A 57,352-nucleotide genomic window follows, 5' to 3' on the forward strand; every position below is an offset into this window, starting at 1 on the left:
CTAGGAGCCTGCTGAATTAATCCCGCGTGGCGGGGCCGGTTGTGCTGGGGTTTTGGGGACAATTGGTGGGTGCAAGGTCGCTCGGATGATCAGCGTGAGTTGTTGGATGCGGAGTCGGTTGCCGGGCATTTGTTGAAGTCCGACAGCATGTTTGCTTTCTTGGCGGCGCATCGTTCGCAGTTGTTTCCCGAGGAGATGTTCGTCGATCTGTTTCCGTCACGACGGGGCCGACCGAGTGTTCCAGCCGAGGTGATGGCCTCGGTGATCACCTTGCAGGCGCTACACGGCCTGTCGGATAACGAGACCGTCGAGGCGGTCACCTTCGATCTGCGGTGGAAGGCGGCCTGCGGGATGCCGATCACCGCGACGGCGTTTCACTCCACCACGTTGACCTACTGGCGGCGCCGGTTGGCGGCCTCAGAGCGCCCGAACCGGATCTTCGAGGCGGTCAAAGCCGTCGTCACCGAGACCGGAGTTTTGGCCAAGAAGACACGGCGGGCGCTGGATTCCACCGTCCTGGACGACGCGGTCGCCACCCAGGACACCGTCACGCAGCTGATTGCCGCGATCCGCCGGGTCCGCCGCGACGTACCCGACGCCGCGCAGGTCATCGAGGCCCAGTGCACTGCGCATGACTACGACGACCCGGGCAAACCCGCGATCGCCTGGAACGACAAGTCAGCCCGTGACCAGCTCGTTGATGCCCTGGTCAGCGACGCGCACCGACTGCTCGGTCACCTCCCCGAGCAGGATCTCGGGCCCCGCGCCGCCGAAGCGGTGGCATTGTTGGCGCTGATCACTGGCCAGGACGTCGAACCCGTCGAGGGCTCTGATGGCACCGACGGGCAGTGGCGCATCGCCCAGCAGGTCGCCCCGGACCGGATCATCTCCACTGTCGATCCTGACACCCGCCACGCTCACAAGACGGTGCACCGCCGCCAGGACGGCTTCAAAGCCCATATCGCGGTCGAACCCGACACCGGCATCATCACCGACTGCGCCCTGACCAAGGCCAACGGCCCCGACAACCACGAAGCCGTGGTCGGGTTGGCCCTGCTCGACGACGAACCCGCTCCAGTGCGGGTGCTCGGGGATTCGGCCTACGGCACCGGCGACGCCCGCGCCGCACTGGCCGAACGCAAGCACATCGCCGTGATCAAACCGACGCCGCTGCGCGCGCCGGTGCCCGGTGGATTCACCAGCGACGATTTCAGCATCGACTTCGATGCCCGCACCGTGACCTGCCCGGCCGGCCACACCGCCGGTATCGCACCCAGGGGTGGGGTGAAGTTCGAGAGGCACTGTCGTTCATGCCCTTTGACAACGCAATGCACCACTGCCAAGCGTGGACGCCAGCTCACCATCGGTGAACACGAACAGCGTCTACGCGCAGCCCGAGCAGTCGCCCGCACACCCGAGTGGCAGGACGAGTACCGCCAACACCGCCCCATGGTGGAACGCTCGATCGCCTGGCTCACCCGAGGAAACCGCAAACTCCGCTACCGCGGAATCGCGAAGAACGGCTACTGGCTCCACCATCGCAGTGCCGCGCTGAACCTGCGACGCCTCATCACGATGGGCCTGACCCACACCGGCACCACCTGGGCCATCGCCTAGCACAGACCACCAGGTCTTGCCGTCACACAGCACAGATGCCACGCTCGACACGGCGGGGTGACCCTCGAATTGTCGGCCCTCAGGTCTGAGGGAACACACGCGCCACAGAGCGCTCTGAGGCACCCCGCCCCAAACGCCCTAATTCAGCAGGCTCCTAGCGGGTGAACTCGAGCGGATCGCGGCGCAGCTGGGGGTGAAGTCGGTCTTGGTGATGCGTTCGGAGGCCGATTCGATGGTCGTCGCCGCCACCGCCGGTGAAGCGACCCAGCACTACACCGTCGACGCCGCGGGCAAGAAGGCGCTGACCGACGAGTCGCGGGCAACGAGGACGAGGTCGAGTTCGGCCTGCACAACTACCTCGGCCTGCCGGTGCACGACGCCGCGGGCACGGTGGTGGGGACGGTGTGCGTGCTTGACGACAGCCCGCGTGAGTACACCGACGACCAGCGCGCCCAGCTGGTGGCGTTCGCCGGAGAGGTGGAGCGGATAATCGAGGGTGGCGGCAACGCGCTGAGCTGATCCGATCCTGCTGACAGCGGGGCCGGGCGGCATGCGACCATAGGTGCCGCACAAGGGGCGGTAGCTCAGTTGGTTAGAGCCGGGGACTCATAATCCCTTGGTCGCGGGTTCGAGCCCCGCCCGCCCTACCATTACAGGCTTACTCGAAACCTTGACCGAAAAGAGATCGGACAAGGTGAGCAGGTCTGTCGAGGATGTTAGGACAGTCTCCGCTGTGCGGGGGCTGTCTTGCTTTTTCGGATGTGGGGCGCTCTGGCCGTACACCGCGGCTGCCACTTTTAGTTCGGTGAACAGCGGCTTCGTCTCGTCGCTGGCGACGGTCAATGGGGTCTGCTGCACGATCAGGTGACATCTTGACCTGCCCTACCTGTTGGGTTCCAGTTGTGGTGGCTAACTGACGGCGGTGAGGGTGTCGTTGGTGAAGGATAGTTCGTGCTCGATCGGGGTGCGGTAGTTCAGCGCTGAGTGAATCGCCCCGGTGAGTCCGGAGACTTTCTGATCTGAGAACTCAGCCGGCGGCTGGTCTCTGTCGTTGAGCGTAGTAGGCGGCCTCAAGCTCAGCTGGCGGGATGTCGCCGCAGTACTCGTAGAGCCGGTGGTGGTTGAACCAGTCGACCCATCTCGCGGTCGCCAACTCGACGTCCTCGATGGTGCGCCAGGGTTTACGTGGTTTGATCAGCTCGGTCTTGTACAGACCGTTGATCGTTTCGGCTAGAGCATTGTCATACGAGCTGCCGACCGCCCCGACCGACGGCTGGATATCGGCTTCGGCCAACCGCTCGGCGAACCGGATCGACGTGTACTGACTAGGTTCAACCGGTCGAAGCAACACCCTGGAATTTTGGAGGGTGTTCGATGGTTCGTCGGCAGCAAGCAGCAGATCGCGCGATTCCTCGTGCGATGAGGTGGCCATGGTCGCCGCCACCCGCCAGCCCAGGATCCGCCGAGCGTAGGCGTCGGTGACGAACGCGACGTAGGCGAATCCCGACCAAGTCGACACATACGTCAGATCCGCCACCCACAATCGGTCCGGAGCACGCGGCCCGAACTGGCGGCTCACCAGATCTGCCGGCCGGGTGGCCTCGGGGTCGGCGATCGTGGTGCGTCTGACCTTCCCGCGCACCGCCCCACGCAGACCGAGCTCAGCCATCAGCCGCTCGACGGTGCATCGGGCCACCTCAATGCCCTCACGGTGCAGCGCCAGCGACACTTTGCGGGCGCCGTAGACCCCGTAGTTGGACCGAGCCCGACGAGCTCGGCGCAGATCGACTGGACACCCCACCGCAGACCATCAGAACCGTCTCGATGACCCCGATGCTCGGCGATGAACCGGCAGATCAGTGGTGTGGCCGGTCCAGTTCGGCCGCGAAGAAAGCCGACGCCGTCTTCAAAATGGCATTGGCTCTGCGCAATTCAGCGTTTTCCCGACGCAACTTCTTCAACTCGGCCGATTCCTCGGTCGTGGTCCCGGGGCGGGCGCCGGAATCGACCTGAGCCTGGCGCACCCACTTGCGGACCGTCTCGGCCGTGCCGACCCCCAACAACCGGGCGACCTCGGTCATCGCCGCCCACTCCGACTCATGCTGATCGCTGATCTCGACGACCATCCGCACCGCCCGCTCACGCAGCTCCGGGGGGTACCTTCTCGACGAACCACCTGACTTCACCCCATCCTTCCCAACAAATGGAGTCTCCGGACATGCCGGGGCGATTCATTGAGGCGAACTCGGCCCCAATTCGCTCTAAACATGTTCAGACGGGTCTGCGCCCGGCTGGCCGAGGGGCTGAAATTTGCCGAGTCCCCGTTGCGGGGCATACGGGGGCTAGATCGCTGCACGTTCGGACTCGCCGGGTCAACCTTGAACCACGGCATCTGATGGGGATTGGCTCTCACTGAAGCGCAGTAGTAGACAGCTGAGGACGGCGGCGCTGAGGAGGCTCGCGGCAGCCGAATAGCAGACCACGTGAATAGCACCGTTGTATGCGGTTCGAGCTGTATCGACCATGGCAGGCGATAGCTGGGTATGAAATGCGTCGGAAAGCGATGGGGGCATGCCGCTTTGGCTGACACTGGCTGCGCCGGCCGGCGTTGTGAACAGTATCTGGTAGGCGCTGGCAAGCAGAGTGCCGAGAAGCGCGATTCCGAGGCCGGCCCCTAGCTCGAATGAGGTCTCTTGGATGGCTGCGGCTTCCCCTGAGCGTTCGGGTTGCGCCGCTGACATGATGGCGTCAGCGCCAAGTGTCATGATTATTCCTGCTCCGCCGCCGATCAGGACAAGCATGGGGCAGATCGTCCACCAGTAGTTGGAAAGGTCCCCGGCAGCACTTATCAGGATCAGTCCAGTCGCGAAGATGCTGAGTCCCGCTGCGATAGACCAGCGCAGCCCTATAGTCTCAGCGGTGCGTGCAGCTAGCGCTGCCCCGACGGCGTTAGCTAAGGCCATGGGAGATAACGCGGCACCTGCGACCAAACTTGTGTAGCCGCCCACATATTGAAACCATTGGGCGAAGAAGTAGAGCATCGCAGTGTAGTTGCCAAAGCACACGAGAACACATGCGGTCGCAACGGAGAAGCGTCTGTCTGCGAACAGATGGAGGTCAAGCAGGGGCTCTCGAAGTCTGAGTTGGCGGTGCACAAATAGGCCTGCAACAGCGAGGCCAGCGATGCCGATCAAGATCGCAGGCAAGACGAATGCGAGTTCGGTCCCAGTAACTTTGATCGAATACACAATAGAACCAAGGGCGACGACAGACATCGCTGCGCTGAGCGCATCCCATCGAGGAGGCGCAGGGTTCTTCGATTCCGGGATGACGATGAACCCAGCCACGGCGACTGCCACCACGATGGGTACGTTGACCAGGAACACTGATCCCCACCAATAGTGCTCCACGAGGAAGCCACCGATCAGAGGTCCGAGCGATGCCCCGATACTATGGGCCGCCGTCCATAGACCGATCGCGAACATGCGTTCCTTGTCGTCGGTGAAAACCACTCTGATGATCGAGACCGTGGATGCCATGATCATCGCCGTGCCGACGCCTAACGCCACGCGCGCGGGAACGAGTTGGGTCGCGCTGGTTGAGAATGCGCAGGCGAGCGACGCGGCTCCGAACACGATGAAGCCGCTCAAAACAACCTTCTTGCGCCCAAACTTGTCACCAAGCGTGCCGAATGTGACAAGCAGTGCAGCGACGGTCAAAGAGTAGGCGTCGAGAATCCACAGCAAGGAGACGTTACTTGGCCTCAGGGCCACGGTGAGGCGAGGAGTTGCGATGTGCAGGACGGTGAGATCAATTCCGGCGAGGAACAAGCTGAAACACAGTACTACCAGTACGACCCACCGCCTGCGTCCTTCCCTGCCAGGTGCAGTCGGTCGGGCTTGGCCGCCGCCGTCCGGGGCGAAAGAGGCCACGATTGGACTCAGAACTCGGTAAGGTTGTCGCGCAACGTGTTTCCCACCGTGTATTCGGTGCGTGTCAGCCCGCGTCGTTGCAAAGCGGGCACTAGACCTTCGGTGATGTCGGCAACGAAATGGCGGCTGAGCCTCAGCAGTGGGGTGGTGATGATGAACCCGTCACCACCCGCGAACTCCATTGCCTCGCCCATTTGTTCAGCGACGGAGTCCGGCGTCCCAACAAGATCGAGCGACGACACGAGTCCCCCTGCACTGTCGAGAACGAGCTCTCGCAGTGTTTTACCGCTGCCCCATTGCTGAAGCTGATCAAGGGAGCCCTGCTCACCGTTGGTCGTTAACCTATAAGGAAGCGGTAGGTCGAGATCGAATGCGGCGAAATCTATCTCGGTAATCGCAGACACTTGGGCAAGAATTTCAGTGATGAACTGAGGGGACGTGACTTCTCGCTCCCGCTTGATCTGTGCCTCATGGACAGTCTCAGCGACCGTGGGCGTGATGCAGAACAGTACCTTTATCGAGTCCGGGTCCCTTCCAGCGGCCGCAGCCTTGGCACGAACATCATCGCGAAACTCCTTCATTCCCTCCTTGCCGTGAGCGATCGCGATGACGGAGTCGGCATGTGTGGCGGCGAACGCTCGGCCGCGCGGCGAAGCACCGGCTTGGATGAATGCCGGGCGGTGCTGTGGTGAGGGCACCGTGTTCAAAGGTCCGCGCACCGCAAAATGCTTGCCGCGATGACGGATCGGCCGTATCTTCGACGGATCGGCGTACACACCGTTGGTCCGGTCGAGTACGACTGCATCTGGATCCCAGGACGCAAAGAGTTCCGTGACCACCTCGACGAACTCGTCCGCTCGGGCGTACCGTTCCTCGCGGGCGGGAAGTTCGTCAAGGCCGAAATTCTGTGCTGCCAGGTCTTCTGCGCTCTGGGCACTCGAGTAACCGAAATTCGCCATGCCCAGAACTATGCATTGAGCTGTCGATAAGCAAAAGTGAATGTTTCTACGCAATATCCAGTAGAGTTGCTTATGTGTTGAACGTGGACCGTCTCCGCGCGTTGCTCGCGGTCGCCAAACACGGCACTATCGCCCGGGCTGCCGATTTCTTGCACACGACACCTTCTGCGGTGTCGCAACAGCTCACAAAACTTGAGCGAGAGACTGGCCAACAGCTGCTCCAGCCCAATGGGCGATCGGTGCGACTCACGCCCACGGGGCGCATGCTCGTGTTGCACGCTGACCGAATTTTGGCTCATGTCGCCGACGCCGAGGCTGACCTGCTCCGCGTCAATAGCGATGTCCTTGGTCCGCTGCGGATAGGTGCGATGAGCAGTTCCATTCGGCATCTCCTGCCGAAGTTGATTGCAGACCTCAGTAGCCGGCACCCTCAGTTAGTACCAAGCATTGTCGATGGCGAAGCGACTGATATGGTGCCGCAACTGGCGTGCGGAGACCTCGACATCGTTCTCATTGAGAGCTGGGACAACCGTCCAGTACCGCTGCCGTCGCGACTTGCTGTCGATGTCGTCGCGCGCGAACGTGTAGACCTAGCCGTCGCGCCCACTCATCGCCTGGCTGCGCAAACAGTTGCTTCACTGCGCGACCTTGGCGACGAGATCTGGGCCGCCTGTCCGCAGGGCTCAGAGTCTCTCAAATCGATGCTGCAGGCGCTTCGTGGCCAGGCAATTGAACCTGAAATACGTTATAACGTAGGCGATTACACGAGCCAGCTTGCCTTAGTGGCCGCCGGACTTGCCATCGCATTCGTTCCTGCCATTGCCCAGGATCCACACCAAGATGCTGTCGCGTACGTATCAACTTCGCCCGAACTCTTCCGCAGCATCACAGCCGCTTGGCGCCCTACCGCTGAAAATCCTGCCGTGCGCGCGTGCCTCACAGCCCTTCGAAATGTGACTGCTGAACCGGCGGGCCAGGCCTAGGTCTCCCAGCGCTCGCGGTTGAGTAGCTCGGTTTGCATTCTGCCCCAGAATGATTCGATCATTGCGTTGTCGTAGGTTGACTGCCGCGCCCAGGTTTCCGCCCGTTCCAGTGATGCTGTACGTTTCTGCTCGGTCGCCAGGGCTTGTAGGTGGCCTTTGTCGCTGCGCTCGTGCAGTACTGCGACGGCGCTCGGGATATCGATTTCGGCGTCGCCTAGTTTGGGGTGGTGGGCGAGGTCCAAGATTGTCTGTTCGGGTGTGGTCACCAGCGTCGGGCCGAGTTCGGTGTCGTAGCGTTCGGCATCCAATTGTTGGGTGTTGCGTTTGACGAATCGGACGACCGCAGTGCGGTCAGGCAACACGATGGGCCGGTGCTGCCGGGGCGTGGCGACTGCCGCGGTGGCCAGCGTGCGTGGAATCGTTCCGTGCAGCCGCGCGGCACTGACGCCCATGACGACGATGCTGTCCGGCCCGTAGATCGGTGAGGCGATGCCCGCCGCGGCGGTCTCTAAGCCCGGCATCCAGCCGCTCCCCACCATGTCCTGCGGCACCTGCGCGCGTGGGTGGGCATAGTAGTGCGCCGCGTCGGTAGGCCGAATTGTCTTCATCGGTGCCTGCTCCAGCCTTGTAGGCAGCGGGGTACTGCGGTCCTGCACCATTTCTGCTCCCGAGTATGCATTTCGTCCCCCCAAGAGTGCGAAATGCATACTGACACCGCAAACACTTCTCAATCACCTATTGCGCCGTCGCTGCGATCCGACAAGCCCTCGTCGTCGGTGGCGCGAGGGAACTGATACCTAGCCCAATCTGCGCCCAATCTGCGCCCAATCTGCTTTGGGAGGACACGACCGATCCGTCGCTCGCAAGCAGGGTCGCCTACACGGCAGCTCGACCGGGGGAGGAGACCAAGCCAGCGGCTACAGAAGCTGACCAGCCGCCCGCCGAGGCTGGTCGGCCGAAGCGCTGCCTCGCAAGCCTCACAGCAGGACGGGCTCGTCCAGCCTGACTTCCTTGGTCTCCCGCATGATCAGCAGCGCAACGAAGGTCAGGACCGCGGCCGAACTGACGTACACCCCGACCCACGCCACGCCATAACTGGTGGCCAGCCAAGTGGCGATGAACGGCGCGACCGCCGCACCCAGGATGCTGGCGAGGTTGTAGGCGATGCCGGATCCGGTGTAGCGCACGTTCGTCGGGAACAACTCGGGCAGAACCGCACTCATCGGCGCGAAGGTCAGACCCATCAGCGTCATCCCGACGATGAGGAACAGCAGCGTCGAGGACGTTGTGGCCTCGACGGGATCCAGCATCAGCTGGAAGGTCCCGCCGTAGCCGATGATCAACGCGGTGATCACCAGCAGTGTCCGGCGCCGGCCGTAGCGGTCGGCCAACTCACCGGCAATGGGGATGGCGGCTGCGAAGAACAACACCGCGATCAACTGCAGGCGCAGGAAGTCGACGTAGCCGATCCCGAGGCCGCTTCCGGCCGGCGGACGCTTGGCGATGCCGTAGCTCAACACCCACGTGGTGACCGTGTAGAACAGCGTGTAGGTCGCCAGCATCACGAAGGTGCCGATGATCAGCTGCCGCCAACTGGTGCGAAACACCTCAGCCAACGGCACGCGGACCTTCTCGCCGCGCTCGAGCGCCCTGGCGAACACCGGGGTTTCGGTGAGCTGGAGGCGGACATAGAGCCCGATCGCCACCATGACCGCGCTGAGCAGGAACGGAATCCGCCACACCCAGGTCAAAAACGGCCCGTCCAGGTCCGGTGCGGTGTTGCCGTGTCCCAGCCAGACCAGCAGCACCAGGAACATGCCGTTGGCCAGCAGGAACCCGGCCGGAGCGCCGAACTGCGGCCAGATCCCGGCGCGGGCCCGCTTGCCGGGGACGGCGGTCTCGGCGGCCAGCAATGCCGCGCCGCTCCACTCCCCGCCGAGGGCGAGCCCCTGGCTGAATCGCATCAGAGCCAGCAGGGCAGGGGCGATCAGGCCCACCTGGTGGTAGGTGGGCAGGAGGCCGATGACGAACGTGGCGATACCCATGGTCAGCAGGGAAGCGACCAGGGTGGCCTTGCGTCCGATCCGATCGCCGAAGTGGCCGAACAGGATTGAGCCCACCGGCCGTGCTACGAACGCCAGCCCGAATGTCGCCAGCGAAGCCAGCAGGGCGGTGGTGGGATTCCCCTTGGGAAAGAACAGATGGGGGAACACCGTCACCGCGGCGGTGGCGTAGAGGTAGAAGTCGTAGAACTCGATGGTGGTCCCCACCATCGAGGCGACGACGATGCGGCTGCGTGGCACACCGTTGACCGTTGTGTCGTTCCTATCCGTCATCGGGTCATGATCGCACCCGGTGGTGTGTCCAGCTGAACACGGGTTGATCGTCGATCCTGCGGCGGCGGGGTAGTACCTTCGACAGCATGTCCGAGTACACCGTGGGCGACTATCTGCTGGACCGGCTCGCCGAGCTCGGCGCCACCGAAGTGTTCGGTGTTCCAGGTGATTTCAATCTAGAGTTCCTCGACCATGTGGTGGCCCACGACAGCATCCGCTGGGTCGGTGGAGCGAACGAACTCAACGCCGGCTACGCCGCTGACGGGTACGGCCGGTTGCGCGGCATCTCCGCTTTGGTGACGACGTTCGGGGTCGGTGAGCTCTCGGCAGCCAACGCGATCGCCGGCAGCTACGCCGAACATGTGCCCGTCGTGCACATCGTCGGGGCCCCGTCGAAGGACGCCCAGGGCGCCCGCCGCAGCGTGCACCACTCGCTGGGTGACGGCGACTTCGAGCACTTTTTGCGGGTCGCCCGCGAAATAACCTGTGCACAAGCCAATCTGGTGCCCGCCACGGCAACTCGTGAGATCGACCGCGTGCTCAGTGAGGTGCGTGAGCAGAAGCGGCCGGGCTATCTCCTGCTGGCCACCGACGTGGCCCGGTTTGCCGTCGACCCGCCCAGCGCGCCGCTCCCGGTGTACGCCAACGGCACCAGTCCGCGGGCGCTGGACATGTTCGTCGAGGCAGCCCGCCAGCTGATCGCCGACCATCGGGTCACGGTGCTCGCCGATCTGCTGGTGCACCGGCTCAACGTCGTCGACAAGCTGGAGGAACTCCTGGCCGCCGACACCGTGCCCTACGCCACGCTGATGTGGGGCAAGAGCCTGCTCGATGAGAGCGCACCCAACTACCTCGGTATCTACGCGGGCGCGGCCAGCGCCGAAGAAGTGCGCCAGGCGGTCGAGGAGGCACCGGTACTGGTGACCGCCGGCGTGCAGTTCACCGACATGGTCAGCGGCTTTTTCACCCAGAAGATCGACCCCGCCCGAACCATCGACGTCGGCCCGGTCCAGTCCACCGTGGCCGGTAAGGTTTTCGCTCCGCTGGACATCGGCGCCGCGCTGGCGGCGCTGGCGGAGATTCTGCGTGACCGGGACATCATCTCGCCGCCGCTGCCGGCATCCGCGGCGGCACCACCGTCGCCGGTTCCGGCCCCTGATGTAGCGCTGACGCAGGAATTGTTGTGGGACACGCTTTCCGGGGCGTTGACGCCGGGTAATGTGGTGCTGGCGGACCAGGGCACCTGCTTTTACGGAATGGCCGCACACCGGCTGCCTGGCGGCGTGACGTTCATCGGGCAGCCGCTGTGGGCGTCGATCGGCTACACGTTGCCGGCCGCGCTCGGAGCCGCGTTGGCGCATCCGGACCGGCGGGTTGTCCTGCTGATCGGTGACGGTGCGGCGCAGTTGACGGTGCAGGAACTCGGCGTCATGGGGCGCGAACGGATCGCCCCGGTGATCATCGTGGTGAACAACGACGGTTACACCGTGGAACGGGCCATTCACGGCCCGCACGCGTACTACAACGACATCCCCGGATGGCACTGGACGGAGCTTCCCCACGCCCTGGGTGTGCCCGACGCGCTGACCGCAAAGGTCCGGACCTACGGCGAATTGGCGGCAGTGCTCGAGGCCGCCGGCCGCGATCAGGACCGGATGGTCCTCATCGAAGTGATCCTGCCGGCCGACGACGTGCCGCCGTTGCTGCAGCAGATCGCGGCTTCGGCCGCCGCGGCCAACAACGCGCACTAGGGGATCGCGCGCCGTATCCGACGCTCGGGTGACGTGCTAGAAAGGTTCTACGTACCTACGCCGTAGGTGCGTAGATATTCGGGTGCGGAGGTAAGTGGTGGACAGTTCGCGACGGCGCAACATCGGCAAAGACGTGGTGTTCCTCGCGGGACTGGTCATTGTCGCGGTGGCGCTGATCGTCTACTTGGTGCTGCACTCTGGCGACAAACCCGGTCCGGCGGCGTCGGAGCCTCCGTCTTCACCGGTCGCGTCGGGAACGCAAGGCGTACCCCCGCCGTCGGCGACCACCGCCGCGGATCTTCTGGCCGTCGAACGCCGCCAGCCCAACGATCCGTTTGCGCTGGGCAACCCGGCGGCACCCGTCGTGATGGTGATGTTCGCCGACTACCGTTGCCCGTTCTGTGCGAAGTTCAGCCGCGACACCGAACCGGTGCTGGTGAAGCGTTTTGTCGACCAAGGGACGCTGCGCATCGAGTGGCGTGACTTTCCGATCTTCGGTGCCCAGTCCATGACGGCGGCTCGCGCCGGCCGGGCGGCCGCCGAGCAGGGCAGGTTCTGGGAGTTCAACCGGGTGGTGTTCGCCGCCGCGCCCGAAAAGGGGCATGCCGACCTGACCGACGACACGCTGATCCACTTCGCCGAGCAAGCCGGCGTTCCCGACATCGCCGCATTCACCGCCGGTATGCGAGGTACCGCCTACGACAGCGCAATCAACGCAGATCTGGATCAAGGCAACAGCATCGGTGTACCGAGCACCCCGGCATTCCTGATCAACGACGTCCCGATGGTCGGAGCCCAACCGGTCGACGAGTTCGTCGCCGCTATCGACAACGCGGTGCCGAAGCGGTGAGTGGAATCGGGCTCGCAGGGGCGTTCCTCGGCGGCCTGGTCGCACTGCTCAGCCCGTGCTCAGCGCTGTTGCTGCCATCGTTCTTCGCCTACGCCTTCGATCAGACGCACGTGTTGGTTCAGCGAACTGCCGCCTTCTGGCTCGGCCTGTGCCTGGTGCTGGTGCCTCTCGGCGCCGGTGTCGCCGCCGTCGGCGGCATGGTCACCCGCCACCGCGAACAGGCCACGCTGATCGGTGGGGTCGTGCTCATCGGTATCGGGGTGGCCACCGCGCTGGGAAAGGGCTTCGGCCTTCCCGGGATTCAGCGGGCCCTGGGAAGAATCAGGATCTCGTCGGCCGTGTCGGTCCTCGCCCTGGGGGCGGTGTACGGACTGGCCGGATTCTGCGCCGGCCCGCTGCTGGGCGGTGTCCTGACCATGTCGGCCATGGGTGGCCATCCGCTCTACGGCGGGGTCCTGATGGGTAGCTACGCACTGGGGATGGCAGCGCCGATGTTCGTGCTGGCAGCACTGTGGGATCACCTGCGCTTCGGCGACCGAAAATGGTTGCACGGCAGGCCCGTTCAATGGGGTCCGATCAACACCCACACCACCGCCGTCGTCTCGGGGGCATTGTTTGTCGCGATCGGCGTGCTATTCGTGAGCACCGACGGGACGGCCAACATCGGCGGGGTGCTCAGTGTCGACGACGAGTACGGCCTACAGATGTGGCTGCGCCGGATCGCCGCGGCAGCCGGTGACGCCCGAGTGCTGCTTGGGGTCGTCGTGATCCTGATAGCGATCGTCGTCGCACGAATGTGGCGTCAGCGGCGGGCGCGGTCCATCGCGGCCAGCGAAGCCCCCAGCGCGGCGCGCTACTATCGCTCTACGTAGGTATGGACGGGTGGTGCGGATAGTGACGTTGAGGGGTTTCGGTGACCTCGAAGCCGTCGTGATGGACATGCTGTGGTCGCGCGACGAGCCGACCAGCGTGCGCAGTGTGCATGACGAACTCAAGCAAACCCGCCAAATCGCTTACACCACAGCGATGTCGACGATGGACAATTTGTTCCGCAAGGGTTGGCTGGTGCGTGACAAGGTCGGTCTGGCCTACTACTACCGGCCGGCGGTGAGCCGCGAGGAATACTCCGCAAATTTGATGCGCACGGTGTTCGAGTCCGGCGGTGACAGCGAGCTGGTGCTCAACTTTTTCCTCGAGCAGATCAGTCCCGACGAATCGGAGAAGCTGCGCGCGTTGCTGCAGCGATCCACCGACGAGGGGGCGTCGTGAATACCGTGACGGTGCTGCTCACCTATGCCGTGACCCTGACCTGGGTGGCACCGGTGGCGCTGGGCAGCCGGCTCGTCGCCGGGGCGAATCCGCGGGTCGGTGTCGCGGCGTGGTTGGTGACGGTCGGTGCTGCGGTGCTCACCTGGATGTCGGCTCTGGTGATTCTGGCCGCCGGTGCACTGCGAAGCCTGACGACGCACACCGCGCCGACATTCTGCGTCGAGAAGCTAGGGCTGTCGGGCCATCTGCAACCACCCGCTCCACTGGCAACCACGTTGGTGATCGGCCTGCTCGGGGCGACCACCGCCGTCGCCGCGCACACCGTCCGGCGGGTGATCATCACATTGGTCCGAACCCGGCGCTCCAACAGCCGCCACGTCGAAGCGGCGTGCATCGTCGGCCGCCCGATGGGTGGGCCCGGTGTGGTGATGGTCGCCTCGCAGCGGCCGGCCGTGTACTGCGTAGCGGGCGGCGGCCGCAGTGTCGTCGTTGTGACCTCGGCTGCCGTCGCACAGCTGGACGCCGACGGGCTGGCGGCGGTTCTGGACCACGAAAGGGCGCATCTTCGCGGCCGCCACCACCACATCACCGCCACCCTGAAGGGGCTGGCCGCGGCCCTGCCTCGGCTGCCCCTGATGACGGCTGCCGCGCGGTCAGTGCCGACGCTGTTGGAGATGTGCGCCGACGACGCCGCCGTGCGCAGGCACGGCCGAGCGCCGCTGCTGCGGAGCATGATCGCGCTCGGTGCCGGTGGCCGAGCGCCGGTGGGCGCGTTGGCGGCGGCCACCACCGCCGTGTTGGAGCGGGCGACCCGACTGGCGCGAGCGGCCGATCACCCGCCGCGGCGCCCGCGAGCGGCGGTCCTCCTTGCGGTGAGTTTGATGGCGGCGGTAGCCCCCGTCGTGGCGTTTGCGCTCTGCTTCTAGCGGCCGTGCTCGCTGGCGGCCAGCTCGCAGGCACCGTTCGCGCACGGCCGCTGCCGCCACCGCCACACCACCACACCAGCCAGCAATGCCACCGAGAGCGCTGCGAGCAACGGCTGCAGCGGCGCCCACAGACCCAACGCGCCGGAGGTGCCGACGGCTGCCAGCACAAGCTTGTTGCACACCGGGCAGCCGACCGCGAACGTCGCCAACATCAGCCCACCGCCGGCCGCGCCGGTTGCGCGGCGAGGCCCAGAGATGCCGAACCACAGCGCGGTCAACACGCCGACCGCCGCCAGCGTCGGATACTCCCACCAGCGCACCGGAACCTCGCGGCCAAACCACGGGGTGTCGATCACGTCGGTGGGCACACCGACCACCAGGACCGTCGACACTCCGGCGCCAACGGCCTTCACCGCAGTGGGCAGGCGTCGGGTCGGGTTGAGAGCAGTCAGCGGCATACCTACGTATCTACTACGTATTCCGGCTCGCGTCGACCGTCGTGCCACCCTTGGTCCACGGTCTCGGTGACTAAAGGCCGCAGCGCCCCAGTGTGATGTGCGCAACAGTTGATCCAGCGCATCGTGGTCGAGACCGGCCACTGTGGGGGACAAGGGGGTCGCCATGCCTAGGGCGCGCCTGCCGATGGTGGCCATCGTGGCCTCACTTGGCGGCGTGCTGCTTCTGGCGCTCACGCCCATCACCTCGGTGGCCGTCGCCATGGCGGCGACGGCGCTGTTCATGGGCGGCACGGGCCACTCGCTGAGCATCCCGCAGGACACCACCGAGTACATCGCCAACTACGTCGACAGTGCGGACGCCAAGTACGTCGCCCCCTCGGGGTTGTGTAGTGGCGGCAGCCCGGGTTGCGCGCGGGTGGCGGTCTATACCCCTGAGCAATTCCGATTCGACACCGGATTGTGGGACCTGCCGTTCGACGACTCGGTGGCGATCGGGCTGGCGAATCTGGACGCTTGCTTGCGGGCCGCGCCGTGCACTGTGACGGAACCACCGTTCACGACCACCGGTCCTGCCGCGCTGACCGATACGTCCTATGTCGTGTTCGGCTATTCCCAAAGCGCCACCATCGCCGCTCAGGAGAAATACGACCTCATCGCCCACCCGCCCGTCGGCACCACCGTTAGCTTCGTCCTGACGTCAAACCCCAACCGCCCCAACGGCGGAATTCTGGAGCGCTTCGTCGGCGCCTACATCCCGATCCTCGGTGTGAGCTTCGACGGCGCCATGACCACCAACTCGCCACAGCCCAATCCGGTGATCACCGTCGACGTCGCCCACCAGTACGACCCGGTGTCGGACTTCCCGACCAACCCGCTGAACATCTTGGCCGATCTCAACGTGGCGCTCGGGTTCCTCTACTTCCACCCCGAGACGGCCTTCTTCGCAGTCGACGATGTTGAGCTCCAAGGGCAATATCAGGACACCACCTTCTACCTTGCGCCCGCCAAGACCCTGCCATTGCTCATGCCGCTGGAACAGATTCCGCTCATCGGGCCGGCATTGGCTGCGACGTTGGACCCACCGCTGCGGGTGTTGGTGGAGGCGGGCTACGACCGCACCACCAACCCCGGCGAGCCGACGCCGGCCAAGTACCTGTACGCCCCGAACCCGATCAAGACGGCGATCGACTTCCTGGTCGCCATCCCGACCGGATGGGACAACGGGATTGCCACCATCACCGGCAATCCGGCGAATCGCCCGTTCCGCACGGCGCCGCAGGGTGTGTATGGGGTTGGCGGTCCGCCGGTCTACACCGGTGCGGTGGACCCCTACGGTCCACCGACGCCGTACTCACCGGCGCCGACCCAACGGGTGTCGCCTGTGACTGCGCGGAGCAGGCCATCGATCGCGGTCCGTCACCGGCCGTCACCGAAACCGGCGGTCAGCCGTGCGCAGACGTCGTCCGGCCTGGCCGGCACCGGCCGAACCCATCGCCCGAGTGTGCGTTCCGACGCGCGATCAACGGCGCGTCGCGGATGAAACCGCACATTCGCCGGTAACGCGGTGCGGTAATCCGCTTTGCGACAAGGATTCTCGGCTGGTTAGTTGAAGTTGATCGGGGTGAAACCGCCCGCGTCGGTGTAGGTCGGCGGCAGCCAGCCGGGCTCACCCGGCACAACAGTGCCCGGAGTAACCGGATACTTCACCTTCTCGTAGACCCGCTCGTCCTGCCAATAGCCGCCGCTGGTGGTGCAGCTGTAGGTCCCACAGCTCGTGCTGATCGGCACCTGATGCGCAGGCACCCACACCATGCGGAATCGCACCCAGCTGCCGTCCGGCTGAATCGGCCCGTCGCAGATGCTGCGAGTCTGAGTGCCGAGAAATCCCCACGGAACGCTCTCGCAGCCGAGTTGTACGTCCGCGTTTGCCGGCGGGGCCCACGACAACCCTCCGATGGCCGAGGCGGTGACGGCCACAGCTAATATTTTCCTCACCGACAGTTCCTCCTTGGCACGCAATATAACTGTATTGCCAAGGAGTGGCAACGAATTGGTCAACGGCATGGGCGGTCGTTGTGCCGCCTGTTTCTGATGTTGCTGTTGTGGCTAAAGAGGCGGATTCCGCACAACGATCGGCGCGTCGCGGATGAAACCACACACTCGCCGAGGACGCGGGGGAGCCGGGAACGCCAGACCGGGAACGGCCGGCCGGACCCGTCAGGTCGCTTGCAGTTCCTTCTTGCGGGCCTCGCGGGCCAACAACCGGTCGCGCTGCTCCTCGAACTTGAGCACTTCACCTTCGAGCTTGGTCACGTGGGCCGCGAGCTGCTCGCGGCGTGCCTCGCCGACAGGGGAGAAATCGGTGCGCTCGAAGATCTGCCACTTGCGCAGCGTGGGCGCGACGACTTCCTCGAGGTGCTGGCGGGGGTCGTAGATCCCGTGCTTGGCCATCAACACACCGTTGCGGCGGAAGTCGGGCATGCCGCGCCCAGGCATCCGGAAATTCTCAACCACGTCGGCGACGGCTTCCAGGGCCAGATCCGGCACGAGGTCCAGCGCGGCGGCGCACATGTTCCGGTAGAAGATCATGTGCAGGTTCTCGTCGGCGGCAACGCGCGCCAGCATCCGGTCGGCGACCGGCTCGTTGCACACCTTGCCGGTGTTGCGGTGGCTGACGCGGGTGGCCAGCTCCTGGAACGACACGTAGGCCACCGACAGCAGGAAGTCGGTCTTGTGCCGGGCCTCTTCCTCGGCGGTGGCGGCAAAACCACCGGTCATGTGGGCCATACGGGCTCGTTCCAGCGCAACCGGATCGACGGCGCGGGTGACGACGAGGTAGTCGCGCAACACGATGCTGTGCCGGGCTTCCTCCGCCGTCCAGCGGCCGACCCAGGTTCCCCATGCGCTATTGAGAGAGAAATGCTGCGCCGCTTCACGGTGGTAGGACGGCAGATTGTCCTCGGTGAGCAGGTTCGTGATCATCGCCGCCTTGGCGACCTCGCTGAGTTGCGACTGCTCCGGTGCCCAGTCGTCGCCGCCCATGGCCGCGAAGTTGCGGCCCTCGTCCCAGGGCACGTAGTCGTGGGGATGCCACTCGGTGCTGACCGACAGATGCCGGTTCAACTCGGCCTCGGCGATCTGCTCGAGTTCGTCGAGTAGATCGGCGTCCGTGAACTGCCGCGACATCACACCCCGCCTCAATCAGCTGGGGCACGTCGCCCGCGCGAAATAGTTAATCGTCCAGCCGGGTTCGGCGGAGTCGGGTCAACCCTAACAGGTCAGACCCGAAGCGCCGAGAGGACGCGGCAAATTTCCGTTCGGTTCGTTCCGTCGATCACACTGGCGCGGGCACCCGTTCCCGCGCCGCGGAGTGGCGCATCTGCTGGCGCAGACTGGTGAAGTCGGAGATCGTCTTGGCCACCACGGTCGCCACCGGGCGGGCATTTCGGCTCGTCGCTTCGGTCTTGGACACCATGATCACGCTGTCGATGTAGGGCTGGATGGTGGTGGCGTTCTGCACCGTGGCCACGATCACCAGCTGGAAGCCGAACTTGCGGAACGCCTGCAGTGCCTGCTGGGCGAACTGCGGATCCGACTTGGAGAAGGCCTCATCGAGCATCAACTGCGCGAAAACTGGCTTGTTGTCGGAACTCTCGGGACTGGCCAGGTTGAAGCTCAATGCCCCGGCGAGGCAGAACGCCATCAGCTTCTCCTGCTCACCGCCGGAGTTGTCGCCTGCGTTGGAATGTGTGCGGATCAATTCGCCTGTGTCGATGTCCCATTCGGCGCAGTCAAAGGTGAACCGGTTGCGCACGTCGAGCGCATCCCGCGTCCACGCCTTGTCCTCGGGAGCTGTGGACGCCAACCGATTCCGTAATCGCAGGATGTCGGCGTACTGATCCAGGATGGCCTGCTTGTCGCCCAGGCCCACCTCGGCGATGCGCCGGGAGATCGCCCGAACGATCTCGGTCAGTTCGGCGACGGCGGTCAGGCTGCGCGGTGTCGCCCGTAGCGTCAAGCGGGTCCCGTTGTTGAACTCCACCGCACCCAGACCGGTGTTGACCCGCTCGATCTGCTCGCTGATCCGCCGGGCCTCCTGCTCGGCCACCCGGTGCAACGTCAGGATCGCGTCCGGCGCCTGCTCGGTGACCAGCCGCATCATCCGCTCGTAGGCCTCGGGCAGTTCGCGTTCGTCGATGTGGCGGCACAGCGCCACGTAGTCGTGCACCCGTTCGTCGAACACGTCGCTGTCGTTGGGCACCGCGTCGGGGAAAGCGGTGTCGAACGTGCTCAGGATGCGGGCCAGCTCGTCGTAGGAGCGCCTGCGGCTTTCCCGCAGCTGCTCACGTTCGCGCCGGATGGCGCCGAACAGGGCGTCGCGGTGCGGCTCGGGGTTAAGCACCTCCAGCGGCACCGGCACGTCGGCGGCGTAGCGGTTCAGCAGCTCGGTCAACGGTTCCGAGACGAACGCCGGGGTCAACCGATCCTGAAGCTCGAGCAGCTGCGTGCGCCGGCGGTCCAGATCGTCGCGGCGGGTCTGGATGGCCCCGCGCCGCGTCATCAGCGTCTGGATCTCCTCCCAGCATTCGTCGGCCCGCGCGGACAGCGCCTCGATGTCGGGGTTGTCGGCCAGCAGCAGTTCGTACTGCTCCCGCAGCCGGTCGGCATGCCCGTCGGCGGTCTCGATGTCGATCTGGTTCCACTGCGGGAACTGCTCGCAGATCGTCTTGAACGCCGCGGCCCGGTCACGCCACTGCTGGCGCTCGGCGGCGATCTCGTCGGCGGTGCGCCGCGCCAACTGGTAGGCCTCTTCGGCTTTGGCCAGATCGACGGTCAGCGCGTCGATCTTGGCGGCGACGTCACCCTGGTACAGGTAGTCGGTTTGTTTGAGCGGGCGCCGGTCGTCCTTGACGGCGAGCCGCTCGGAGTCCTTGTACAGGCCGGTGTCGGTGACCGCGCGGCGGAACCGGGGGAACACGTCGGGGGTGTCGACGCACACGTGGTCACCGGCCGCGGCGACGACGCCCGCCGCCTCGGCGGCGCACGGATGGGCCGGATCGACGACGAAAAGCTTGCCGCCCAACGTGTTCGGCTCGGCCTCGACCGGCTCGGTGCCCACCGAGCCGGCGCGGACGTGGTGCAGCTGCAACCGGCCGCCCATGTTGGTTTCGTTGACGAAGCGCAGCACGGCCGCGTAGCGGTGGTCGGGCACCAGCAGCCGCAGGCCCACACCGCGCAGCACCTTCTCCACCGCCACTCGCCAGCGACCCTGGTCAGGTCGAAGATCCATCAACTCGGCCACATACGGCAATTCGCCGGGCTCCACGCCCACGGCGGCGCAGATCTGGTCGCGCATGGTGATGGCGAACTCCGGCAGTGCCGAGCCGACGTGCTCGACGCGCTTGAGTTCCTTGGCGGCGTCGTCTCGAGCGATGCGCGCCACCTTCTGCGCGTACTCCGCGTCGGTGGACGCCTCGCGGCCGCGATCGAGCTTGGCCAGCAGCTCGGTGGCGCGGGTGCTCAATTCCTCACGCAGGTTCCAGAATTCGTCCGCGCTGTAGGGAACGTCGATGTCTTGTGCGCCCAGCGCGGCCTCGTAGGCCGCCCGCCGCCGCGAAACCTGCTCAGCCTGCGCCTCCGCCGCGGCCACCTGCGACTGCAGCGGGCCCAGGCTCGCGCTGGAGCCGCTGATCTGCGCGTTGAGCGAATCGCCTTCGGCCTTAGCCAGATTCAGCGCGCGGGTGACGTCTTCGTACTCGTTGCCGAGCTGGTCGATGGTGGCGTCGAGCGACTCGATCTGTGGACGGCACTGCGCCAGCCGCACGTGGTCGGTGTAGGCCCGCACCATCGGCTGGTCCACCAGGTCGATGATGCCCAGATCCGAGGACTCCGAGGCGTAACGCTGCTGGATCTTCTCGATGTCGCCGAGGATCTTGCGCTTGCGCTGAGCGACGGCCAGCAGTTCGCGGGCCTCCACCAGCGGGTCGATCTGCTTGAGAGCCTCGGGTAGCCGGGTCAGGCTACCCGGCTCGTCTAGCATGAACTCCCGAACGAATTGCTCAAGTCCACCAACACTTTTCAGCGACTTGGCCTTCCCGAGCAGCTGTTGGGCGGCATCGGAGGCGCGGATCCCGATGGTGGCGTACAGCTGCGCCAGATACTGGGATTCGACCTTGGTGGAGAAGCGCCACTCGTCGTCTTTGAACACACTCGCGTCGAATCGCCCCGCCGCCCAGCGGTTGCAGACGTCCTCGATGTCGCGGTCGCCGTCGGCCAGCACGAAGCGACTCGAGGAATCCGAGCGGGACTCGCCGGTGAGCCACTTGAGCACCAGGCCGGTGATGGTGCGCCCGGTGTTGCTGGTGTAGGTGACGGCCACGGCCGACCATGCGGTGCCCTCACCGCGCAGGTACATCACCTTGGAGGCGCCGGCGTCGGTGCGTTGCCCCCAGGCGCCGCGCACGTACTTGTCGACGGTTCGTCGTCCCGCGTTGGAGCCGGCCGCCGAGTTGTCGCCGGAGGCGTTGAAGTTGCGCCGGTTGAATGGCAGGAAGCCCAGCGAAATCGCGTCCAGCAGAGATGATTTGCCGCTGCCGGAGGCGCCGGCGATCAGGGCGCCCCCTTCGCTGAACGGGATGTCGTGATAGCCGTCGAACACACCCCAGTTGATGACCTGTAGTCGGGACAGGTGGAACTGTTCAGCCATCGAGCGAGGCCTCCTGTTGATCGCGGTCGGCGCCGGTGCCGCCGCTGAGTAGCAGCTCGAACTGCTGTTGCAACTCGGTGATCACCGACGCGGTCAGCACGGCGTTGATGACCGGGCTGACGGTATAGCTGTCCTCGTCGTCGCGGGTCTTGCGCAGGATCTCCAGCCCGGCCAACCGCGCGATGGCGCCGTCGATACGGGCGGTGAACGCGACGGTGTCACGGTCGACGTCGTTGAGGACACCGGTGAACAGCCCGTGTACCTCGTCGCGGCTGATCACCACGTTCTGCCCGGCGGAGGCGCGCATCATCTGCGCCAGGTGCAGGGCCAGGATGGAATCATAGGTGCCCAGCGGCTCGCGCCGCAGAAGCTTTGCCCCGCGCGCAGATTCGTAACGAGCCTGCTCGACGAACGCGACATCCGCGGATTCGGCGACCCGCAGCAGCAAGTCCAGCTCGGACAGCCGCACCGACAACTGCCCGCGGTATTCCAACACCCAGCTGTAGAGGTCGGGGTCGGCTTCGGCACTGATGTAGCGGCGGGTCAACAGCTGCTGCAGCGCCCAGCACGCCCGGTCGGGCAGCTCGCTGACGTCACCGTCGAACCGGGGCCGGCGCTGGTGTGGGGCGCGAGCGGTCTGGTCCACCTCGGGCAGCGCGGACAGCGCTGCGATGTCCACCTCAGGGTTGGTCGTCACGCGCCGGCTCCGGCCAGGCTGGAGATCGGTTGGGTGAACATCAGGTGCGGAACCTCCATCTGACGGTCGCGTCCGTCCAGAGACTGGAACCGGACGGTCACCGACTCGGGTGGCTGTGTCGAGTCGTGCTGCTTGAGCGCCCAGGACCACAGCACGATGACGTGGCCGAGGTAGGCGCCCTGGCCGTCGGCCGATACCAGCTCCACCGCATCGGGTAGCGACAGCGGCCTACCGGAGTCGAGGGCGGCGTTGATCATCTCAGACATCGCGGGCGCGTCGACCTGGGTGGTCAACGCCGCGAAGCTGGACAGGTCCAGTTCACCGCCGGCCGGCTGGGCCGGCCTCGGGTTGGACAGGTCGCCGATGCGGAAGCTCAGCGCACCCACCGAGGTGATCGCGTGGCGGGCCAGTGGAAGCTCGATGTCGAGGCGCGAGTCGGTCAGTGAGGACTTCAGCAGTGCGCGGGCGGCACCGATGGCGTCGTTCAACTGACGGGCCACGCCCCGGCTCTGCTCCAGCGTGCCGAATGCGGTGAACCGTTTGACCCGCTGGGCGCAGCGCTGCTGGATGCGTTCCACCTCGTCGATCTGGTGACCGACCAATTCGAAGAATCCCGCCATCACCTTGCGCAGGGCCGGATCCAGCGCCGGCAGCGCCCCGGCGACGGCGGCGACATTGGCCTCGAACTCGGCCCGCTGGTCGGGGTCGTTGATCATCCGCAGGAACGCGCGGTGGGAGTCTCTGCCCTGCGAATCCCAGGCGGCCTGGTAGTCGGTGTACATCTGGCGCTGCCGGTCGCGGTAGGCGAGGTTGCTGTCGATCGGCTCGTCGAGGGCGGCGGTCGCCCGCTCGATCATCGTGCCGTACTGACCGATGTCGGTGATCAGCCGTTCCATCTGCAGGGCGATCGCATGGGCCTCGTCGTAGACGTCGGTCAGATCCGCATCGCCAAGATCGCGTTCGACGACGTCGCCCTCGCAGGTCGCCAGGGCGTCGAGCTCGGCCTGCAGCGCGGCGATCTCGGCCTGGATCCCGGCGCGGATGCGTGCCGGGTCGTTACCGACGCGCAGCGCGATCTGCTTGAGGCGCGAGGCGATGCCGTTGATGGAGCCGCCGGTGGCGATTGTGTCCTGCCGGCGCATGCCGCGCAGGAAGTCCAGGGCGCGACGGGCGTCCTGGGTCAGGTAGCACAGGTTTCGCTCCACGCCGCTGCGCTGATCGGCCACCCGGTGCAGCCAGCCCTGGCTCGCCCAGGTCTTGATCAGACCCAGGCCGGACTGTTCGCTGCCGGGCCGCCCGAGCTCGTCGAGGTCACGTTCCAGATGCACGACCAACTCGGTCTCGCCCACCACTCCGCCGCTGAGGTGACGCTCCATCAGGGTGGCGTACACACCGAGGTTGAGGGTCGCCAGCAGGCGCAGCGCGGGGGAGCCCTGGATGTCGCGATTGACTTCGAGAAGGTCAGCGGCCGACAGAGTGGTGTCGTCGTCCACTGGTTCTCCTCCTCGGTGTAGGTGGTCGGACGGTCCAACATAGGGCACGGCGCGGACATCGCACCGCGCCGCGGCCGGGTGTCGGGGAGGCGTCCGAGTTCGACCGTCACAACTTTCTCTCGAGTGCACGCCAGCCTCTCTGGTACCAGCGGCGGCCGAGGCGAAGCAGGCCGTCACGGCTTGGGGAAACCCGGCGTTCGACGCGGTTGGCGAAATCGTAAGAGGTGAGCCTCGTCACCAATCGATGCCAGGTCGGCACGCTGGTAGCGCGCTCGCGCGCCGGGCAAGCTACCGGAGCAGTTTGCCCTGCGGCCGGGTGGCCAGTGGCTTCGGTCGCACCATCTGCGGCCACCAGAACCACCGGCCCATCAGCGCGGCAATCGCCGGCGTCATGAACGCCCGCACCACCAGCGTGTCGAACAACAGGCCCAGCCCGATCGTCGTACCGATCTGGGCGACGACCACCATCGCGCTGACCGACATCGAGATCATGGTGAACGCGAACACCAAGCCGGCTGCCGTCACCACCGACCCGCTGCCTCCCATCGCTCGGATGATGCCGGTGTTGATGCCGGCCGGTATCTCCTCTTTCATCCGGGACACCAGCAGCAGGTTGTAGTCGGCACCCACGGCCAACAGGATGATGACCGCCATCGCCATCACCATGAACTGCAGCTCGATCCCGAGGATGTGCTGCCACAACAGAACCGAGAGCCCGAAGGACGCACCGAGGGACAACACCACCGTGCCGACGATCACCGCGGCTGCCACGATGGCGCGGGTGATGATCAGCATGATGATGAAGATCAACGCCAGCGCTGCCACCCCGGCGATCAGCAAGTCGTACTTGTTGCCTTCCTGCATGTCTTTGAAGGTCGACGCGGTGCCCCCCAGATACACTCTGGAGCCCTCCAGCGGGGTGCCCTTGATGGCTTCGAAGACGGCATTCTTGATCGCGTCGATGCGGTTGATGCCGTCGGCGGACAGCGGGTCGTCTTCGTGGGAGATGATGAACCGCACTGCGTGGCCGTTGGGGGAGATGAAGTTCTTGATGCCCCGCTTGAATTCGTCGTTGTCGAAGATTTCCGGCGGCAGGTAGAACGTGTCGTCGTTGAGGGCGTCGTTGAACGCCGCACCCATGGCCGACTGGTTCTCGCTCAAGGCGGCCTGCTGATCCTGCATGCCGGCCTGGGTGGCCTGTTGGGTCAGCATCATCACGCGCATCGTCTTCATCGACTCGATCGACGAATTCATCAGCGGAATCAGCTGGGGCAGAAGGTCATCGAGGGCATGCAGGTCGGGCAACAGCCGCTGGATGTCGTCGGTCATCGTGTCGATGCCGTCGAGGGTGTCGAACACCGAGCGGATCGACCAGCACATCGGAATGTCGTAGCAGTGCGGTTCCCAGTACAGGTAGCTGCGGATCGGGCGCAGGAAGTCGTCGAAGTCGGCGATGTGGTTGCGCAGCGTCTGGACATCGGCCAGTGTCAGGTCCATCTTGCCGACCATGGCGTGCATGGTGGCGGACATCTGCTCCATCAACTTGATCATCTGGGTCATCGTGTTGATGGTGTCCTGCATCTGCTGTCCCTGAACCAGCATGTCGGCCATCCGGTCTTGCAGGTAGGACCGGTTCATCGTCTGGCTGGTATTGCCCATGCTCATCTGTGAGGGAATCGTGCTGTATTTCAACGGCTTTCCCGCGGGCCGGGTGATGGACTGCACGCGGCCGATCCCCGGCACCTTGGCGATCGCCTTGCTGATCTTCTCGATGACCAGGAAGTCGGCCGAGTTGCGCACGTCCTGGTCGGTTTCGAGCAGCAGCATCTCGGGGTTCATCCGGGCGATGGGGAAGTGCCGCTCCGCCGCGGCGAACCCCTCGTTGGCCGGCAGGTCGGCCGGCAGGTACTTGCGGTCGTTGTAGTTGGGTTGATAGCCCGGCAGGGTGATCAGGCCGATCAAAGCGATTAGGACTGTGACGAACAGGATGGCTGCCGGCCAGCGCACGACGGCCGCACCCAGTCGACGCCAGAACCGGATTCGCATGGCGCGCTTGGGCTCGAGCAACCCGAACCGGCTCGCCACGGTGACGATCGCGGCGCCGAGGGTCAGCGCCGACACCACCGCGACGACCATGCCGACGGCAAGCGGCACACCGAGGGACTTGAAGTACGGCAGCCGGGTGAATGACAGGCAGAACGTCGCCCCGGCGATCGTCATACCGGAGCCCAGCACCACGTGCGCGGTGCCGTGATACATCGTGTAGTAGGCGTCTTCGCGGCTTTCCCCGACCGAGCGGGCCTCCTGATAGCGCCCGATCAGGAAGATCGCGTAGTCGGTGGTCGCGGCGATCGCCAGTGTCACCAAAAGCTGGGTTGCGAACGGCGACAGCCCGATCAGGTTGTGATAGCCAAGAAACGCCACCGCGCCGCGGGTGACCGTCAGCCCGAGGAGCAGCATCATCAGCACGAGCCCGACGGTGACGATCGACCGGTAGAAGAACAGCAGCATCACGATGATGACGGCGATGGTGGTGAGCTCGATGATCCGGATGCTCTTGTCGCCGGCGTGCTGCTGATCGGCCTGCAGCGCGGGTCCACCGGTCACGTAGATCTTGACACCGGGCGGCGGTGACAGACCTTTGACGATCTTCTGGACCGCCTCGACAGAGTCGTTGCCGAGTGTCTCGCCCATGTTGCCCGCCAGTGCCACCTGGACGTAGACGGCCTTGGAGTCGGCGCTCAGCGCGCCGGACTCGGTCAGCGGGTCACCCCAGAAGTCCTGGATGTGCTGCACGTGGGTGGTGTCGGCCCGCAGCTTGGCGATCATGTCGTTGTAGAAACGGCGCGCGTCGGGGCCCAGCGGCTGGTCGCCCTCGAGCACGATCATCGCCGAGCTGTCGGAGTCGGACTCCTCGAAGACCTTGCCCGAGCGCATCATCGCGATGACCGACGGCGCCTCCTTCGGCGACATCGAGACCGCCCGCAGCTGGCCCACTTCCTCCAGCTGGGGCACCGCCACATTGAGGACGACGATCAGGCCGATCCAGCCCAAGATGATTGGCACCGCCAACCGGCGGATCCACTTGGCCAGTGCTGGGCGGTGTGGCTTCGCGTGGACCACACGTTCTTCGGTGGGGGTGCTCATCAGGCCCCCTTCGGCTCAACGCCCCATCTGGGCACCTCGGCGCGAATCCTCCCTGCGCGGATTATTTAGATAGTCATACCAGATGCCGCGGTGTGGGTGTGAGGTCGGTAACTATCGAGGCCGGGTTGTCGTTCAGATCGCAGAATGCAGCGGGGGAGCTGTGCCGTGCAGCAGCGCCCGTCCGAGGTGGTGGTACTTCCATCGGATCGGGTCGTGCAAGGTGTGAGTACGCGCATTGCGCCAGAAGTGGTCGAGGTTGAGCTCGGCTGCCACGCTGCGGGTTCCGCTGACCTCGAACAGTGCGCTGGATACCTCGTTGGCGGCCTTGTCGGCCAGGATCTTCGCGCCGGAGACCGCGAGCGAGGCCTGCGCGGCGCGGTCCGCGGCGTCGGTCGGCGCGGCGCCGAACGCGGCGTCGACGGCGAGACCCGCCGAGACCAGGGTGGCCTCGGCGGCGTGAACCGCGACGGACAGTTCGCCGAACCGCTGGATCAGCAGCGGATCGTCGATCGCGCGCGGGACGTCGGCCTCGAACCACGGCCGGCTCTTTTCCCGCACGAACGAGACGGCGGCCTGCAGCGCGCCGCGCGCAATACCTGCGTCGATCGCGGTGTGCAGCAACTGTGCGAAGGCGCCGTATCCGGTCGGGTGCCCGACGGCCGGCGCGCGGGGAACCAGCGCGGCGGGTTCGACGAATACCGATTCGAAGACGACGGTGCCGCTGCCGGTGGTCCGCTGACCCATCGCAGCCCAATCGTCGACGATGCGCACCCCGGCGGTGTCGGCGGGCAGGAAGGCGACGTATTGGCCGTCGGGAAGCCCACTTTCGCCGGCCGGATCATCGAGGCGGGTCAAGACGGCCAGGATGTCGGCGAACAGCGAGCCGGTGCAGTAGTACTTCGCGCCGTCGATGCGGAATCGGTCGCCGGCCGGGCGCACGGTGGTGGCGATATCGGCCACCGTCGCGCTGGCGCGTTCGGTCTGGGCGTTGGCGATGCGCGCCCCACATAGCAGCCGCTCCGAGAAGTGCCGCAACTGATCGTCGGAGCCGGCCAGCCGCAGCAGATTGACGTAGACGAAATGGCTGTGTGGGATCTGGGCGATGTTGGGATCGGCGGTAGCCAAGATGCGGATCACATCAGCGACGACGCTGGGCGGCAGGTCCGCACCGCCGTGGGCGGCCGGCACCGTCACCGCCAGCAGGCCGCTGGCGGCCAGCCGGTCGAGTTGTTCGAACGGCAACTGGCGCAACTGGTCTCGGGCAGCGGCATCGACGGAGAAATCAGCGGCCAGGTCGGTGGCGACGGCGACGGCGTCGGCGGGTGACAGGACGGGACAGGCAGAGGTCGCGGTCATGGCGGGCTCAGGCCGCCGCAGACTTGACGGCGCGGCTGACTTCCTGGCGCAGCCGGACGTATTCGGCGCTGCGGCGCAGTTCGTCGGGGTCGACGCCGGTTCTGGGCAGCTCGACGGACAGGTCAAGCGCGACCCGCCCAGGGCGGGCTGTCAGCACGACGATGCGCGAGCCCAGGAAGGCCGCCTCGTCGGCGCTGTGCGTGACGAACACTGTGGTGCGCCCCGATTCCGCGCTCACTCGGCGGACGTCCTCCTGCAGTCGCTCCCGGGTCAACGCGTCGAGCGCGGCGAACGGCTCGTCGAGCAGAAGCAGTGAAGTCTCCGGACGTTCGGAGGCCAGCGCCCGGGCGATCGCGACCCGCTGCTGCTGGCCGCCGCTGATCTCCCAGATCTTGCGGTGGGCGATGTCCTCCAGGCCGACGCGGTTCAGCAGCTCGTCGCGGCGCGCCACTCTGCGCTCGCGCGGGGTGCCCGCGTACTTCAGCGCCAGCTCGACGTTGCCGCCGACGCTGCGCCACGGGAACAGCCGGGGCTGCTGGAAGACCACCCCGGCCGTCTGGCCCGGAACCGGGGTACGCCCGGACACGGTCAGCCTCCCCTCGGTCGGTGCTTCGAAGCCGGCGATCAACCGCAGCAGCGTGCTCTTGCCACACCCCGATGCGCCGACGAGAACCAGGAACGAGCCCGGTTCGACGTCGAGGTCCACCGGTCCCAGCGCCGTCGTCGTCCCGTAGCGGTGCTCGACCCCTTGGATGTGCACGCCACCGTCGGTGTGGGCACCCGACAGCGGGGATGTCGTTGCCGCGGTCTCACTGGGTGATGACATCGGGCAGTCCCTGGGTGTAGATGGCGTCCTGGAAGGTCTTGAGCGGGGCGGCCGACGGGATCTGCTTCTGCTCGGCCAGGAACTGCGAGGCACTTTCCAGGTTGGCCGCGACATTGCCCGGGTTGCCCTGGCTGCCCAGCCACTGCGGCGAGGCCACCTCCTGCGGCGTCAGGTACACGCCCTGCTTGAGTTGGCCCTCCACGTCGGCGGGGCTCAGACCGATCTCGGCGGCGATGGCCTTTGCGGCGGCGGCCGGATCTTCGTGGATGACCGTCAGTGCCCGGGCCTCCTGCTTGCGCCAGATGTCGACGACGTCGGGGTGGTCCTTGGCGAACGCATTCGACACCGCCGCCAGGTCCAGGGTGGGTTTGCCGTCCTTGGCCAGCTGACGGCTGGTGATCAGGTCCTTGCCGGTCTTGCGCAGCTGGTCCAGGGTCGGCAGCCAGGTGTAGGCGGCCGCGATATCACCACGCTCCCAGGCCGCCAGGATGGCCTGCGGCTGCAGGTCGATCAACGCAACATCGTTGGGCGACAACCCGTTCTGGGCCAGTGCGGCGAGCAGGCTGTAATGCGCGGTGGATGCGAACGGAGTGGCAACCCGTTTGCCTTTGAGGTCGGCGATGGAGTTGATACCGCTGCCGGTGCGGGCCACGAGGGCCTCGTTGTCGCCGGCGACGTCGAGCACGAACGCGACGCTGTAGGGGATGTTCAGCGGTGCCGACAGCCCGCGCGCCACCGGGCTGGACCCCAGGGCACCGAAGTCGAGTTCTTTCGCGATGAACGCGGTGTTGACATCGGCGCCGGAGTCGAACTTGACCCACTTGACGTTGTAGTCCGGCAGCGCGTCCTCCAACCACCGGTTGTTCTTCACGATCAGGTCGCCGCTGGGGAAGGTCTGGTAGCCGATGCGCAGCGTCGGCTTGCCCGCCTCCGACTTCGAGCGGTCCACCGAGCAACCGGACATACCGATAACGGTGACCGCGACCGCAGCCAGGGTGGCGAACTTGGTGAACTTCATACTTTTCCTCTCCAGGGGACGGCTCGACGCTCGACTGCGCGCAGCAGGCCGTCGATGACAAGACCTGAGATGCCGATGGCGAAGATGCCGACGAGCACCACGGGGGTGTTGTTGTAGTTGCTGGCGTCCTTGACCAGGCCGCCGATGCCGGGAATGCCGTTGAACAGCTCGGCGGCGACCACCGAGGAATACGCCATCCCGACGGCCAGCCGGATTCCGGTGAACGTCTCGGGAAGCGCCGAGGGGATCACGATGTCGCGCACCACGTCTCGCCGGGAGGCGCCCAGTGCGCGGGCTGCCTCGACCAGGCTGACGGGGACGGCCACGACCGCCGCGGTGGTGGCCACCGCAGCGGGTGGAAGGGCGGCCAGGGCGAGCAGCGTGACCTTGGGGGCCTCGTCGATGCCGAGCCAGATGACCAGGAGGAAGAAGTAGGCCAGGGGTGGCAGGGCCCGCAGGAAGGTCAGCCACGGTTCGAGCACGCTGCGTACCCAGGAGATGGAGCCCATCAGCAGACCCAGCGCGACACCGATGGCCACACCGACGACCACGCCGACGAACACTCGCCGCAGCGTCATGTAGAGGTGCTCCCACAACAGGTAGCCGGCGTAGCCGCGGACACCGTCATGGGTGGTCGAGATGTCGAGAAAGGCGCGCCACACCGTGCTGGGGAAGGGCACGAACGTCTGGTTCCAGATGCCGCTCGCCGCGGCGCCTTGCCACAGGGCGAAGAACACCAGTAGCGACAGCAGGGGCAGGCCCACCCGCGAGAGCCATCCGGGCCACCTGGCATTCAGAGGGGAATTCGCTGGTGGAGCCCCGGAAGTCCCGGATGGCACGACGTCGACGAACACGGACACCCGAACACTTTTGCCCGCTGGGAGGCAGCTGGGAATGTCTGTACTCACCGCGAGTCAAACTCATCGCGGTTGCGCTCATGCCGACGAAAGATCTTCTTCCGCTGTGCTCCCCGGGCAACAGTGATGGCCACTCAGCCGATCTCTCATGCCAAGGAAGCACCGATGTCAGAAGCTCTCGTCCCGCCCGGCGCGCTGGACACCGTGGCGGCGCCGCCGCAGCGACGGTTGCGCGGCACCCAGGGTGTCGCCTCGGTCATGGTCATGGTCATGGTCATGGTCATGGTCGTGGCCGCCGCCGCCCCGCTCGGCGTCATCGGTAGCGTCGTGCCGCTGGGCATTGCGCTGGGCAACGGTCCCGGCTTCCCGGCCACCTTCGTGGTGTCGACGGTGGTGCTGTTGCTGTTCTCCGTCGGGTTCACCGCGATGACCCCGTACGTGGACGAGGCCGGCGCGTTCTTCTCCTACGTGCGAACATCATTGGGCTTTCCGGTGGCCCAGCGCTGCCGTGGTGGCTGTTCGCGGCAGCGGCGTTCGCGGTCACCACCTACCTCGGCTACCGCAGCATCGAGTTGTCCAGCCGGGTACTGGCGATCCTGCTGACCGCCGAGATCGCGATTGTGGCGATCCTGGACCTGGTGATCGTGGCCCGCGGTGGAGAGCACGGACTATCGAGTGGAATCGTCGATCCGGACGCCATCACGTCCGGATAGCTGGGCGTCGGGCTGCTGTTCGCCTGCATCCTGTCGTTCCACAATGTGGTCTCGCGCTATATCTTTGCGCTGTCCCAGCGTGACGTGCTGCCGGCCTCCTTGAGCGTTCCCCACGAAAAGCACGGCTCGCCACACCAGGCGTCACTGTGGATTTCACTCGTCGTGTTCATCGGCGTGGCGCTGGCGGTGGTCTTCCGGCTGGATCCGGCCGCACAGTTCTACACCTGGTTCGCCGGTGCTACCACCGTCGGCATCGTGATCCTGCTGATCGCCACCAGTGTCGCCGTTCTGGTGTTCTTCGCCAGGGATCGTAAGCAGTACTCGCTGTGGCGGATTCGGATCGCGCCAGCTCTTGGGCTGCTCGGGTTGGCGGCGTCGCTGGTGTTGATCCTGGCCAACCTCGAACTGCTCGTCGGTGGTTCCAGTGTGCTGGCTTGGGTGATCGTCGGGCTGCTGGGAGGAGCGTTCGTGATCGGCACAGTCGTCGGCACCCGCGCCGAGGCCGCATCGAGAGCCCGATCGTGACCCAGGTGCACGACGCTGTCGCGGCGCCTGCACGACGGTTCGCTCACCGAGATCGAGGTGGCCTGGAGCGATCCGTTCGGCCACGCCGCCGGCAAACGCATCCCCGCGCGGCAGTTCCTCGAGCGGGCCCACCACGGCTTCGCGTTCTGCGAGGCAGCGCTGGGCTGGAACACCGGCGGGACGGTCATCGACGGTCTTCGCCTGACCAACTGGGATAGCGGCTATCCCGATGTCCGTGCGGTCCCTGACTTCTCGACGTTCGAGCCGCTACCGTGGCGTGCCGCTGTGGGACACGTGATCTCCGACATCGCCCGCCCGGACGGCAGCCCGTCGCTGCTCGACCCGCGCGGCGCGTTGCGCCGGGTGATCACCCGGCTGGCCTCGCTCGGCTTCACCGCGAAGGTGGGGGTGGAGTTCGAGTTCTACTTGCTGAACTCCGACGGCTCACCGATCCAGACCGAGATCCACGCCTACCGGCGCTATACCCCGGACTCGTTCGCCCCGGACACCGTGAACTGGAGCCGCGACAATCGCAGCGCCGCCGTGCGCTCCTTGGTGGAGGACCCACCGAGCGCGACTCGCATCGAATTGCGTTCGGGTGCTTCAGATGCCAACCCGTACTGGTTGAACGCCTCGGCGCTGGCCGCGGTCGAGCGGTTGTTCGACACCGGTGGCGCCTCGGCGACGGCCCGCGCGCTGAACCTGGACCGCCACTGGCGCAATGTCCGCACCGTCGCCACCCACAACCCGCTGGCCTACAAGGCGCACGCCGCGGGCAACTACGCCGTCAAGGGGGTGTGGCCGGCTGCCAACGGATACTTCTGATCACAGGCCGCCGAGGTCGTCGGGCACGTCAACGGCGTACTGGCGCAGCGTCTCCAGGGGCACGTACTGGAGGGTCCGTTCGTGGGTGCACGCCAGGACCACCGGTGCGGCGTGGCCGTCGCTGTGGGCGCGCAGCCAGTTCAGCGCGGTGACGCACCACCGGTCACCGGGCACCAGACCCGGAAAGCGGTACTGCGGCATCGGCGTCGACAGGTCGTTGCCGATCGAGCGCTGGTGTTCGAGGAACTCGGCGGTCACCACAGCGCAAATCGTGTGCCTGCCAGCGTCCTCGGGTCCGCTCGAACAGCACCCGTCGCGGTAGAACCCGGTGAGCGGGTCGGTTCCGCAGGGCTGCAGCGGACCACCCAGCACATTGAGATCAGCCATGGGAGTCAGTATCCAGGGTCGGCGGACTGCTGCGTGCACGCCAGCCGCGGTACCCGCGGTGAGCGGCGAAAGCTCCGGCGATCGCGGTGATGCACCACACCGCGATCGCCGTATAGCCCAGGGGTGAAGACAAATCCGAGATGGTCGCGCCGAGCGCGGTGTAGACGAACGCCCGCGGCGCCGAACCGATGAAAGCTCCGGCGGCCATCTGCCACAACGGCATTCCGAACGCGCCGAATGCGTACGACGCCAGCGCGTCGGAGATACCCGGGACGAACCGCTGACCGACCACCGCCCAGAGCCCTCGGCGCTGGATCTGCGCGTCGATTCGGCTCGACCAGTCGGGACCGAGTAAGGCCCTGGCGCTGTCGCGCCCCGCGCGTCTGCCGAGCAGGGCGGCGATGATCGCCGTCAGCACCGTGGAGCCGAGTGTGACGACGGTGCCGAGCAGCGGCCCGAACAACAGACCACTGCCGGCGGCCAGCAGCGGACCCGGGACGAATACGGCGGCCAGTGCCGCCGACACGACGGTGTAGGCGAGGGGAGCGGCGGGACCGGTGGCAGACACCGCGGCGCGCACCCCGGTCAGGTCGATCACCTTGGACACCGCGACCAGGTAGAACAGGCTCAGCAGGACCGCGACGAACAGCACGAGCCGCAGAACGTGCGGCCATCGCCGGACGACCGGCGGCTCGGTGTTGTCGACCATCGAAAACAGTCTGTCAGCAATCACTGAACGCGCCGAACGTCACACCACTGCGCTGCCGGGCGTGGAAAGCGGTGCCGGCGGCCCTAGACGAGCGTGGTCTTCAGCGGGGTCAGATCGGTCTTCATCAGCACGACGTTGTAGTTGCCCCACAGCGACATGTTCCAGTACAGGGTGCTGACGTCCGGATCGCCGTTGTTGTCGACGAGCTTGCCGGTGCCCGACCACGGGTGGATCATCGGCGCGTACAGCCCCGGGTACGTCGCCGACGTGGCCACCGTGATCGGTGCCGACCACTCGCCGTTGGGCTCGTCGGCATACCGCAGCTTCACGTTGTTGTTGCCGTCGGCGTACATCATCACGTACTTGCCGAGGTAGTCGTTGTACTGCACCGACATCTCGCTGACGTTGCCGCCTGTCTTGGCGCCGAACAGTCCGCCGAGCATGCCGCCCAATACGTTCGGGTTGTTCGCCCAGTCGATGATGGGGCCGAACAGGCCGGCCGAACGGGTGGAGTCACCGACGATCGGCGTGGCGGCGACCGGCTTGCCGGTCACCCAGTCCTTGCCGTTCCAGTACTGGTACTTCGCCAGGTCGGTGACGTCGTCGACGGCAACCCGGGACAGGTAGGCCGAGCCGGCGCGGCCCGACGGCGTGCCGAACGCGTAAAGGTACTGGGTCTCTCCCTCGGCGACCTGGTCGGCGGGCTGCAGGACGTAGGCGGCCTGCTGGAAGTTCTGATTGCCGGGGACATAGGGCTTTGACGAGCCGAACCAGCTCGCCGAACGGATCGTCGACGAGATCGTCACCCATTTGTCGGTCGCCTCGTTGTACATCGAGATCGCCGAGTAGTTGGTGGTCCACCGACCTGGGGTGTCCCAGGACTTCACCGACATGTAGTTGACGTACTGCTGGTTGGCCACCGAGATGGCCGAGGTCGGGATGACCGTCACCTCGGAGCCCAGTAACGGGAACAGTGCACCTGAATTCCGCGGGATGAACTGGTAGGCGTAGCCCGTGGGCAGCAGGCTCAGGCCGTTGGTCAGGTTGGTGTCGGTGCTCAGCAGCAGCACATTGGACCGCCAGTCACCGGTCATGCCGGGCCCACTGAAGGTGTCGCCGAACGCCAGCTGGATCTTGCCGGTCAGGCCGTTCTCCCACATGATCCCGAGGTCGGTGCCCCAGATCCCGAACCCCGCGGTGTTGTTGGTCTGCGGCCAGCCCCCGCTGTTGACCTGGCCGGTGACCCAGCCCACCGGTGCCGACGACAGGCTGCTCGGCGAGGTTGCCACCGCCGCGGTCAGTGTCGCGGCATCGGTGCCGGAGGCACTCGGCGTCACCGCGGAGGCACTCGGCGTCACCGTGGACGCCGCAGTCGTGGTCCGCGCCGAGCCGGCCAGCCCGGACCGGGGCGCAACCGGCTCGGGGGCGGGGACGGCCGGCGTGGTGCTCGTGACTGCGACGGCGGCGGCGGACAGCAACCGGGTCAGGGCGGGCGGGGCGCTTACCGCGGCCGCGGTTGCCTGGGTGGCCCCGGCAGTCTGGGTGCGCGAGGCCGCTGCGCGCGACGCCGGGGTGACGGTGGCACGGGCGGTGGGTTTCGACGTCCGTGCTGAGGAGGCCTTGGTGCGCTGCGGGCCGGCGGCAGACTTGGCTGAACTCGCCGACGTGCCGCTTGCCGACGACCCGGAGTTCCCCGAATCGGACGAGTCGGCCCACGCTGCGCCCGCGGCGGCGAGGATCGCCGCTCCGACGCCCAGCGACACCGCCAGACCGCCGAGGCGTCCCACGTAGGCCGAGGCTTTCTTGTTCGGATTCATCACGTCCACCCCTGTTGGCTCGGTTCCCGACACCGGCGCCGTCGCAAACCCCCCGGCATGCGTATCGCGTGAATGCTGTCAGTGCCTGACCAGACGGTACCGCACCCGACTAACCTCAGTACTCACTCTGGCCACGAGTCTCGCAAACTTTTCACTCACCAGGGCCTACATCTCGGACATCACTACCTGGCAAACAGGCTCTCGCGCGCGTGGGGGTTGCCAGCACCGCAGCGCCGCCGCCGACCATGCCGCCGGGCACGCATCATCACGGGCTCAACGGCCTGCCGTGAGTTCCCGCTCGATCGCGGCGTGATAGCGGTCGATGTTCGCCGGGTTGACGATCCGGAAGAAGCCGTCGGGCATCGGGGCGTCCTTGGGTGCCTCGATGGTCATCGTTCTGGTGAACAAGGTGATGCCGGCGCCGGGCTCGGTGAAGTGGTACTCGACGGTGATCCGGCCGTCCATCCCGCCTTGGCCTTGCCGGTCGTGGCCGAGTCGGCCCACCGAGGTGAACATCCACAACTTGGGCCGCTCTGCGATCGCGAGATGCCAGGTGAAGATGCGTTCCCCGTCGGGGCCGCCTTCCTCCCAGGTGTCGCCGATCTGCAGGGGCAGCTTGTCGAGCTTTCCGACGTAATTGCTGCCCGGGTAGGTCTTGGTCCAGTTGCCCGGATTGGTGACGAAGTCGTAGAGCGTCTCCGGTGAATGGCTGAACGCCGTCGCCGAGCTGGTGGTCACGATGCCCAATTACGTTGCCTTTCTTGTGCACTCTGTGCGGAGTTTACACTTTAGGCCGATTTTGTAATCGTGGTGGTGGCACTGCGAGTAGGGTCCAACGGTGCGTTCGGTTCTGCGCTTCGGCGCTCATGTCGGTCGTGGCGTCCGCCGCGTGGGCATCGATGGGGCCTTGGGCGGCCGACGGCCCTTTCCGCGCCGCATCGGCGAGCTCACCCCGGAGGCGCTGTCGGCCGTCGTCGGGGCGCGGGTGGCGACGGTGACTCGCCTCGATGCTACTGCGGGCACCTCGACGCGCGCGCGGCTGGCGCTGACCGGTGACGGGGTGCCGGCATCGGTTTTCGTCAAGATGTCGGCCGCCCGTGCTGGGATCCGGATGCTGGGGGAGTTGGCCGCACTGGGGGAGACCGAAGCCCGGTTCTACCGCGAACTGGCCCCGGACCTCCCGGGGGGTGTTCCCCGTGCGTACGGATCGGCGTTCGACCGGTTGACCGGTCGCTACGTTGTGGTCCTGGAGGATTTGTCGGTCGAGGACTGCGTGTTCCCCGACACCCTGCACCCGCTGACCGCCGACCAGATGGCCGGTGTCGTCGAGATGCTGGCTCGCCTGCACGCCACGTTCTGGGGCCGGCTGCCGCAAAAGTCAGGCGGCAGTGGACCATTCGGCTGGTTGATGGCCCCGTCGGAGGATCCCGCCAATCTGCTGACGCCCGCGGTGATGCGGATGTCCGCTCGGCGCCTGGCGCGTTCGACGGCGATACCGGTGCATGCGGGCCAATACCTCTGGGCGAACTTCGCCGCCATCACCGCCACGATCGACAGCGGACCGCACACCGTGCTGCACGGTGATTGCCACCCCGGCAACACCTACTTCCGTGACGGGCGGGCGGGGCTGTTGGACTGGCAGGTGGTCCGTCGGGGGCATCCCGCCCGCGACCTCGCCTACGCCATCGTCCTGGGCACCCCGGGCGCCGAGCGGCCCGAGATGGAACATCGGCTGCTCGACACCTACCGCGATGCACTGGCCGCGCACGGTGGGCCACACCTCGACCAAAACCAGTTGTGGACCCGGTATCGGCAAGCCGTTGTCCACCCGTACTTTTCAGCGCTGGCCACGGCAGGTCTGGGCGGAATGCAGGACGACGCGATCGCCCTCGAGGGCTTGCGGCGCGCGGTAGCGGCACTTGAGGACCTCGAAACCGTTACCGCGCTGCGCCAACAGCGCTGAAACTACCTGTTGCAGTGGGCGCGCCGTTCTCGTACTGCCACTGCGCGTCGTAACCGGCGGCGTCGAGGTCGCGGATGGTGGCGGCGGCCGACTCCGAACCGGGTTCAGGGATGTTCGGTGGATCGGCAACGGCCAAGGGGCCAGCACAATCGACATGCCGGCGCCGATCAGCAGTGCGGTGATGTGGCGCAGTTCGAGCGACATCAGGGTCGATCCTCGACGGCTCGGCGTGGTGTGTCGGGCCGTCGGGTCGGACCGTGGGTCAGCTGGTCGGTTCGCCGTGCTGACCGGTGGGTACGGCCTGCCGCTCGGCGGCGTCCCGCGGCGTCGGCCAGGCCGCCGGCACCGGCCGCTGCCGAACCTGTTGCGGCCACCAGAACCACCGGCCGAGAAGCGCGGCTATCGAGGGTGTCATGAACGAGCGCACCACAAGAGTGTCGAACAACAGGCCCAGCGCGATGGTGGTCCCGACCTGCCCGGCGACCCGGAGGTCGCTGATAACCATCGAAGCCATGGTGAACGCGAACACCAGTCCCGCCGAGGTGACCACGGAACCGCTGCCGGCCATCGCGCGGATGATCCCGGTGTTGAGTCCGGCGTGGATTTCCTCCTTGAAGCGGGCGACCAGCAGCAGGTTGTAGTCGGATCCGACCGCCAGCAGGATGATGACGGCCATCGCGATGACCATCCAGTGCAGCGGGAGCCCGATGATGTGCTGCCAGATCAGCACCGACAGGCCGAACGAGGCGCCGAGCGACAACACCACCGTCCCGACGATCACCGCGGCGGCCACCACACTTCTGGTGATCATCAGCATGATGATGAAGATCAGGCACAGGGCGGCGATCCCGGCGATTAGCAGGTCGTAGTTGGCGCCGTGCTGCATGTCCTTGTAGGTCGATGCGGTGCCGCCCAGGTAGACCCGGGACCCTTCCAGCGGGGTGCCCTTGATCGCCTCGAACGCGGCGTTCTTGATCTTGTCGATGTGCGAGATGCCCTCCGGCGTCGCCGGGTCGCCCTCGTGGGAGATAATGAACCGCACGGCTTTTCCGTCCGGTGAGACGAACATCTTCAGGCCGCGCTTGAACTCCGGGTTGTCGAAGACCTCGGGCGGCAGGTAGAACGAGTCGTCGTTTTTGGACGCGTCGAACGCCTGCCCCATGGCCGTGGCATTTTCCTGCATGGCCTGCATCTGATCCTGCAGCCCGCCCATACTGGCCTGCAAGGTCAGCATGGTCGTCTTCATCGATTTCATGGTCGCGATCATCGGCGGCATGATCTTGACCATCTTCGGCATCAGGATGTCGAGCTTGTCCATGTCGACGACCATCGACCCCAGATCGTCGCTGAGCGCGTCGACTCCGTCGAGGGCGTCGAAGATCGACCGCAGTGTCCAGCAGACCGGGATGTCGTAGCAGTGCGGTTCCCAGTAGAGGTAGTTGCGGATCGGCCGGAAGAAGTCGTCGAAGTTGGCCAGGTTGTTCCGGATCTCGTTGGTGTCGGCGACCATCTGCTTGGTCTTGGTGACCATGCTGTGCGTGATCCCGACCATGGTGGTGGTCAGGGCCAGCATGCGTTCCATCGTGTCGATGGTGACCTGCAGCTCGTCACCCATCTTCAGCATGTCCTTCATCCGATCTTGCAGATAGGACATGTTCATCGTCTGGTTGGTGCCCTGCATGCTGATGATGAACGGGATCGAGGTGTGCTCGATCGGGGTGCCCAGCGGGCGGGTGATCGTCTGGACCCGGCCGATGCCCGGGATGTGGAAGATCGACTTGGCCACCCGGTCGACGACCAGCATGTCGGCCGGGTTGCGGACGTCGTGATCGGACTCGATAAGCAGCAGCTCGGGGTTCATTCTGGCCTGCGGGAAGTGCCGGTCGGCGGCGGCGTAACCCTGATTGGCCGGGATGTCCTTGGGCAGGTAGTTGCGGTCGTTGTAGTTCGTCTTGTACGAGGGCAGGGCAAGCAGGCCGATCAGCGCCAGCACGATGGAGGCGGCCAGGATCGGTGCGGGCCAACGCACGACCGCCGTGCCGACCCGACGCCAGGTGTGGGTGTTCATCTTGCGCTTGGGCTCGAACAAGCCGAACCGGCTGCCGACCGTGATCAACGCGGGGCCCATGGTCAGCGCGGCCAGCACCGCGATGAGCATGCCGATCGAGAGTGGGAAGCCCAGCGACTTGAAGTAGTTGAGCCGGGTGAAGTGCAGGCACAGCGTCGCACCGGCGATGGTCAGGCCGGAGCCGAGGATCACGTGGGCGGTGCCGTGGAACATGGTGTAGTACGCGCTCTCCCGGTCCTCACCACTGAGGCGCGCCTCGTGGTACCGGCCGATGAGGAAGATCGCGTAGTCGGTGGCAGCGGCTATCGCCAGGGTGGTCAGCAGGTTCACCGCGAACGTCGACAGGCCGAGGATGTTGGCGTTACCCAGGAACGCGATGATCCCGCGGGCCGCCGACAGTTGCACGAACACCATGACCAGCACCAGGACCACCGTGGTGATCGAGCGGTAGACCAGCAGGAGCATGACGAAGATGACGGCGATGGTCACCGCCGTGATCAGCTTGACGCTCTTGTCGCCGGCGGTGTGCTGGTCGTGGCTCAACGCCGAGGGGCCGGTGACGTAGACCTTGAGGCCGGCCGGCGGCGGGTCCTCGGCCACGATCTTGCGGACCGCGTCCACCGACTCGTTGGCCATCGCCTCGCCGAGATTGCCGGCCAGGTAGAGCTGCACGTAGGCGGCTTTGCCGTCGGAGCTCTGCGACCCGGCCGCGGTGAGGGGATCGCCCCAGAAATCCTGAATGTGCTCGACGTGTTTGGTGTCGGCCCGAAGCTTTTCGACCAGACCGGCGTAGTACTGGTGCGCCTCGTCGTCGAGCTGATGGTCGCCCTCGAGCAGGATCATCACCGAGCTGTTGGACTTGAATTCCTGGAAGTCCGCGCCGACCCGCTTCATCGCCTTCAGCGACGGGGCGTCATCGGGGGCCAGCGACACCGAATGTTCCTGGCTGACCACTTCCAGCTGGGGTACGGCGACGTTGAGCACGACGACCAGTCCGAGCCAGAACAGCAGGATCGGCACCGAGAACATCCGGATGAACCGGGGCAGACCCGGGCGGGCGCCGTGGTGTTGGTCGGTCATGCGGACTTCACCAGGCAGAAGGTCTGGGCGTTGACGCCGGTCGAGGTCTTCTCGTCCTTGAGTTCGCCGTTGACGAAGATGCGGCAACCGATCGTGTCGGTGTCACCCTGGGCGACGATGTTGGCGCTGGCCGCAGGCGCGGTGGTGGTCAGCGTGAGTGACCATGGCAAGGTGGCGTCGCGGACGATCTGCGGCTGCGCGTCCAGGTCCAGATAGTTGATGGTCGCGACCGCGCCCTGCGGGCCGAAGATCTCGTAGGTGACCTGCTTGGGGTTGAACGGCTTGGTGTCGTTGGCCAGGCCGCTGCCGGCGCGGGTGAGTTCGGTCTTGCCGAACACGCCGTGTAGCCGGAATACGGCGAAGCCCGCGATCGCCACGACGATCACGATGACCACCGGCATCCACACCCGCCTGAAGAGCTTGACCATTGAAATCCCCGAAGAGCTACGCAGCCGGCACGAACGCTGCCGACACGAACAACGAGGTCGGTCCCGCTGAGTTCATCGGCAGGCGCCCGTCCGTGTCATCTGATCCCCATCTTCCCGCGTCGCGACAGGTTAGCCGACTTAACTGAGAGATTAGCTCACTTAACTGATCGCACGATACCCCGGTTGGTTCCGCTACCCGATTCTCGTCCGGTATTGGTGCCTGACGGCACAATCGGCGCCGGTGTGACGGGTGGCGGGCCTGTCGCGGGTCATTCCGCCGGTCGGGGTCAGTGCAACTCGCGTTGGGGGAGAGCCCAACCGAAGTTTTCGGATATCACTTGGGCCGATGGGTGTCGCGGAGGTGTTTAGCTGGCCTACAATCTCGCACATGAAGCTTACGAGGCTTGCCATGGTCGCTGCGGCGGCCGTTGTCGCGCCCGTCGTTCTGGCCGCGCCGTCGCATGCCGATCCGGACACCGACTTCGCCAACCAGCTGCACACGTTTGGGATCTACGGGCCTCGTGACTACAACGCGTGGATCGGCAAGATCACCTGCAAGCGGCTGGCCACCGGCTTGGACAAGGATGCGTACGCCTCCGCCAAGTTCCTGTTGACCAACCTCCCGATGGGCACCGACCAGGGCCAGGCGTTGCAGTTCCTCGGCGCCGCCATCGGCACCTATTGCCCGGACCAGGTCGGCGTGTTGCAGCAGGCGGCCGTCTGAGGCTCGACGACGAGCACTGATGGCTCGTTTCGAGGAGCGAACGCTCGCCGGTTCCGCGGGCCGTGGCCGCTGCTCGGTGTCACCGTAGCCCAGGCGCTGGCCGCCCACGCCCAGATGCTGGCCGGCATCCGCCGCCATTTCCAGTGCCGCCCGGACTGATGCCGCCGTCAGCAGTTGACACTGGCGGTTGCGGCGTCGGGGCAGCCACTAGAACCGGGTTGCCGGCCGGCTGCAGTCCGTTATCCGCGTTCTGCGGCCGGTGCTCCGCACGCCGCACAGTGGAATCGCCTGGCGCGCTTCGCTTTCCATAAACGCGACGAGACCCTCGAGCTTTGTGATCAGCCGGCTGCGGATGGTCGCCGATCGAAAGGATGGTTCAGTGGTCTCGACGTGATACTCGCGGATCCGCCGGCGGCCACAGTGGGGTGTCGTCGATGGGCATGCGGACGTCGCGGAATCCCGTGACGTGGTCCATGTACTGCACCCCAGCCATGTGGTCGAAGACGATGCTGGTGTCGGTCGACGCAACGATCGGGTCCGAGCTCAGCTTGGCTGCCACGATGTCGCGTAGTTGTGAGCTCGACGTGCAGGCTACGTGGATGAGGAAGTCCACCTGCCCGCCGATGTAGAACAGGTTGAGCACCTGCGGCAGCAGAATCGCCTTGCGCGCATACTCCCGGACTCGGCCCCGCGCCTGTGTGTGCAACCGGATCGAGATGATCGCTTGCAGCGGCAGTCCGACGGCGTCCAGGTCGATCTGCGCGTGGTAAGACTGCAACACGCCGGCGTCTTGCAGCGCCTTCACCCGGTGGTGGCAGGTGGACGGGGCGATGCCCGCCGCCTCGGCCAGCGCCGCGTTGGAGATCCGCGAATTCCGGGTCAACTCCCACAGCAGCACCTCGTCGATGTCATCAAGTGCGGCTGCCGGTTCGTCTTCTGCGATGAGGTAACGCATCCGGACTCCAATCAGGGGCATTTCGTTCGAGAGTCCGTTCGAGCATAAAACCACCGCTGAGTTGATGCATGGCCACAGAATCTTCGGCTGAACGAACGTCAGGTTGGTTTTTCTGCCTGCTTCGGCTACGCGCCGATGGTTCCGCTCGAAGCATCTGCATCTGAAACATCTCGGAAACGAACTCCTGGCTGACTCATCGGTACCAGCGACCAGACCAGAGGATCACCATGACAGAACACCAACAGATGGAGCGGGTAGAGGGCTCTGCGCGGCTGCGCGGCAACCTGGGCGTCACAGCCATCACGCTGATGGTGGTTGCCACTGCGGCGCCGTTGGGTGTGATGGCAGGTGGCGCGCCACTGGCGATCGGTTTGGGCAACGGTACCGGCGCTGCCGGGACCTTCGCCCTGGTCGCCCTCGCCATGCTGCTGTTCGCCGTGGCGCTGGCCGCGATGTCGCGCAAGATCGCCAACAACGGTGCTTTCTATGCCTACGTCGGCCACGGACTCGGGCCGGTGGCAGGCATGGCTGCGGCCGCGGTCTCGTGGCTCACCTACACCTCGATCCAGTTCGGTATCTGCGCGTTCATGGGCGTCAACACCTCGGCCGTCATCACCTTGCTGGGCGGCCCGGAAGTCCCCTGGTGGGTGTTGACTCTGCTGGGGGTCGCAGTGATTGCGATATTGGGCTACAACAAGATTGACCTGACCGCCAAGGTGCTGGGCATTGCCCTGGCACTCGAGGTGCTGGTCGTGGTCATCGTCGACGTCGGGGTGTTGGCGCACGGCGGCGACCACGGCATCTCCGCGACCGGGTTGACCCCCTCGACGATCTTCCCGAGCGGTTCGTCGTTCGCCGTCAGCGCCATGCTGTGCGGCACGGCTTTCATCGGGTTCGAGGCGACCGCAGTCTACCGAGACGAGGCGGTGGACCCGGACCGTACCGTACCGCGCGCGACATACCTGGCGATCGGGTTCATCGGCCTGTTCTACTCCCTGTCGACGTGGATCATCTCGCAGGGTTGGTCGGCCGCGGAACTCCAAGGCGCGTCTTTGCAGGGCGCTCAATACCTGCTCGGGCCCGCTGAACGGTTCGTCGCCCCAATCCTGTCCGACGTCATCCAGATCCTGGTCGCGACAAGCCTCTTCGCCTGCGCATTGTCGTTGCACAACATCCTCGCCCGGTACGGTCACACCCTCGGACGCTCCGGAGTGCTGCCGACCCGTCTCGGCTCGGTGCACTCGCGCTACGGTTCGCCGCACGCCGCATCCGCCCTGGCCACGATCGTTACGCTGGTATTGTTCGTGGTCGCCCTCGGCTTCCAACTCGACCCCGTGACCGAGATCTTCGGCTGGTTCGCCGGATTGTCCGCCCTGGGCTTCTTCACCCTGCTGGGCCTGACCTGTCTGTCCACAGTCGTCTTCTTCGTCCGTACCGGTGCTGATGACAAGCCTTGGCAGACAAAGATTCTGCCGTCTGCCGGTTTTGTCGCTCTCGCCGGTCTGGTGCTGGTGACGTTCTGGTACTTCCCGGATCTGGTGGGTAAGGAACCCGGATTCGCCTACTCCATGGCGCTCGCGGTCCCAGCCTTTGCCGCACTCGGAGCTGGTGCGGCTATGTGGCTGCGCAAGAACCGCCCCGAGCGATACGCGAATGTCCTTGCACTGACTCAAAATTGATTCCACGCTACGTACACAGGAGTACCCGTGACCGTCACCACCTTGCACACCACCGATGGCCTCAGGGCCGACGCCGACGCCCATCTGTGGCGGCACTTCGCCGCGCATTCCGCCACCGACCGGACCCAGTTGCCCGTCATGGTCGGCGGTGAAGGCTGCTACCTGATCGACACCGAGGGTCGGCGATACCTCGACGGGTTGTCCAACCTGTTCTGTGTCAACCTCGGCTACAGCTACGGTGAGGAACTGGGCCAGGCCGCGCTGGCGCAGTACTGTCAGCTTGGCTACCACTCCAGCTGGGGCTCCACCCACCCTGCGGCCATCGAATTGGCCACGCGCCTGATCGAATTGGCGCCCGAGAACCTCAGCCACGTGTTCCTGACTCCTAGCGGCGGAGAGTCGGTGGAAGCCGCGTGGAAGATCGCGCGGCAGTATCACCGGCTTCGGGGCGAGCACCGGTGGAAGGCCATCGGCCGGGAGATGGCATTTCACGGGACCACGCTGGGCGCACTGTCCCTCAACGGCATCACCGACATCCGGACAACGTTCGAACCACTGCTGCCCGGTGCTTCGCACGTCGCCAACACCCGCAGGCTCGGGCGCCCGGATGGCGAGACTGAGGAAGCGTTCACTGCGTTCCTGCTCGAAGACCTCGAACGTCGCATTCGAACCGAGGACCCGTCGACGGTGGCGATGGTGATCCTGGAGCCGGTCCAGAGCCACGGCGGCGCGCTGGTACCTCCCGCCGGCTACCACGCCGGTGTCCGCGCGCTCTGCGACCAATACGGAATCCTGCTGGTCGCCGATGAGACGGTGACCGCCTTCGGCCGCCTCGGCGAGTGGTTCGGGTCGACCCGATACGATGTCGAGCCCGACATCATCACCACGGCAAAGGGTCTCAGCTCTGCCCATGCTGTCATCGGAGCGGTCCTGGTCGCCCAGGAAGTCGCAGCGCAGTTCCGTGCCGAGGGCACCATGTTCCGGCACGGCAACACCTTCGGCGGACATCCGGTGATGGCGGCGGTGGCGCTGCGCAACCTCGAACTCATGGATGAACTCGGGATCAACGCACATGTGCGGGCGAAGGAAGCGGAGCTGACCGGGAAACTGGCGACCCTGCGCGCACTTCCGATCGTCGCAGACACCCGAGGCAGCGGTTACTTCCACGCCATCGAGATGATCAGCACCTACCCCGACGGGCGGCCGCTCAGCGATGCCGACAAGAGCCACTTCTACGGCGCCGAACTGTTGGGCGATCCGCTAGTGGAACGCGGTGTGCTGCTGCGGGTTTCCTTGGAGGGCGGCGATCCCATCATGTCGGTGGCACCGCCGCTGGTGGCTGACACTGCTGAGTTCGACCAGATCGTGGGGGCGGTGTACGACGTGCTCACCCGGCTCGGTGAGCTAGCGGGTGTGGCGTGAACACCACAGTGCTGCCGGTGAGTGAACCCATGCCCACCGGGGCGGTGATGGCCTACAGCGACTATGCCGTGGACTGGTCATCGCCGTTCGCAGGCGGCTGTGCCTGGATCGAAGGCGAGTACGTGCCGCACTCTCGGGCCCGGATCTCGATCTTCGATGCCGGCTACGGCCACTCGGATGTGACCTACACCGTCGCCGCGGTATGGCATGGCCAGGTCTTCCGGCTCGAGGATCATCTGGAACGTCTTCTCGACGGCGCCGCCAGGCTGCGGCTGTCGGCACCCCTGAGCCGAGCCGATATCCGGGAGATCGCGCTGGGCGTGGTCGCCCGCTCCCAGCTGCGCGAAGCGTTCCTGCACATCTCCATCACCCGTGGCTTCGGCGCGATTCCGGGTGAGAAGGACCTGACGAAGTTGGCCCCGCAGGTCTACGCCTACGCGATCCCCTACCTGTGGGTGTTCCCGGTGCACCAGCAGATGTCCGGCGCCAGCGCCGTCGTACCCCGCCATGTCCGCCGCGCCGGCCGCAACACCGTGGACCCCACGATCAAGAACCACCAGTGGGGTGACCTGACGGCGAGCCAGTGGGAGGCAGCGGATAGGGGTGCCGACACGGCGATCCTGCTCGACGCCGACAACTGCGTGGCCGAGGGGCCGGGGTTCAACGTGTTCGTCGTCAAGGACGGTTGTCTGGCCACGCCCAGCCGCAACTGCCTGCCGGGGATCACCCGCCGAACTGCACTCGAAATTGCTGCCGTGCTGGGGATTCCGAGCCAGCTTCGCGACGTCGCCTCCACTGAGTTGTATGCCGCCGACGAGCTGTTCGCGACCACGACCGCAGGTGGTGTCACCCCGATCACTTCGCTGGACGGCATCGCACTGGGCGACGGTGCGCCCGGACCGGTCACCACCGCGATACGGAACCGATACTGGGCTGACCTCGACCGGCCGTCGCCTCTGTTGACACCGGTCGACTACGGTCCGCGGCTGAGCTGACAGCACCGGGCCGACAGCAGAGACCGATCGCAAGTATCGCGGAGGAGGGCGGTCCGGTCAGCGACGGCGCATAGCCTGTGCCGTCGGTGCGCCCCAACCGAGACGTCTTCTGCCGCACGTGAGTTCGTCCCCGGCTCAGCCCGCCGTCTTGCCATTGTCGACGGTATAGACCGCACCGTGGATGGTCGCGGCGTCGTCGCTGGCCAGGAACGCAATCACCTTCGCCACGTCGCCGGGGTCCATCATTCCGCGGGGAGCGGCGATCCGCATGATCAGGTTCCAGTCGGCGTCTTCGGGTGTGGCGAACTCGGTCACCTGCGGGGTGAGCATACCGCCGGGGCACACCACGTTCACCCGCAGCCGATCCTTGGTGTACTCGATGGCCAGCGCCTTGGTCAGCCCGACCAGTCCGTGCTTGGCGGCGCAGTACGCCGCCGAATACACCTCGCCCTCGACGCCGGCGATCGACGCGACGTTGACGATGTTGCCCCCGGACTCCAGCAGGTGGGGCAATGCGGCCCGGCACAGATAGAACGGTCCGTTGAGGTTGACCGCCAGGTCGTAGTCCCAGTCCTCGTCGGACACCGATGCGGTGTGGCGCATCTGGTGGAAGCCCGCCGCGTTCACCAGGACGTCGAGCCGGCCGAAGCGTTCCGCGCACAGTGTTACCGCGTCGCGGCATGCCTGCGCGCTGGTGATGTCCACCGAGGCGTAGCCCCCGCCGGGAACCGACTCGAACACCGCGGCCATCCGGTCGGTGTCGCGCGCGATGCCGAAGACCGTGGCGCCGCGCTCGGCAAACACCCGCGCCACTGCCGCCCCTAAGCCTGACGAGGCGCCCGTCACCAGGGCGACCTTTCCGCTCAGCTGTGTCATGACTCAACCCTTCGGATGCTTGTTCGGATGGGCGGTCGACGACATCACCTAGGCGTGTACGTCGCGGAGCCCCACCGCATTGCGCAGTCCCGAGCAGTTGTAGCACCCAACACACCCGATGCAGTCGGTACATCTCACACAGCCGACACATGCCGAGCAGCGGCGACAGGCCACGCAGGCCACGCACGCCACGCATTTGCGCAACAGCACCGACAGCACGCTCAGGACACTGCCGACGATGAGGGCACTGCCGGCGGTGGCCACCGACCCCACGACGAGGGCACTGCCGGCGGTGGCCACCGACCCCACGACGAGGGCGCTGCCGGCGGTGGCGATGGAACCGGTGACGACGGCACTGCCGGCGGTGGCGATGGAACCGGTGACGACGGCACTGCGGATCGTGGTGACCGATCCGGCCACGACGGCGCTGTCGGTGGTGGATACCGAGCCTGCGACCGTCGATACCTTGGGCGGGCCCATGACGTCATGTGCGTTCACCCGATGAGCATGTCAGCCCGCACCGGGTCGTGCCGGCCGCATCTCGCGGTTCTGGTCGGGCTCGACCAACGTGTCGACGACGTTCTCCAGGACCTCGAACGAGAAGTACGCGATGCTCGTCCGCGTGTCGAGCGCGGTATCCGCAGCTGAACGGGGATTGCAGAAAATTACGCGTGCGTGACCATGTGCCCGTGGAGACGGCGCCGGCGGCCCACCTCGCTTTGAATTGGGTATCGAGACGACGAGCGCCTGATTGCAGCCGCACCCGCGTGGGTACCGCATGCGAGCGAGGCACTCGGCCGGGCGAACAGAGCCCTCGATGGGGAAGGAGCAGCCATTGCGCGCATTCGACGCCTTCTCTCGTAGCGGCGCGCGCCTGCCGGCCGCGGCCGAGGCAACGCTCGGGCCGCCCGACGCGCAGTTCGAGATCTGGCGCAACGGGGTCCGCCAGGCCGCCTTGGCTCACGTCGCGGAATTCGTCGACGCCCATTGCGCCGGACCGCTGGCCGAGACCGGTATCGACGTCGCCGCCGACGTCCTGGGGCAGTTCCTCAGCGGCGGAAAATGCCTGCGCTCGACCTTCATGTACCTGGGCTGGCTGTGCGGCGCGGAACCCAACGACGCGGCGCTGCGCGCTGCGGCGGGTCTGGAACTTCTGCATGCCTTCGCGCTGCTGCAGGACGACGTGATGGACGATTCCCCGCTGCGCCGCGGCCAGCCCGCCGCCCATGTGCAGTTCGGTCACTGGCACCGTGACCACGGGTTGTCCGGGTCGCGGCGGCGCTTCGGCGCCTCGGCGGCGATTCTGCTCTCCGACCTGTGCCTGGTGTGGGCCGAACAGATGATGCGTGACAGCGGCGTGCCTGACGCCGCCCTGGACCGGGCCTGGCGCCGCTACGACCTGATGCGCGTCGAACTGGCCGTCGGCCAGTTCGCCGACGTCGCCAACGACGTCGCCGGGCTGCCCACCCTCGATGAGGTTCTCGACGTGGCCCGCCGTAAATCTGGTAACTACACGGTGCGCCGACCGCTGGAACTCGGCGCCGCGATGGCCGGCCGCGAGGATCTGATCGACGTTCTGGGTGCCTACGGCAGCGCGGTCGGCGAGGCGTTCCAACTCCGCGACGACGTCCTGGGCGTTTTCGGCTCCCCGGCAGTCACCGGGAAGCCGATCGGCGGCGACCTCGCCGAGCGCAAGGCGACCAGTGTCGTGGTGGCCGCATACCAGATGGCCGACGCCGCGATCCGGCGCCAGTTCACCGACTTGATGAACTCAGAGGAACTCGACGACACCGACATCGCCCGCTGGCGAAACCTGATCGTGGCCACCGGCGCCGTCGAGTGGATCGACGACCTCATTCTCGAACGGATCGAAACGGCCCGGGAATACATTTGTGACAACAGAATTGACACGTGGGCGCAGTCCGCGTTGGCCAACATGGCTGCGGTGTGCACCCTGCGGGTGACCTGATGACGAGGAGACAGTGATGCGTACCGTACCGGGTCCCACCGACCACGTCGTGGTGGTCGGAGCGGGGCTATCGGGTTTGTCCGCGGCTCTGCAGTTGGCCGGTCGCGGGCGCGCCGTCACCGTCGTCGAGCGCTACCCGTTCCCCGGTGGGCGCATGGGCCAGGCTGACATCCGCGGGTACCGCATCGACACCGGTCCGACCGTGTTGACGATGCCCGACATCATCGAGGACGCGTTCGCCGCAGTCGGTGCCTCGATGGCCGATCACCTCCAGCTGATGCCCGTCGACCCCGCCTACCGAGCGACGTTCGCCGACGGCAGCGCATTGGACGTCCACACCGACGAAGCCAAGATGTCTTCGGCCATCGAGGCTTTCGCCGGTGCCGAGCAGGCCGCGGGTTACCGGCGGTTGCGGGCCTGGCTGACCGAGCTCTACCGGCTGGAATTCAACGGTTTCATCGCCGACAACTTCGATTCGCCGCTGTCGCTGCTGACCCCTCAACTCGCCAAACTGGCCGCCATCGGCGGCTTCCGCGGCTGGGAGCGGATGATCGGCAAGTTCATCACCGACGAACGCGTGCAACGCATCTTCACCTTCCAGGCGCTCTACGCCGGTGTGCCGCCGCAGCAGGCGCTGGCTGCTTACGCGGTGATCGCCTACATGGACACCGTTGCCGGCGTGTACTTCCCGCGCGGCGGTATGCGGGCGGTGCCCGAGGCCCTGGCCGCTGTCGCCGAGCGGGCCGGGGTGCGGTTCCGGTACAACACCAGCGTCAGCTCCCTGGAGCGTTCCGGGTCCCGGGTGACCGCGGTGCGTACCGCAGAGGGTGATCGGATCGCTTGTGACGCAGTGGTTCTCACGACCGAGCTGCCGCTGACCTATCAGCTGCTCGGGCGCACGCCACGGCGGTTGATCAAGATACGGCCCGCGCCGTCGGCGGTGGTCGTCCACGTCGGCTGTCCGTCCGTCGGGGACCGGCTGGCGCACCACAACATCAGCTTCGGGGCCAAGTGGGCCGGCACTTTCGAGGAGATCATCCGCGACGGCGAACTGATGAGCGACCCCTCGTTGCTGGTCACCCGCCCGACCGCCGGCGACCCCGGGCTGGCCCCGCCGGGGCGGGACCTGCTCTTCGTCCTTGCGCCTGCGCCCAATCTGGACGTGGGCAGGATTGACTGGGCCTCGACCGGCGATGACTACGCGCGCCGTGTGGTCGCCACCGCCGTCCAGCGCCTGGTGCCGGGCTTGGAGGCGGACGCCGACATTCTCGACGTCGTCACCCCTGCGGACTGGGCCCGGCAGGGGATGGCGGCCGGGACGCCGTTCGCCCTGGCGCACACCTTCGGCCAGACCGGTCCGTTCCGGCCGGCCAACACCGTGCGCGGCATCGACAACGCGGTCCTCGCTGGCGGCTCGACGATTCCGGGCGTCGGTATGCCCACCGCGCTGCTGTCGGGGCGGCTGGCCGCTGATCGCGTCACCGGGGTCGGCAGCGGTCTGGCAGGGAGAAGCACCATCAGGTCGGGAAGCAGGTAGCTATGATCCACACCGAGTTGCACGCCGCGGGGATCGACGACGCGCGCCTGGTCGAGTCCTACCGCTACTGTCGCCAGCTCAACGCCCAGCACGGCCGCACCTACTTCCTGGCGACCAGGCTGCTGGCTCCTTCGCAGCGGCCCGCCGTGCACGCCTTGTACGGGTTCGCCCGCTACGCCGACGACATCCTCGACGACATGGATTCCGCGGCCGGGGTGGCTGAGCGCCGCGAACGGCTGGACCAGTTGTCGGCCAAGTTCTTCAGTGGGACCCCCGATGCCAGCGAACCGGTGCTGCCCGCGGTGCTGCACACCGCGCGCACCTACCGCATCCCGGTGAACCTGTTCGACGACTTCCTGTCCTCGATGCGCATGGACTTGACCGTCACCGACTATCCCGACCGCGCCGCCCTCAACCGCTACATGCGCGGGTCGGCGGAGGTGATCGGCCTGCAGATGCTGCCCATCCTGGGCACGGTGGTCCCCGCCGTCGAGGCCCAACCGTTCGCCGAAGCGCTCGGCCGCGCCTTCCAGCTGACCAATTTCCTGCGCGACGTCGACGAAGACCTGGTCCGCAACCGTGTGTACCTGCCCGCCGACGAGCTCGCCGCCTACGGCGTCGACCGCGACCTGCTGACCTGGTGTCAGCAGAACCGCTACACCGACCCGAAGCTGCGCCAGGCGCTGGCGGCGCAGCACGCGATCACCCGCGACGAGTACCGGGAGGCTCGCAAGGGGATCGCGCTACTGGCCCCACAGTCGCGGCCCTGTGTGACGACGGCGTTCACCTTGTACTCGGAGATCCTGGACCGGATCGAGGCGATGGATTTCGCGGTGTTCAGCCAGCGTGCGTCGGTCGGCCTTGGCCGGCGGCTGCGCGTGTTCACCTCCGGCCTGGTCCGCGCCCGGCGCGCCAGAAAGTACGGCGCAGCCTGATGGATCGGCCGCATTGCGCTCCGGACTGGGCCCGGAGGCCGAATACTGGATCGCGATGGGCTTGCTGTTCGGCGGGGCGATGCTGACCGCCGGCCTGCTGGTGGGGGCGAAGCAACTGCCCCGCTCCGATCGAAAGGGGTACCCGCGGTGGTGAGCGTCGGCAATCGTGGACTGCAGCGCGAAGAGGTGCCCGGCGCCTTCGACGTCGGCGCCAGCGCCTACGACAAGCTCGTCGGCGCCAACCCGGGCTATCACGACCACCTGCGGATCTCGACGCGGCGGATGCGGATTCCCGACGGCGGACGCGGACTGCGGTTGCTCGATGCCGGGTGCGGAACCGGTGCGTCGACCGCGGCCCTGCTGGCAGCCGCCCCGCACGCCGAGATCGTGGCCGTTGACGCCTCGGCCGGCATGCTGGCCGAGGCCCGGGCCAAGTCGTGGCCGGACAGCGTGCGGTTCGTGCACAGCCCTATCGAGGCGATCGCCGACGCCGGCGTACATGGTCCGTTCGACGGGATCCTCGCGGCTTACCTGTTGCGCAACCTCGCCGACCCGGACGCGCAGCTGCGGACCTTCCGCGAGCTGCTTCGCCCGGGCGCCACGCTGGCGGTCCACGAGTACTCGGTGCGCGATTCCCGTGCGGCCAAAGCAATCTGGAATGCGGTGTGTTGGGGCATCATCATTCCGGCCGGACGGCGCCAGACCGGGGACAGCACCCTCTACCGGCATCTGTGGCGCAGTGTGAACACCTTCGACGGGGCGGCCGCCTTCCAACGCCGGCTCGTTGCGGCGGGCTACACCGGCGTGCACAGCGAGACGATGCCCGGCTGGCAGCGCGACATCGTGCACACCTTCCTCGCGGACGCACCGCAATGATGGATCCGCGCCGCGTCACCCATCCCGCCGCGCCCGGACTTCCGAATGCCCGCGCACTGGCCCAGGTGCCGCACGTGGTCGTCGTCGGTGCCGGCATCGCAGGTCTGGCGGCCGCCGCCGGTCTGGCCGAGCGCGGGGTGGCTGTCCAGGTCCTGGAACGGCAGCCCTATCTCGGCGGGCGGGTCGGCGGGTGGAGCGAGCAGCTCAGCGAGGGGGACCTGGCTGGCACCGAGGTGGCCAACAACCGCGGATTCCACGCGTTCTTCCGGCAGTACTACAACCTGCGCGCCCTGCTTGGCCGCAGCGATCCGGGACTGCGGCGGCTGCGCGCCGTCGAGGACTATCCGTTGGTCGACGGGGAGGGCCGCCGCGACACCTTCCGCGGCCTGCCCAAAACGCCCCCGTGGAACGCGCTGTTCTTCGCGCTGCGTAGCCCGACGTTCCGGTTGCGGGACATGCTGCGGCTCAACGCCGTCGCCGCCGCACCGCTGGCCGCGGTCTCGGTGCCCGAGATCTACGACCAACTCGACGGCCGGGACGCGGAGACGTTCCTGACCGATATCAACTTCCCGGTGGCGGCCCGCCACCTGGCCTTCGAGGTATTCGCCCGCAGCTTCTTCGCCCGGCCCGAGCGGCTCTCTGCGGCAGAGCTGGCGACGATGTTCCACATCTACTTCCTGGGCTCCAGCGAGGGCCTCGTGTTCGACGTCGCCGAATCGAATTTCGACACCGCGCTGTGGGAACCGTTGCGCGAGTACCTGATCGGCCGCGGGGTGCAATTCCGCACCGAGGTGTGCGCCGAGTCCGTCGGCCTCGGTGGCACCCGGGTGCTGCAGGTGCGCGACTCGACCGGGGCGACGATCGACGCCGACGGCGTGGTGCTGGCCACCGACGTCGCCGGGCTGCAGAAGATCGTGGCCGCCTCACCGGGCCTCGGCGACGAGGGGTGGCGCGGCCGGGTCGCGGATCTGCGCACCGCGCCGCCGTTCATGGTGCAGCGGCTGTGGCTGGACCGACCGGTGGACCCGGGACGCCCGGCCTTCCTGGGCACTGGCGGTCTGGAACCCGTCGACAACATCAGCGTCGTCAGCAGCTACGAACGGCAGGCCGCGGAATGGGCTCGCGCGCATGGCGGTTCGGTCGTCGAGGTGCATTCGTACTCGGTGGTGGACACGCCGCCGTTCGACGGACTACGCGACCGCATGCTGGGGCGGCTGCACCAGCTCTTCCCGGAGACCACGCAGGCCCGCATCGTGGGGGAGACGCTGCTGTTGCGCGACGACTGCCCGTTGTTCTGGCCGGGAGCCTTCGCCGGCCGCCCCACCGTTGACACCCCGGTTACGGGGCTGGTGCTCGCCGGTGACGGAATCCGCATCGACCTGCCGGTAGCCTTGATGGAGCGAGCAGCCACAACCGGTTGGTCGGCGGCCAACCGGTTGTTGGCCGGCTGGGGCATCGGCGGCCATACGCTGCACACCGTTCCGGTGCAGGGCCGGTCACCGGTGCTGCGCCGGCTGGCCAGCCGCGAGAGGCGGGTGTCATGAGCTTCAGGTCGCGGATGAAAGCTCTTCCGCTGCAGATCATCCCGAAGGCCGACTGGGCCCGCCAGCGGCCCACCTACTCCGATGCCCAGCCGGCGCTGATCGAGGCGGCGCTCCGGCGCGCCGAGTCGCGGCCCAGCGGGAACTGGTATGTCTTCGCGGCCAGCACCGACATCAGGGCCGGTCGGCCGTTCGGCACCCGGGTCGGGGGGATGGAGATCGTCGCGTGGCGCGATCAGCAGCGGGCGTTGCACGTGGGGCCGGCGGCGTGCCCCCATCTGGGCGCCGATCTCACCACCGGGAAGGTGGAGTGCGGCGACCTGATCTGCCCGTGGCACGGTCTGCGACTCGGGGGTCGGCGAGAGTTCGGCTGGAAGCCGTTGCCGGCCTTCGACGACGGCGTGCTGGCGTGGGTCCGCCTCGACCGGGTCGGCGGAGAGCCGGCACTGGAAACTCCCGTCATCCCGGCCCGTCCCGGCGGGGCGCGACTGGCCGCGGTGACCCGCCTGGAGGGGGTGTGCGAACCGTCCGACATCATCGCCAACCGCCTCGACCCGTGGCACGGCGCGTGGTTTCACCCGTACTCGTTCACAGCGCTGGACGTGCTCAGCGCCCCCTCGGTCGAGGCGTCGGAGGATGCCGACCGATTCCTGGTGGCGGTCACCTTCCGGATGGGACGCCTCGGTGTGCCGGTGATCGCAGAATTCACCGCACCGGAGCCCCGAACCATCGTTATGCGGATCGTCGACGGCGAGGGCACCGGCAGCGTCGTCGAGACGCACGCCACCCCGGTGGGGCCGGGACCCGACGGGCGCCCCCGTACCGCGGTGATCGAAGCCGTTGTCGCGCAATCCGACCGCACCGGGTTTCGGCACTCGTTGCGCGCGGCGCCGCTGATCACCCCGCTGATGCGCTTTGCGGCCACGCGGCTGTGGCGCGACGACCTGGCCTACGCCGAGCGTCGATTCGCTGTTCGGGACAGCTAGGCGAACGCATCTACCGCCTCGCCGATCCGGGTTGCGGCGTCGGTCAACACAGCTTCACCGTGACCGAATCCGGCAATCTGTGCTCCAGTGCCGGCCAGAGTGGACAACGCCGCGGTAGCAGCCTGTCGATCCACGTTGAACACACCAAGAATGACCTGACCGTCGAACTCCGCGACAGCATCTCCGGTCAGCACCGCGTCCACCGCGGGCAGGTAGAGAGCGATACTTCCCGGCGTATGCCCCGGAACGTCCAAAACTCTGGCGCCGCCACCGAATTCGATGACGTCGCCGGTACGCACCACCCGGTCGACCCGACACTGCGGTGCGTGTGGGACCTCGATGACACCGGGATGGATGCCCTGTTCGCTGGCGGTCAACACCGGCAGCGGGCCGCGCTGGCTACCGTCTACGAACGCCGCATCGGCGGCTCCGGCGACCACCTCGACTGAGCACCATCCGGCGATCTCCGCCGCAGACCCCGCGTGGTCTTCGTGGAAGTGCGTCAGCACAATCCTGTTGACGTCGTTGCGCTGCCTGCCCAACGTGAGCACCGCGTCGGCGATTAGGTTCGCGCTGTCGGGCCAGCCCGTATCGACGAGCGTCACACCGGTCTCGTCGACCCACAGATAGCAGTTCAACAGATGCGCCGCAGCACCGGGAATGCGCAGTCGATACAGCTGCGGAGCCAGCTGCAGCAGGTCTGGACGAGACACCCGACGACGGTATCCCGGCGCACCGTCTCGCGTCCGCTCGTAACAAGCAATTTCGCTACTACCGAAATCGACCGTCGAGCGGCCCGCGGGCCCGGCCATTGGGACAACCGACCCGCCTGGGCCGGCAACCCGGCTAATCTCCATCCGTGGCCAAGCGAATCGTGATCTGGGGTACTGGTTTTGTCGGCCGGATGGTCATCCCCGAGGTGCTCGCGCATCCCGAGTTCGAACTGGTCGGCGTCGGTGTCAGCAATCCCGCCAAGGTCGGCGTCGACGTCGGGAAGATCTGCGATATCGGTGAAGTCGGCGTCGCGGCCACCGACGACGTCGACGCGCTGATCGCGCTCAAGCCCGACGCGCTCGTGCATTACGGTCCGACCGCCGCGCACGCCGATGCCAATATCGACCTCATCTCGCGGTTCCTGCGTGCGGGTATCGACGTGTGTTC

The 57,352-nt window shown here is 66.4% G+C and carries 53 protein-coding genes, 1 tRNA gene and 1 pseudogene (1 of these 55 cut by a window edge); 28 read left to right on the forward strand and 27 right to left on the reverse strand.

From position 1 onward, the window contains the following. Nucleotides 1–69 precede the first annotated feature (69 nt). From ACXDF8_RS04520 to ACXDF8_RS04530, 3 genes are all read left to right on the forward strand, one after another. Nucleotides 70–1,617 (forward strand): IS1182 family transposase, encoded by a 1,548-nt coding sequence (locus tag ACXDF8_RS04520; RefSeq protein WP_457222064.1) that lies wholly within the window; start codon nt 70–72, stop codon nt 1,615–1,617. A 369-nt stretch (nt 1,618–1,986) separates the two neighbouring features. Then, on the forward strand, nt 1,987–2,136 hold the full coding sequence (locus tag ACXDF8_RS04525) for a hypothetical protein (RefSeq protein WP_457222065.1): 150 nt from the start codon (nt 1,987–1,989) through the stop codon (nt 2,134–2,136). Nucleotides 2,137–2,190: 54 nt separating this feature from the next. Continuing rightward, nucleotides 2,191–2,267: transfer RNA gene (locus ACXDF8_RS04530), tRNA-Ile, on the forward strand. Between the two features lie 377 nt (nt 2,268–2,644). On the opposite strand, the pseudogene ACXDF8_RS04535 reads toward ACXDF8_RS04530, so the two are convergent. The 3 genes and pseudogenes from ACXDF8_RS04535 to ACXDF8_RS04545 all read right to left on the reverse strand — a co-directional run bounded on the left by ACXDF8_RS04535 (nt 2,645) and on the right by ACXDF8_RS04545 (nt 6,508). Further along, nucleotides 2,645–3,743: pseudogene (locus ACXDF8_RS04535) on the reverse strand (IS3 family transposase). A gap of 246 nt (nt 3,744–3,989) precedes the next feature. Beyond that, nucleotides 3,990–5,447: an MFS transporter gene (locus ACXDF8_RS04540; RefSeq protein WP_457222066.1), complete on the reverse strand. Its 1,458-nt coding sequence runs from the start codon at nt 5,445–5,447 to the stop codon at nt 3,990–3,992. A gap of 110 nt (nt 5,448–5,557) precedes the next feature. Beyond that, nucleotides 5,558–6,508, reverse strand: a complete 951-nt coding sequence (locus ACXDF8_RS04545; protein ID WP_457222067.1) for an NtaA/DmoA family FMN-dependent monooxygenase — start codon at nt 6,506–6,508, stop codon at nt 5,558–5,560. A gap of 74 nt (nt 6,509–6,582) precedes the next feature. On the opposite strand from ACXDF8_RS04545, the gene ACXDF8_RS04550 reads away from it, so the two are divergent. After that, nucleotides 6,583–7,491 carry a LysR family transcriptional regulator gene (locus tag ACXDF8_RS04550; RefSeq protein WP_457222068.1) on the forward strand — a complete coding sequence of 303 codons (909 nt, stop codon included), beginning with the start codon at nt 6,583–6,585 and terminating at the stop codon, nt 7,489–7,491. Here ACXDF8_RS04550 and ACXDF8_RS04555 read toward each other — a convergent pair. Together ACXDF8_RS04555 and ACXDF8_RS04560 are read right to left on the reverse strand one after the other, a co-directional pair. Then, entirely contained in the window at nt 7,488–8,099 is a 612-nt protein-coding gene (locus ACXDF8_RS04555; protein ID WP_457222069.1) for a type IV toxin-antitoxin system AbiEi family antitoxin, read from the reverse strand. The two genes, ACXDF8_RS04550 and ACXDF8_RS04555, sit on opposite strands and share 4 nt — an antisense overlap. Nucleotides 8,100–8,468: 369 nt before the next feature. Further along, on the reverse strand, nt 8,469–9,827 hold the full coding sequence (locus ACXDF8_RS04560) for an MFS transporter (protein ID WP_457222070.1): 1,359 nt from the start codon (nt 9,825–9,827) through the stop codon (nt 8,469–8,471). A gap of 86 nt (nt 9,828–9,913) precedes the next feature. Between ACXDF8_RS04560 and ACXDF8_RS04565 the strand changes: the two genes are divergently transcribed. The 5 genes from ACXDF8_RS04565 (at nt 9,914) to ACXDF8_RS04585 (ending at nt 14,623) form a co-directional block, all read left to right on the forward strand. Beyond that, nucleotides 9,914–11,578 carry an alpha-keto acid decarboxylase family protein gene (locus ACXDF8_RS04565; RefSeq protein ID WP_457222071.1) on the forward strand — a complete coding sequence of 555 codons (1,665 nt, stop codon included), beginning with the start codon at nt 9,914–9,916 and terminating at the stop codon, nt 11,576–11,578. 97 nt (nt 11,579–11,675) lie between these two features. Next, a complete protein-coding gene (locus ACXDF8_RS04570) occupies nt 11,676–12,428 on the forward strand; it encodes a thioredoxin domain-containing protein (RefSeq protein WP_457222072.1) in 753 nt (250 codons plus the stop codon). Next, complete coding sequence (locus tag ACXDF8_RS04575; RefSeq protein ID WP_457222073.1) at nt 12,425–13,300, forward strand: cytochrome c biogenesis CcdA family protein; 876 nt, start codon at nt 12,425–12,427, stop codon at nt 13,298–13,300. The genes ACXDF8_RS04570 and ACXDF8_RS04575 overlap by 4 nt, the downstream gene beginning before the upstream one ends. A gap of 22 nt (nt 13,301–13,322) precedes the next feature. Further along, entirely contained in the window at nt 13,323–13,697 is a 375-nt protein-coding gene (locus ACXDF8_RS04580) for a BlaI/MecI/CopY family transcriptional regulator (protein WP_457222074.1), read from the forward strand. Beyond that, complete coding sequence (locus ACXDF8_RS04585) at nt 13,694–14,623, forward strand: M56 family metallopeptidase (protein ID WP_457222075.1); 930 nt, start codon at nt 13,694–13,696, stop codon at nt 14,621–14,623. The genes ACXDF8_RS04580 and ACXDF8_RS04585 overlap by 4 nt, the downstream gene beginning before the upstream one ends. Here the strand turns inward: ACXDF8_RS04585 and ACXDF8_RS04590 are convergent. Then, nucleotides 14,620–15,081 (reverse strand): hypothetical protein, encoded by a 462-nt coding sequence (locus tag ACXDF8_RS04590; RefSeq protein ID WP_457222076.1) that lies wholly within the window; start codon nt 15,079–15,081, stop codon nt 14,620–14,622. The genes ACXDF8_RS04585 and ACXDF8_RS04590 overlap by 4 nt on opposite strands. A gap of 163 nt (nt 15,082–15,244) precedes the next feature. Here ACXDF8_RS04590 and ACXDF8_RS04595 point away from each other — a divergent pair, with 163 nt between their 5' ends. After that, nucleotides 15,245–16,621 carry a PE-PPE domain-containing protein gene (locus ACXDF8_RS04595; RefSeq protein ID WP_457222077.1) on the forward strand — a complete coding sequence of 459 codons (1,377 nt, stop codon included), beginning with the start codon at nt 15,245–15,247 and terminating at the stop codon, nt 16,619–16,621. 62 nt (nt 16,622–16,683) lie between these two features. Here the strand turns inward: ACXDF8_RS04595 and ACXDF8_RS04600 are convergent, their stop codons facing one another. From ACXDF8_RS04600 to ACXDF8_RS04645, 10 genes are all read right to left on the reverse strand, one after another. After that, complete coding sequence (locus ACXDF8_RS04600; protein WP_457222078.1) at nt 16,684–17,058, reverse strand: CDGP domain-containing protein; 375 nt, start codon at nt 17,056–17,058, stop codon at nt 16,684–16,686. A 240-nt stretch (nt 17,059–17,298) separates the two neighbouring features. Further along, the gene (locus tag ACXDF8_RS04605) at nt 17,299–18,267 is read right to left on the reverse strand and encodes an acyl-ACP desaturase (RefSeq protein WP_457222079.1); all 969 of its coding nucleotides are present in this window, start codon (nt 18,265–18,267) and stop codon (nt 17,299–17,301) included. A 148-nt stretch (nt 18,268–18,415) separates the two neighbouring features. Then, nucleotides 18,416–21,787 carry an ATP-binding protein gene (locus ACXDF8_RS04610; RefSeq protein ID WP_457222080.1) on the reverse strand — a complete coding sequence of 1,124 codons (3,372 nt, stop codon included), beginning with the start codon at nt 21,785–21,787 and terminating at the stop codon, nt 18,416–18,418. Next, a complete protein-coding gene (locus tag ACXDF8_RS04615) occupies nt 21,780–22,484 on the reverse strand; it encodes a DUF4194 domain-containing protein (protein ID WP_457222081.1) in 705 nt (234 codons plus the stop codon). The genes ACXDF8_RS04610 and ACXDF8_RS04615 overlap by 8 nt, the downstream gene beginning before the upstream one ends. Continuing rightward, entirely contained in the window at nt 22,481–23,977 is a 1,497-nt protein-coding gene (locus ACXDF8_RS04620) for a DUF3375 domain-containing protein (RefSeq protein WP_457222082.1), read from the reverse strand. Before ACXDF8_RS04620 ends, ACXDF8_RS04615 begins: the two co-directional genes overlap by 4 nt. A gap of 288 nt (nt 23,978–24,265) precedes the next feature. Then, nucleotides 24,266–27,124, reverse strand: a complete 2,859-nt coding sequence (locus ACXDF8_RS04625; protein WP_457222083.1) for an MMPL/RND family transporter — start codon at nt 27,122–27,124, stop codon at nt 24,266–24,268. Between the two features lie 132 nt (nt 27,125–27,256). Continuing rightward, entirely contained in the window at nt 27,257–28,480 is a 1,224-nt protein-coding gene (locus ACXDF8_RS04630; RefSeq protein WP_457222084.1) for an SfnB family sulfur acquisition oxidoreductase, read from the reverse strand. Between the two features lie 7 nt (nt 28,481–28,487). After that, the gene (locus ACXDF8_RS04635; RefSeq protein WP_457222085.1) at nt 28,488–29,306 is read right to left on the reverse strand and encodes an ABC transporter ATP-binding protein; all 819 of its coding nucleotides are present in this window, start codon (nt 29,304–29,306) and stop codon (nt 28,488–28,490) included. Then, nucleotides 29,290–30,324, reverse strand: a complete 1,035-nt coding sequence (locus ACXDF8_RS04640; protein ID WP_457222086.1) for a taurine ABC transporter substrate-binding protein — start codon at nt 30,322–30,324, stop codon at nt 29,290–29,292. Before ACXDF8_RS04640 ends, ACXDF8_RS04635 begins: the two co-directional genes overlap by 17 nt. Beyond that, entirely contained in the window at nt 30,321–31,184 is an 864-nt protein-coding gene (locus ACXDF8_RS04645; RefSeq protein WP_457222087.1) for an ABC transporter permease, read from the reverse strand. The genes ACXDF8_RS04640 and ACXDF8_RS04645 overlap by 4 nt, the downstream gene beginning before the upstream one ends. Before the next feature lie 162 nt (nt 31,185–31,346). Between ACXDF8_RS04645 and ACXDF8_RS04650 the strand changes: the two genes are divergently transcribed. The 4 genes from ACXDF8_RS04650 to ACXDF8_RS04665 are packed head-to-tail and all read left to right on the forward strand — an operon-like array spanning nt 31,347 to nt 33,244. Continuing rightward, nucleotides 31,347–31,784: a hypothetical protein gene (locus ACXDF8_RS04650; protein ID WP_457222088.1), complete on the forward strand. Its 438-nt coding sequence runs from the start codon at nt 31,347–31,349 to the stop codon at nt 31,782–31,784. Continuing rightward, the gene (locus ACXDF8_RS04655) at nt 31,754–31,894 is read left to right on the forward strand and encodes a hypothetical protein (protein WP_457222089.1); all 141 of its coding nucleotides are present in this window, start codon (nt 31,754–31,756) and stop codon (nt 31,892–31,894) included. The genes ACXDF8_RS04650 and ACXDF8_RS04655 overlap by 31 nt, the downstream gene beginning before the upstream one ends. A gap of 45 nt (nt 31,895–31,939) precedes the next feature. Next, a complete protein-coding gene (locus tag ACXDF8_RS04660; RefSeq protein WP_457222090.1) occupies nt 31,940–32,419 on the forward strand; it encodes an amino acid permease in 480 nt (159 codons plus the stop codon). Between the two features lie 15 nt (nt 32,420–32,434). Continuing rightward, nucleotides 32,435–33,244, forward strand: coding sequence for a type I glutamate--ammonia ligase (locus ACXDF8_RS04665; RefSeq protein WP_457222358.1), 810 nt, complete (start codon nt 32,435–32,437; stop codon nt 33,242–33,244). Here ACXDF8_RS04665 and ACXDF8_RS04670 read toward each other — a convergent pair whose 3' ends face one another. The 3 genes from ACXDF8_RS04670 to ACXDF8_RS04680 form a co-directional block, all read right to left on the reverse strand. After that, entirely contained in the window at nt 33,245–33,631 is a 387-nt protein-coding gene (locus tag ACXDF8_RS04670) for a DUF2237 family protein (RefSeq protein WP_457222091.1), read from the reverse strand. Beyond that, the gene (locus ACXDF8_RS04675) at nt 33,624–34,340 is read right to left on the reverse strand and encodes a TVP38/TMEM64 family protein (protein WP_457222092.1); all 717 of its coding nucleotides are present in this window, start codon (nt 34,338–34,340) and stop codon (nt 33,624–33,626) included. The genes ACXDF8_RS04670 and ACXDF8_RS04675 overlap by 8 nt, the downstream gene beginning before the upstream one ends. An 83-nt stretch (nt 34,341–34,423) precedes the next feature. Next, nucleotides 34,424–35,593 (reverse strand): glycoside hydrolase family 183 protein, encoded by a 1,170-nt coding sequence (locus ACXDF8_RS04680; protein WP_457222093.1) that lies wholly within the window; start codon nt 35,591–35,593, stop codon nt 34,424–34,426. On the opposite strand from ACXDF8_RS04680, the gene ACXDF8_RS04685 reads away from it, so the two are divergent. Next, a complete protein-coding gene (locus ACXDF8_RS04685) occupies nt 35,580–36,131 on the forward strand; it encodes a hypothetical protein (protein WP_457222094.1) in 552 nt (183 codons plus the stop codon). The two genes, ACXDF8_RS04680 and ACXDF8_RS04685, sit on opposite strands and share 14 nt — an antisense overlap. A gap of 299 nt (nt 36,132–36,430) precedes the next feature. On the opposite strand, the gene ACXDF8_RS04690 is transcribed toward ACXDF8_RS04685, so the two are convergent. Next, on the reverse strand, nt 36,431–36,904 hold the full coding sequence (locus tag ACXDF8_RS04690) for an SRPBCC family protein (RefSeq protein ID WP_457222095.1): 474 nt from the start codon (nt 36,902–36,904) through the stop codon (nt 36,431–36,433). A gap of 91 nt (nt 36,905–36,995) precedes the next feature. Between ACXDF8_RS04690 and ACXDF8_RS04695 the strand changes: the two genes are divergently transcribed. Next, the gene (locus ACXDF8_RS04695; RefSeq protein ID WP_457222096.1) at nt 36,996–38,120 is read left to right on the forward strand and encodes a phosphotransferase family protein; all 1,125 of its coding nucleotides are present in this window, start codon (nt 36,996–36,998) and stop codon (nt 38,118–38,120) included. On the opposite strand, the gene ACXDF8_RS04700 is transcribed toward ACXDF8_RS04695, so the two are convergent. The 3 genes from ACXDF8_RS04700 to ACXDF8_RS04710 all read right to left on the reverse strand — a co-directional run bounded on the left by ACXDF8_RS04700 (nt 38,095) and on the right by ACXDF8_RS04710 (nt 41,696). After that, nucleotides 38,095–38,256 carry a hypothetical protein gene (locus ACXDF8_RS04700; protein ID WP_457222097.1) on the reverse strand — a complete coding sequence of 54 codons (162 nt, stop codon included), beginning with the start codon at nt 38,254–38,256 and terminating at the stop codon, nt 38,095–38,097. The genes ACXDF8_RS04695 and ACXDF8_RS04700 overlap by 26 nt on opposite strands. Nucleotides 38,257–38,382: 126 nt before the next feature. Beyond that, complete coding sequence (locus tag ACXDF8_RS04705; RefSeq protein WP_457222098.1) at nt 38,383–41,268, reverse strand: MMPL/RND family transporter; 2,886 nt, start codon at nt 41,266–41,268, stop codon at nt 38,383–38,385. Further along, on the reverse strand, nt 41,265–41,696 hold the full coding sequence (locus tag ACXDF8_RS04710; RefSeq protein WP_457222099.1) for an MmpS family transport accessory protein: 432 nt from the start codon (nt 41,694–41,696) through the stop codon (nt 41,265–41,267). The genes ACXDF8_RS04705 and ACXDF8_RS04710 overlap by 4 nt, the downstream gene beginning before the upstream one ends. Nucleotides 41,697–42,084: 388 nt before the next feature. Here ACXDF8_RS04710 and ACXDF8_RS04715 point away from each other — a divergent pair, with 388 nt between their 5' ends. Next, nucleotides 42,085–42,420 carry a DUF732 domain-containing protein gene (locus ACXDF8_RS04715; RefSeq protein ID WP_457222100.1) on the forward strand — a complete coding sequence of 112 codons (336 nt, stop codon included), beginning with the start codon at nt 42,085–42,087 and terminating at the stop codon, nt 42,418–42,420. Nucleotides 42,421–42,796: 376 nt separating this feature from the next. Here ACXDF8_RS04715 and ACXDF8_RS04720 read toward each other — a convergent pair whose 3' ends face one another. Continuing rightward, nucleotides 42,797–43,396 carry an Lrp/AsnC family transcriptional regulator gene (locus ACXDF8_RS04720; RefSeq protein WP_457222101.1) on the reverse strand — a complete coding sequence of 200 codons (600 nt, stop codon included), beginning with the start codon at nt 43,394–43,396 and terminating at the stop codon, nt 42,797–42,799. Between the two features lie 206 nt (nt 43,397–43,602). Here ACXDF8_RS04720 and ACXDF8_RS04725 point away from each other — a divergent pair, with 206 nt between their 5' ends. The 3 genes from ACXDF8_RS04725 to ACXDF8_RS04735 are packed head-to-tail and all read left to right on the forward strand — an operon-like array spanning nt 43,603 to nt 47,471. Beyond that, entirely contained in the window at nt 43,603–45,054 is a 1,452-nt protein-coding gene (locus ACXDF8_RS04725) for an APC family permease (protein WP_457222102.1), read from the forward strand. 27 nt (nt 45,055–45,081) lie between these two features. Further along, a complete protein-coding gene (locus tag ACXDF8_RS04730) occupies nt 45,082–46,476 on the forward strand; it encodes an aminotransferase class III-fold pyridoxal phosphate-dependent enzyme (protein WP_457222103.1) in 1,395 nt (464 codons plus the stop codon). A gap of 17 nt (nt 46,477–46,493) precedes the next feature. Beyond that, the gene (locus ACXDF8_RS04735; protein ID WP_457222104.1) at nt 46,494–47,471 is read left to right on the forward strand and encodes an aminotransferase class IV; all 978 of its coding nucleotides are present in this window, start codon (nt 46,494–46,496) and stop codon (nt 47,469–47,471) included. A gap of 135 nt (nt 47,472–47,606) precedes the next feature. Here the strand turns inward: ACXDF8_RS04735 and ACXDF8_RS04740 are convergent, their stop codons facing one another. Then, nucleotides 47,607–48,347 carry an SDR family NAD(P)-dependent oxidoreductase gene (locus ACXDF8_RS04740; RefSeq protein ID WP_457222105.1) on the reverse strand — a complete coding sequence of 247 codons (741 nt, stop codon included), beginning with the start codon at nt 48,345–48,347 and terminating at the stop codon, nt 47,607–47,609. Nucleotides 48,348–48,395: 48 nt separating this feature from the next. Then, nucleotides 48,396–48,827: a hypothetical protein gene (locus ACXDF8_RS04745; RefSeq protein ID WP_457222359.1), complete on the reverse strand. Its 432-nt coding sequence runs from the start codon at nt 48,825–48,827 to the stop codon at nt 48,396–48,398. 337 nt (nt 48,828–49,164) lie between these two features. Here ACXDF8_RS04745 and ACXDF8_RS04750 point away from each other — a divergent pair, with 337 nt between their 5' ends. Genes ACXDF8_RS04750 through ACXDF8_RS04780 form a run of 7 tightly spaced genes read left to right on the forward strand, consistent with a single transcriptional unit; the run spans nt 49,165 to nt 56,191 of the window. Then, the gene (locus ACXDF8_RS04750) at nt 49,165–50,316 is read left to right on the forward strand and encodes a polyprenyl synthetase family protein (protein WP_457222106.1); all 1,152 of its coding nucleotides are present in this window, start codon (nt 49,165–49,167) and stop codon (nt 50,314–50,316) included. Nucleotides 50,317–50,332: 16 nt separating this feature from the next. Further along, nucleotides 50,333–51,853 (forward strand): phytoene desaturase family protein, encoded by a 1,521-nt coding sequence (gene crtI / locus ACXDF8_RS04755; RefSeq protein ID WP_457222107.1) that lies wholly within the window; start codon nt 50,333–50,335, stop codon nt 51,851–51,853. A gap of 2 nt (nt 51,854–51,855) precedes the next feature. Continuing rightward, nucleotides 51,856–52,788: a phytoene/squalene synthase family protein gene (locus ACXDF8_RS04760; protein WP_457222108.1), complete on the forward strand. Its 933-nt coding sequence runs from the start codon at nt 51,856–51,858 to the stop codon at nt 52,786–52,788. 13 nt (nt 52,789–52,801) lie between these two features. Next, complete coding sequence (locus ACXDF8_RS04765) at nt 52,802–52,942, forward strand: hypothetical protein (protein ID WP_457222109.1); 141 nt, start codon at nt 52,802–52,804, stop codon at nt 52,940–52,942. Next, nucleotides 52,939–53,664 (forward strand): class I SAM-dependent methyltransferase, encoded by a 726-nt coding sequence (locus tag ACXDF8_RS04770; protein WP_457222110.1) that lies wholly within the window; start codon nt 52,939–52,941, stop codon nt 53,662–53,664. The genes ACXDF8_RS04765 and ACXDF8_RS04770 overlap by 4 nt, the downstream gene beginning before the upstream one ends. After that, complete coding sequence (locus tag ACXDF8_RS04775; RefSeq protein ID WP_457222111.1) at nt 53,661–55,208, forward strand: FAD-dependent oxidoreductase; 1,548 nt, start codon at nt 53,661–53,663, stop codon at nt 55,206–55,208. Before ACXDF8_RS04770 ends, ACXDF8_RS04775 begins: the two co-directional genes overlap by 4 nt. Further along, nucleotides 55,205–56,191, forward strand: a complete 987-nt coding sequence (locus ACXDF8_RS04780; RefSeq protein WP_457222112.1) for a Rieske (2Fe-2S) protein — start codon at nt 55,205–55,207, stop codon at nt 56,189–56,191. Before ACXDF8_RS04775 ends, ACXDF8_RS04780 begins: the two co-directional genes overlap by 4 nt. On the opposite strand, the gene ACXDF8_RS04785 is transcribed toward ACXDF8_RS04780, so the two are convergent. Beyond that, nucleotides 56,188–56,904 (reverse strand): MBL fold metallo-hydrolase, encoded by a 717-nt coding sequence (locus tag ACXDF8_RS04785; protein WP_457222113.1) that lies wholly within the window; start codon nt 56,902–56,904, stop codon nt 56,188–56,190. The genes ACXDF8_RS04780 and ACXDF8_RS04785 overlap by 4 nt on opposite strands. Before the next feature lie 146 nt (nt 56,905–57,050). On the opposite strand from ACXDF8_RS04785, the gene ACXDF8_RS04790 reads away from it, so the two are divergent. Further along, nucleotides 57,051–57,352, forward strand: the 5' end (the start) of a protein-coding gene (locus ACXDF8_RS04790; RefSeq protein ID WP_457222114.1) for an NAD(P)H-dependent amine dehydrogenase family protein. Its footprint extends 769 nt past the window's final position; 302 of the gene's 1,071 nt are visible here — the first part of the coding sequence; it begins with the start codon at nt 57,051–57,053; its stop codon lies off the right edge, out of view.

Source organism: Mycolicibacterium sp. CBM1 (genome assembly GCF_054073305.1).

Excerpts from the sequence above, each read along its gene's own strand:
- ACXDF8_RS04675 (WP_457222092.1), bottom strand. The coding sequence starts at position 34,340 with ATGGTCGACAACACCGAGCCGCCGGTCGTCCGGCGATGGCCGCACGTT.
- ACXDF8_RS04595 (WP_457222077.1), top strand. The coding sequence starts at position 15,245 with ATGCCTAGGGCGCGCCTGCCGATGGTGGCCATCGTGGCCTCACTTGGC.
- ACXDF8_RS04650 (WP_457222088.1), top strand. The coding sequence starts at position 31,347 with ATGTCAGAAGCTCTCGTCCCGCCCGGCGCGCTGGACACCGTGGCGGCG.
- ACXDF8_RS04760 (WP_457222108.1), top strand. The coding sequence starts at position 51,856 with ATGATCCACACCGAGTTGCACGCCGCGGGGATCGACGACGCGCGCCTG.
- ACXDF8_RS04635 (WP_457222085.1), bottom strand. The coding sequence starts at position 29,306 with ATGTCATCACCCAGTGAGACCGCGGCAACGACATCCCCGCTGTCGGGT.
- ACXDF8_RS04705 (WP_457222098.1), bottom strand. The coding sequence starts at position 41,268 with ATGACCGACCAACACCACGGCGCCCGCCCGGGTCTGCCCCGGTTCATC.
- ACXDF8_RS04545 (WP_457222067.1), bottom strand. The coding sequence starts at position 6,508 with ATGGCGAATTTCGGTTACTCGAGTGCCCAGAGCGCAGAAGACCTGGCA.
- ACXDF8_RS04605 (WP_457222079.1), bottom strand. The coding sequence starts at position 18,267 with ATGTCGCGGCAGTTCACGGACGCCGATCTACTCGACGAACTCGAGCAG.
- ACXDF8_RS04590 (WP_457222076.1), bottom strand. The coding sequence starts at position 15,081 with ATGCCGCTGACTGCTCTCAACCCGACCCGACGCCTGCCCACTGCGGTG.
- crtI (WP_457222107.1), top strand. The coding sequence starts at position 50,333 with ATGCGTACCGTACCGGGTCCCACCGACCACGTCGTGGTGGTCGGAGCG.
- ACXDF8_RS04640 (WP_457222086.1), bottom strand. The coding sequence starts at position 30,324 with ATGAAGTTCACCAAGTTCGCCACCCTGGCTGCGGTCGCGGTCACCGTT.
- ACXDF8_RS04725 (WP_457222102.1), top strand. The coding sequence starts at position 43,603 with ATGACAGAACACCAACAGATGGAGCGGGTAGAGGGCTCTGCGCGGCTG.
- ACXDF8_RS04710 (WP_457222099.1), bottom strand. The coding sequence starts at position 41,696 with ATGGTCAAGCTCTTCAGGCGGGTGTGGATGCCGGTGGTCATCGTGATC.
- ACXDF8_RS04780 (WP_457222112.1), top strand. The coding sequence starts at position 55,205 with ATGAGCTTCAGGTCGCGGATGAAAGCTCTTCCGCTGCAGATCATCCCG.
- ACXDF8_RS04670 (WP_457222091.1), bottom strand. The coding sequence starts at position 33,631 with ATGGCTGATCTCAATGTGCTGGGTGGTCCGCTGCAGCCCTGCGGAACC.
- ACXDF8_RS04560 (WP_457222070.1), bottom strand. The coding sequence starts at position 9,827 with ATGACGGATAGGAACGACACAACGGTCAACGGTGTGCCACGCAGCCGC.
- ACXDF8_RS04720 (WP_457222101.1), bottom strand. The coding sequence starts at position 43,396 with ATGCCCCTGATTGGAGTCCGGATGCGTTACCTCATCGCAGAAGACGAA.
- ACXDF8_RS04745 (WP_457222359.1), bottom strand. The coding sequence starts at position 48,827 with ATGGGCCCGCCCAAGGTATCGACGGTCGCAGGCTCGGTATCCACCACC.
- ACXDF8_RS04715 (WP_457222100.1), top strand. The coding sequence starts at position 42,085 with ATGAAGCTTACGAGGCTTGCCATGGTCGCTGCGGCGGCCGTTGTCGCG.
- ACXDF8_RS04740 (WP_457222105.1), bottom strand. The coding sequence starts at position 48,347 with ATGACACAGCTGAGCGGAAAGGTCGCCCTGGTGACGGGCGCCTCGTCA.
- ACXDF8_RS04775 (WP_457222111.1), top strand. The coding sequence starts at position 53,661 with ATGATGGATCCGCGCCGCGTCACCCATCCCGCCGCGCCCGGACTTCCG.
- ACXDF8_RS04630 (WP_457222084.1), bottom strand. The coding sequence starts at position 28,480 with ATGACCGCGACCTCTGCCTGTCCCGTCCTGTCACCCGCCGACGCCGTC.
- ACXDF8_RS04625 (WP_457222083.1), bottom strand. The coding sequence starts at position 27,124 with ATGAGCACCCCCACCGAAGAACGTGTGGTCCACGCGAAGCCACACCGC.
- ACXDF8_RS04750 (WP_457222106.1), top strand. The coding sequence starts at position 49,165 with ATGGGGAAGGAGCAGCCATTGCGCGCATTCGACGCCTTCTCTCGTAGC.
- ACXDF8_RS04610 (WP_457222080.1), bottom strand. The coding sequence starts at position 21,787 with ATGGCTGAACAGTTCCACCTGTCCCGACTACAGGTCATCAACTGGGGT.
- ACXDF8_RS04565 (WP_457222071.1), top strand. The coding sequence starts at position 9,914 with ATGTCCGAGTACACCGTGGGCGACTATCTGCTGGACCGGCTCGCCGAG.
- ACXDF8_RS04555 (WP_457222069.1), bottom strand. The coding sequence starts at position 8,099 with ATGAAGACAATTCGGCCTACCGACGCGGCGCACTACTATGCCCACCCA.